This is a genomic window from Streptomyces hiroshimensis, from assembly GCF_014650335.1.
Classification (GTDB): Bacteria; Actinomycetota; Actinomycetes; order Streptomycetales; family Streptomycetaceae; genus Streptomyces; species Streptomyces hiroshimensis.
In genome coordinates this window covers 1-40,761 of sequence record NZ_BMUT01000003.1, presented here as the reverse complement: position 1 = coordinate 40,761, position 40,761 = coordinate 1, and the positions used below count along the sequence as shown (strand labels likewise).

Annotated in this window: 30 protein-coding genes and 3 pseudogenes; 13 read left to right on the top strand and 20 right to left on the bottom strand. The window is 71.0% G+C overall.

The features are described 5' to 3' along the window. Positions 1-48: 48 nt before the first annotated feature. Together IE241_RS08970 and IE241_RS08965 are read right to left on the bottom strand one after the other, a co-directional pair. Entirely contained in the window at positions 49-798 is a 750-nt protein-coding gene (locus IE241_RS08970; RefSeq protein ID WP_229898993.1) for a 2OG-Fe(II)-dependent halogenase WelO5 family protein, read from the bottom strand. 362 nt (positions 799-1,160) lie between these two features. Further along, on the bottom strand, positions 1,161-1,709 hold the full coding sequence (locus IE241_RS08965; protein WP_190021137.1) for a hypothetical protein: 549 nt from the start codon (positions 1,707-1,709) through the stop codon (positions 1,161-1,163). Between the two features lie 335 nt (positions 1,710-2,044). Between IE241_RS08965 and IE241_RS08960 the strand changes: the two genes are divergently transcribed. Next, positions 2,045-2,242 (top strand): hypothetical protein, encoded by a 198-nt coding sequence (locus IE241_RS08960; RefSeq protein WP_190021136.1) that lies wholly within the window; start codon positions 2,045-2,047, stop codon positions 2,240-2,242. A gap of 46 nt (positions 2,243-2,288) precedes the next feature. Then, positions 2,289-3,212 (top strand): lysozyme, encoded by a 924-nt coding sequence (locus IE241_RS08955; protein WP_190021135.1) that lies wholly within the window; start codon positions 2,289-2,291, stop codon positions 3,210-3,212. Positions 3,213-3,652: 440 nt separating this feature from the next. On the opposite strand, the gene IE241_RS08950 is transcribed toward IE241_RS08955, so the two are convergent. Then, entirely contained in the window at positions 3,653-4,177 is a 525-nt protein-coding gene (locus IE241_RS08950; RefSeq protein WP_190021134.1) for a DUF6817 domain-containing protein, read from the bottom strand. Between the two features lie 341 nt (positions 4,178-4,518). Here IE241_RS08950 and IE241_RS08945 point away from each other — a divergent pair, with 341 nt between their 5' ends. From IE241_RS08945 to IE241_RS34090, 3 genes and pseudogenes are all read left to right on the top strand, one after another. Then, positions 4,519-4,953 (top strand): VOC family protein, encoded by a 435-nt coding sequence (locus tag IE241_RS08945; protein WP_190021133.1) that lies wholly within the window; start codon positions 4,519-4,521, stop codon positions 4,951-4,953. An 81-nt stretch (positions 4,954-5,034) separates the two neighbouring features. Further along, positions 5,035-5,175: pseudogene (locus IE241_RS34095) on the top strand (hypothetical protein); the annotation flags it as partial. 82 nt (positions 5,176-5,257) lie between these two features. Next, positions 5,258-5,404 (top strand): annotated as a pseudogene (locus IE241_RS34090) (sterol carrier protein domain-containing protein); the annotation flags it as partial. Between the two features lie 300 nt (positions 5,405-5,704). Here the strand turns inward: IE241_RS34090 and IE241_RS08935 are convergent. From IE241_RS08935 to IE241_RS08920, 4 genes and pseudogenes are all read right to left on the bottom strand, one after another. Then, on the bottom strand, positions 5,705-7,189 hold the full coding sequence (locus IE241_RS08935) for a glycosyltransferase family protein (RefSeq protein WP_190021132.1): 1,485 nt from the start codon (positions 7,187-7,189) through the stop codon (positions 5,705-5,707). Positions 7,190-7,632: 443 nt separating this feature from the next. Beyond that, positions 7,633-8,496, bottom strand: a pseudogene (locus tag IE241_RS08930) (DNA glycosylase AlkZ-like family protein); the annotation flags it as partial. A 664-nt stretch (positions 8,497-9,160) separates the two neighbouring features. Next, positions 9,161-9,574 carry a VOC family protein gene (locus IE241_RS08925; RefSeq protein ID WP_190021131.1) on the bottom strand — a complete coding sequence of 138 codons (414 nt, stop codon included), beginning with the start codon at positions 9,572-9,574 and terminating at the stop codon, positions 9,161-9,163. A gap of 5 nt (positions 9,575-9,579) precedes the next feature. After that, positions 9,580-9,963, bottom strand: a complete 384-nt coding sequence (locus IE241_RS08920; protein ID WP_190021130.1) for a VOC family protein — start codon at positions 9,961-9,963, stop codon at positions 9,580-9,582. 394 nt (positions 9,964-10,357) lie between these two features. On the opposite strand from IE241_RS08920, the gene IE241_RS08915 reads away from it, so the two are divergent. After that, on the top strand, positions 10,358-10,975 hold the full coding sequence (locus IE241_RS08915) for a hypothetical protein (protein WP_229898991.1): 618 nt from the start codon (positions 10,358-10,360) through the stop codon (positions 10,973-10,975). A gap of 66 nt (positions 10,976-11,041) precedes the next feature. On the opposite strand, the gene IE241_RS08910 is transcribed toward IE241_RS08915, so the two are convergent. Further along, positions 11,042-11,902 carry a chitosanase gene (locus IE241_RS08910; RefSeq protein WP_190021129.1) on the bottom strand — a complete coding sequence of 287 codons (861 nt, stop codon included), beginning with the start codon at positions 11,900-11,902 and terminating at the stop codon, positions 11,042-11,044. 354 nt (positions 11,903-12,256) lie between these two features. On the opposite strand from IE241_RS08910, the gene IE241_RS08905 reads away from it, so the two are divergent. From IE241_RS08905 to IE241_RS08895, 3 genes are all read left to right on the top strand, one after another. Further along, positions 12,257-14,176 carry an SMI1/KNR4 family protein gene (locus IE241_RS08905; RefSeq protein ID WP_190021128.1) on the top strand — a complete coding sequence of 640 codons (1,920 nt, stop codon included), beginning with the start codon at positions 12,257-12,259 and terminating at the stop codon, positions 14,174-14,176. A 184-nt stretch (positions 14,177-14,360) separates the two neighbouring features. Then, the gene (locus IE241_RS08900) at positions 14,361-14,801 is read left to right on the top strand and encodes a hypothetical protein (protein ID WP_190021127.1); all 441 of its coding nucleotides are present in this window, start codon (positions 14,361-14,363) and stop codon (positions 14,799-14,801) included. After that, complete coding sequence (locus IE241_RS08895; protein ID WP_190021126.1) at positions 14,695-16,749, top strand: alkaline phosphatase family protein; 2,055 nt, start codon at positions 14,695-14,697, stop codon at positions 16,747-16,749. The genes IE241_RS08900 and IE241_RS08895 overlap by 107 nt, the downstream gene beginning before the upstream one ends. Before the next feature lie 86 nt (positions 16,750-16,835). Here IE241_RS08895 and IE241_RS08890 read toward each other — a convergent pair whose 3' ends face one another. Further along, positions 16,836-21,320 (bottom strand): tetratricopeptide repeat protein, encoded by a 4,485-nt coding sequence (locus IE241_RS08890; RefSeq protein WP_190021125.1) that lies wholly within the window; start codon positions 21,318-21,320, stop codon positions 16,836-16,838. Between the two features lie 4 nt (positions 21,321-21,324). Next, a complete protein-coding gene (locus tag IE241_RS08885; protein WP_229898988.1) occupies positions 21,325-21,603 on the bottom strand; it encodes a CU044_2847 family protein in 279 nt (92 codons plus the stop codon). A 152-nt stretch (positions 21,604-21,755) separates the two neighbouring features. On the opposite strand from IE241_RS08885, the gene IE241_RS08880 reads away from it, so the two are divergent. Beyond that, positions 21,756-22,754 (top strand): coiled-coil domain-containing protein, encoded by a 999-nt coding sequence (locus IE241_RS08880; protein WP_190021123.1) that lies wholly within the window; start codon positions 21,756-21,758, stop codon positions 22,752-22,754. Here the strand turns inward: IE241_RS08880 and IE241_RS08875 are convergent. From IE241_RS08875 to IE241_RS08840, 8 genes are all read right to left on the bottom strand, one after another. Continuing rightward, entirely contained in the window at positions 22,729-25,374 is a 2,646-nt protein-coding gene (locus tag IE241_RS08875; RefSeq protein ID WP_190021122.1) for an AAA family ATPase, read from the bottom strand. The genes IE241_RS08880 and IE241_RS08875 overlap by 26 nt on opposite strands. Next, positions 25,371-26,801 (bottom strand): coiled-coil domain-containing protein, encoded by a 1,431-nt coding sequence (locus tag IE241_RS08870; RefSeq protein WP_190021121.1) that lies wholly within the window; start codon positions 26,799-26,801, stop codon positions 25,371-25,373. The genes IE241_RS08875 and IE241_RS08870 overlap by 4 nt, the downstream gene beginning before the upstream one ends. Further along, positions 26,791-27,450, bottom strand: coding sequence for a 4Fe-4S single cluster domain-containing protein (locus IE241_RS08865; RefSeq protein ID WP_190021120.1), 660 nt, complete (start codon positions 27,448-27,450; stop codon positions 26,791-26,793). The genes IE241_RS08870 and IE241_RS08865 overlap by 11 nt, the downstream gene beginning before the upstream one ends. After that, a complete protein-coding gene (locus IE241_RS08860) occupies positions 27,447-29,072 on the bottom strand; it encodes a vWA domain-containing protein (RefSeq protein ID WP_229898986.1) in 1,626 nt (541 codons plus the stop codon). Before IE241_RS08860 ends, IE241_RS08865 begins: the two co-directional genes overlap by 4 nt. After that, entirely contained in the window at positions 29,069-30,409 is a 1,341-nt protein-coding gene (locus tag IE241_RS08855; protein WP_190021119.1) for a hypothetical protein, read from the bottom strand. Before IE241_RS08855 ends, IE241_RS08860 begins: the two co-directional genes overlap by 4 nt. Then, positions 30,406-32,982, bottom strand: coding sequence for a hypothetical protein (locus IE241_RS08850; RefSeq protein WP_190021118.1), 2,577 nt, complete (start codon positions 32,980-32,982; stop codon positions 30,406-30,408). Before IE241_RS08850 ends, IE241_RS08855 begins: the two co-directional genes overlap by 4 nt. Beyond that, a complete protein-coding gene (locus IE241_RS08845) occupies positions 32,979-34,217 on the bottom strand; it encodes a hypothetical protein (protein WP_190021117.1) in 1,239 nt (412 codons plus the stop codon). Before IE241_RS08845 ends, IE241_RS08850 begins: the two co-directional genes overlap by 4 nt. Positions 34,218-34,366: 149 nt before the next feature. Continuing rightward, the gene (locus IE241_RS08840; RefSeq protein WP_229898984.1) at positions 34,367-35,854 is read right to left on the bottom strand and encodes a hypothetical protein; all 1,488 of its coding nucleotides are present in this window, start codon (positions 35,852-35,854) and stop codon (positions 34,367-34,369) included. Between the two features lie 848 nt (positions 35,855-36,702). Here IE241_RS08840 and IE241_RS08835 point away from each other — a divergent pair. Beyond that, on the top strand, positions 36,703-37,689 hold the full coding sequence (locus IE241_RS08835) for an LLM class flavin-dependent oxidoreductase (protein WP_190021116.1): 987 nt from the start codon (positions 36,703-36,705) through the stop codon (positions 37,687-37,689). Between the two features lie 157 nt (positions 37,690-37,846). Here the strand turns inward: IE241_RS08835 and IE241_RS08830 are convergent, their stop codons facing one another. Together IE241_RS08830 and IE241_RS08825 are read right to left on the bottom strand one after the other, a co-directional pair. Beyond that, complete coding sequence (locus tag IE241_RS08830; RefSeq protein ID WP_190021115.1) at positions 37,847-39,274, bottom strand: TolB family protein; 1,428 nt, start codon at positions 39,272-39,274, stop codon at positions 37,847-37,849. A 124-nt stretch (positions 39,275-39,398) separates the two neighbouring features. Then, entirely contained in the window at positions 39,399-39,677 is a 279-nt protein-coding gene (locus IE241_RS08825; RefSeq protein ID WP_190021114.1) for a hypothetical protein, read from the bottom strand. 413 nt (positions 39,678-40,090) lie between these two features. On the opposite strand from IE241_RS08825, the gene IE241_RS08820 reads away from it, so the two are divergent. Together IE241_RS08820 and IE241_RS08815 are read left to right on the top strand one after the other, a co-directional pair. Further along, complete coding sequence (locus tag IE241_RS08820) at positions 40,091-40,468, top strand: hypothetical protein (RefSeq protein ID WP_190021523.1); 378 nt, start codon at positions 40,091-40,093, stop codon at positions 40,466-40,468. After that, positions 40,396-40,761 (top strand): RICIN domain-containing protein (locus IE241_RS08815; RefSeq protein ID WP_190021113.1); only part of this gene is annotated, 366 nt, incomplete at its 3' end. The genes IE241_RS08820 and IE241_RS08815, both read left to right, overlap by 73 nt.

Here is a 40,761-nt window from a genome sequence, read left to right as displayed (position 1 = left end):
CGTTTTCGTTGATGCCGTGCTCGATGCTTTTGACGTCGTTGTTCACCGTCAGCTCCACAGTTCGAGCGGGCGGTCGGTGCCGTAGTAGCCGAGGAAGTGCCCCAGGGTGATGCGGGGCTCGTCCCCCGACGGGCGCACGGCGTGGATCTGGCGCGGGTTGAGCAGGAGCAGATCGCCCGGGGCCGGCTTGACGACCTCCACGGGCGGGCCGATCGTCTCGCGGTCGATTCCCCAGGTCCGCCCGCCCATGAGGCGGTGGTAGGCGTCCTCGCCGGGCTCCGTTCCCCACAGCTCCAGCTCTCCACCGGTGCGCGGGATGTTGATGTAGATGTTGACCGAGAGCTGCGCCTTGAGGCGGCGCGCGTGCTCGGCGGGCAGGTTCCGCTCAAGCGCGTCGGTGTGCGGGTTGAGGTCGACGTTCTTGTCCTGGTAGCGGCAGATGCCGATGAACGCCTTGCGGCCTTCGACGTGCATCAAGCCGGCCCCGGCGGCCCAGGTCTCCTCCAGCAGCAGCCGCAGGACGTCACTGGGCGAGGCGTAGGGCGCGAACAGATCGCGCATCCGCTGGATGTTGGTGCGCGCCTCCGCGTGGTAGCGATCGCGCGAAGTACCGTCGCTGATCTCGGAGTAGGCGAATCCGATGCGCTTGAACTCCGCGGCCTGACTCAGGCTGCCCCGGTCGGGGTGGTCGAAGAGCTGCCGCTGCGCCGAGGCGAGCGCCTCCGGGTGCACGAACCCCGGGACGTGGACGGCCAGAGTGGTGCCCTCGACGACCGAGAGGATGTCCTCTTGGGACAACTGGCATGAGGTGGTGCGCTTGATGTTGATGATGGTCCCCCGTGTGTGCGGCCCGCGTGACCGACAGTGAGGCGCGGGGCGTTTTGCAGGTAATGCCATCATCTCGACCGTTAATTACTGGATCCTCATGCTGTGTAACGATTCATGGGCGCCCTCTTGGATGAGGCAGGTCCACCGGCGGTTCCTCCCGACGGCGGAGACGACCGCGCGGCGCCTCCGTCGCGGGGGAGGGAGCGCACCCCTGATGCCCACCATGGGCGCGCGCCTGCGCGTTCACGCCCCTGAGCCGGGTCTTGTCCGGTCGGCGGCGCCCGCCTCATGGCGCCGCCACCCAGACCGTGCCAGCGCGTTCGGGCAGACCGTCACAGCCAACTGACACGGGCGTCCGCGATGTCCTCCTCGGCCAGGCCGGCGGGCGGACGGGCCAGCTCCCCCTTGGCCACGCCGTCAAGCAGCCTGCGCACCGCCGCCATGATGTCGGGGACGGCGTTGCGGAGGTCGGCGGCGTCGTCCGGACCCGCCTCGGAGGCCGGGACGTCGGCCTCCGCCAGAAGGGTGTCGAGGTCCGCCAGCCTGCCGGCCACCCAGTCCAGCGGTGCGGCGGAGAGTTCGTCGACGAAGACGCGTCCGCCGGGCTCCCAGCCGTCGAACCTCGGGTGGTGGTGCGCCCGGTCCAGGCTGCCGGACGGGCCCGCCGCGGACTCCAGGAGGTCGGCCCGCCACACCGGGCGGTCGACCACGATGGGCCGCGACGCGTAGATGCCTCCCGGCAGGTCCCCCGGCCGCAGGACGCGGACCTCCAGACGTACACCCCGTTCGGCGCCCTCCTGACCCGGGATCGGGTCGGGATCCACGAAGTACATGTCGCTCGCCACTACGCCGATCCGCTCGAAACCGAAGACGTACAGCATGTGCCCTCCCGGATGTCCCGACCGACGGAACCGTTGTCCTCAGGGTGGGGCCGACGCGCGCAGGTGCGCCAGAGGGTCTGATCGCGCCACGGGTGACTGCCCGGGCGGCCCCCGAAGGTCACCAGATTCTTCGACTCGGCGACCGAGAGCACGTCCCGCCCACGATCTGCCTCGCCCGGTCCACCACGACCGGCCACCCCCCGGAGCCGCTCACGTGCCATAGCGGCCCATGTACCCCAAGGGTCATCCGGCTGCCTGTCCCCCCGTGCGCTGCCGCGGCCTGGATGTGAACGTGGCAGTGCAGCTTGGAGCCGAGTGCCGGAGGAGGCGATCGTGTGGCCGGATCGATCTGGTCGGAGGTCCCCACGTCCGGCCTGGTCAGCGTGCCCATGAGCCTGTACGGCGCCGTGGACGGGCACACGGCCCGCTCTCACCAGGCCCAGCGTGACACCGCCGAGCCCATCCGGATGTGGATCCGCATCCGTATCCGAATCCGCATCCGGATAGACGGCACGGTCATACCCATGCGGTGACCGTTGCCCCCCGAACCGTCCCCCACCATGGCCTCGGAGGCACCTCATGTCCGAGCACCACTCCGGCCCGGGCCGCCCGCATCCCCCCACAGCGGCGGCCGTCCTCCTCTCCCTGCTGACCGCACTCACCTTGCTCGTCACCCTCCCCGGAACCGCTGCCCCGGCGGCCGGGAGCAGCACCGGGAACAGCGCCGGGAGCAGTAGCAGTCCGATCCACCCCGAGCAGGACTGGATGGGTTCGACCGTCCGCGCCCACGAGGGCGAACGCAGCCCGGCCACCAAGGGCTCCTCGCTGCCCGACCCCTCGCTGCCCGACGTCTCCCCGGAGGGCCCCTCGGGGAGCGCCGGGGTCAAAGGCGTGGACGTCAGCAGCCACAACGGCAACGTCTCCTGGTCCAAGCTCTGGAACAGCGGCGTCAGATTCGCCTACTCCAAGGCGACCGAGGGCACCAGCTACACCAACCCCCACTTCGCCCAGCAGTACAACGGCCCGTACGACGCGGGCATGATCCGGGGCGCGTACCACTTCGCGCTGCCGGGCAACTCCGGCGGCGCCGCACAGGCCGACTACTTCGTCCACCACGGCGGCGGCTGGACCGACGACGGCTGGACGCTGCCGGGCGTGCTCGACATGGAGTACAACCCCTACGGCAGCCCCTGCTACGGGCTGAGCACGGGCCGGATGATCGACTGGATCGACGACTTCCTCGACGCCTACTGGGACCACACCGGGCGCGACGCGGTGATCTACACCTCGACCGCGTGGTGGAAGAAGTGCACCGGTAACTACGGCGGATTCGGCAAGTACAACCCGCTGTGGGTACCGCGCTACGGCTCCTCCTCCGGTGAGCTCCCGAACGGCTGGGGTTTCTACACCTTCTGGCAGCACACCGACACCGGCCCCACAGTCGGCGACCATGACCGCTTCAACGGCGTGTACAACAGGCTCAAGGCGCTCGCCTACGGCTGACCGCGCCACGGATGAGCGACGGCGGGGCTCCCGGCGCATCGGCGCCGGGGGCCCGCCTTGCCACGGCGTGGAGCACCTCGCGAGCCTTCGCGGTTCAACGGTTCACGGGCCCGAAGACGACCTTGGCCTGCTGTAGGCGCGGAGATGTCAGCCGATGTCACCCGAATGGCCGAGCGTTGCTGTTCAGGCCGTCGGGATGGCCATCGCCACGCGGGCGCTCCGGAGATTGCGATGCTGCGTGCAACCGTCGTCGTCAGCGGCAGTGCGCCCGGCGGCGAGGGTCCGGACCCCCCTCGGGGGTGATGTGTAACAGCCCGCAGACCTACCGCCGGCGAAGGAGATCAGATCCCGTGAAACGACACCACCTGGGCCCTCGTGCTCTCGCGTTTCCCCTGCTCGCCGCGCTGCTGGTGACCGTGACACCGCTCGGTCCCGGCCGATCAGTGGTCGGCCTGGCCCAGCACGCTGCGGCAGTGTGTCCAGGCCGGCTCGGACAGCAGCGGCCGCCATCGGGTGAACAGCGCGAGCAGGTCCGCTCCGTGGCGGGCGCGCATCTGTGGGCTGATCGCGGCGATGTCCAGCTCGTTTGCGGCGGTGAGCTCGGCGAAGTCCCGACGCGCTTCGAGGCCTGGATGCGTCCGGGTGCCGGTGAACCGGTCGGTGAACAGGCCGGTGTCATCGGTCAGTCCGCGGTACGAGGACTTCCGGTCGCAGGAGGCGTAGAAGTAGACGAGTGCCTCGGCCTCGGTGCCGATCGCCTCGGCCAGCTCGGCCCGGCGGCCCAGGTCCAGCAGAGCGACGGGAAAGCCGTCGGTCCCGTAGAACGCGTGACACAGCCCGGCCGACACCAGCGCCGGGCGAGCGCCCCACGCGGAGAGGAGGGCGCTGACCCGCTGAAGATGTGCCAGCAGCGTGCCTCCGGGGTGCTCGATCTCTGCGGCTCCGGCCGCCTGTAACATCGCCATCGCCATCGCCATCGCTTGTGCGGTCACTTCAACTTCACCTGTCCCTAAGGCCGTTGAGTAGTCGGTACCGCGCTGATGGCAGGAGCGTATCGACCGCCCGGTCGCAGTCGCGTCTGGACGGGGCCGGCGGGCCGGAGCAAGCAATATGCTGACGGCGTGCCTGACCGGGTACGAGCACAGGGCTCACGAGTGTCAGATTGACCGTAACGCGGGGCCGCACCCTGTCTCGGTCAAGATGACCCACTGGTGGTCATAGCCTCGGCGTGGTTCACCTTCACTGACCCGCGCGGCGATGACACTCCGGGGTTTCGGTGAACAGCACGCGCCACTATGGTGGAACGATGGCGTCGATCAAGAAGTTCCAAGTCACCTTCGACTGCGCAGAACCTGAGCGCGTCGCTCGTTTCTGGTGCGAGGTGTTGGGGTACGTCGTACCGCCGCCGCCGGAGGGATTTGCTACTTGGGACGATTTCAATCGCTCGCTGCCGCCTGAGAGCCAGGGGTCAGCGTTCGCCTGCATGGATCCCTCAGGTGTGGGCCCGCGAATGTACTTCCAGCGCGTTCCCGAAGGCAAGGTCGTCAAGAATCGGGTTCATCTTGACGTGCGGGTCGGCACCGGGCTTGTGGGTGAAGAACGCCTCGCCACACTTGAGGCCGAGTCCGCACGACTGATCGCGCTCGGCGCGGTACGCGTGCGACTGCTGCCTGCCGATGACGAGAACGAGTCGTGCATCGTGATGCAGGACATCGAGGGCAACGAGTTCTGTCTCGACTGAGGGGCCGCGAACGCGCCTGGTCATCGAGCAGATCTACGACCGGGCGCGGGCCGAGACGGTCGGCTGGTCGGACCGGTAAGGATGCCACCGGGGGGTCCGTCCGGCGGCACCGGTGTGGTGCGGGTGGTGGAACTGGCGGCGCTCTCGCGTCAGGCGTACGCCGCGCTGTGGTTCTTCCTCGCCAGGCTCGACTTGGTGACCTGGATCGACTACGAGGGCGCGACCGACGAGCCGCTGCCACATCTGCTGGCCGAGTCCCGGGCGGTCCGGTCGACCGTCGTGGACCGGCTGTGGATACGACTGGTTGGCGTCGCTCGACCTCGTCCTAGACGTACGGGACGACTTATGCCCGTGGAACACTGCCCCCCACCGGCTCCGCGCCGACGGCGCCGACGTCAGCTGCGAGCGTACGAACGCCCCAGCCGACCTGCGGCTGACGGCCGCGGAACTCGGCGCCGCCTTTCTGGGCGGCACCACGCTGGCCGCCCTCGCCGCCGCGGGCCTCGTCGAGGAGCTGCGCCCCGGCGGTTCTCCTCGGCGATCCTGCCGCCGTGGTGCAGCAAGTTCTCGAAGGTCGCAACCCCGGCCACCTGGATGCAGCGCATCTGCCACGACCAGCCGGACCGCCCCCGGACTGCCGCGGCGCCGCAAGGGCGGTGTTTGTGTGCCGGCATCACCGGCCGGGCCGCCGGGTTGCTCTCGCTGCCCCGGGCTCGGCGGACGGGTCCACCGGCGACCGCCCGGTGGCGGGTCAGCGTTGGTAAAGGGTGATGTCCAGGCCGCGGGTGCTGCGGTGGTAGGCCGGGGTGTGGCCAGTGCGGGTGAGGGCGTATTCCTGGGCAACGGTCGTGCGGTCGCCGGTCCGGTAAGCGCCGGGGGAAAGATGGCGGCAGGTGATGTGCCAGACGCGGGGCGCACGGGCCAGGCGCTGGTTCAGGAGGGTGGAGTCGGCGGGCAGGTTGTTCAGAGTGCCGCGTTCGGCGGCTGTCCGGGCCGTGCCCAGGTCGGGGAGGCGGGCGAAGATTTCGGGGTGGGTGGTGGCGATCAGGTCGCACCGGGCGCCGCTGAAGAGGATGGCGTCCCCGGGGACGGCGCGGCTGCGCAGGGTGGTGATCACGGTGCTGGTGTCCCAGGGACGGCTGTCCTGCTGGCGTATGGCGAGGTGGGACATGGTGATCGGGAGGGCCGGCAGGAGTGCGAGCAGCAGTTGCCGACGCGGCGGGAGGAGGGCGGCGGCCGCTGCGAGCAGCAAGGCCAGGGCCGGGAGGCAGAACAGCAGGTAGCGGTAGGCGAAGAGGGGCTGACCGAGGGAGAGGGCCAGGAGGAGCAGCGGGGGCACGGCCAGCCAGGGCACGCCGATGGCGAAGACGAGGGGCGGGGCCGTGTGCCGGCGGGCCACGAGGAGGGATATCGCGGCGAGGGACGTGAGGGTGAGCAGGAGTTTCAGGGCGGCGGGGAGGGTGTCCTGGCCGGGGGTGAGCAGCCAGGTGAAGTAGCTGTACGGGGTTCCGGCGGTGACCTGTGGAACCTCGCCCACGGCGGAGCGCTGGGAGAAGCCCAGGAGCAGCAGCGGAATGACGGCGGTGATGCCCGCGGCCTGGGCCGGCAGGAGGCGCATGACTACGCGGCGGCCGGGACGCCGCAGGGCGATCGTGACCGCGTGGGCGGCCACCAGCAGCAGCCCCATCACGTTGAACCAGCCCAGCAGGGCGATCAGCACGGCGTAGCCGGCCGCCCACCGGGCACGGCCGGCCAGCGCCTTCACCAGTGCGCCCGTGGCCAGTACCGCGACCGCCATGACGAAGGCGAACGAGCGGGCCTCCTGTGCGTAGCGCGACACGGTGGGCAGGACGGCGAGCAGCAGCCCCGCGTACAGGCCGAGGCGCGGGCCTCCGAGCAGCCGCCCCAGCCATCCGAGGCCGGCTGCCGCGACGGCTACCGCCACCGCTGAGGGCAGACGCATCGTGAACTCGCTGACCCCGGCAACTTGCCCGACCAGGTACATCAGTACGTAGTGCAGGCCGTGCACCGCGTCCACGCGTCCGAGCAGCTCCACCAGCTGCGGCCAGGACCGCCGTGCCACGTCCAGGGTGACGATCTCGTCGGTCCATGCGGAAGGGCGCGTGATCCCCCGCAGTCCGATGCCGAGCCCGATGAGCCCGACGATCACCGGTGCCCACGTGGCGGCCCGGTCCGGGCTGGGCGACGACAGCCGTACGGTCCGGCGGGTGGACATCCCTCTGGGGCCGGCAGCACTGCCCGCGGGCGGCCGAATCAGGAGGATGACGTGCCGACCCGGGCCGGGGAGGCCTCGTTGGAGCAGAGCCCGTCCCAGTGCCGTCCAACGGGCGCGGCCGCGGCCGCGGAGCGTGCCGGGTACGGCAGGCGTGACGGAGTGCCGGGAGGGGGACATGGAGGTGTTCTTCTTTCCGGTAGTGCCGTACGAGGGCGGTGCCGCGGCCGGGCACAGGCCAGGAGGCCGGGATTGACTCCGTAGCACTCCCCGCTGCTCAGCCGTTGCAGGGGAGGGCGGTGGCTGTGTGTGGGTCTGTGGGGAAGCGACACTGCCCCTCAGGAGGGGCCGCACCGCTGGGTGGGACGGGCCGGGCGCGGGCCCGGCGGCGGTTCCAGGGAGGTAGGCCGTTGGGACGTGTCTTGCTCCGGAGGACTGCCGGCGTCTCAGCCGTGGCGGGTTGCGGGAGCGGCTGTGGTCGCGAGTTGGCGTTCGAGGGGTGTGCGGTAGCAGGGGGTGACGCGGGTGCCGTCGAGGAAGATGGCGAGGCGCTGGATGGCGTTGTTGATCAGGGCGCGGGTGTGGCGGCCGGGGTCGGTGAGGAGGTGGTGGTTGATGTGGCCGTCGGGGTGCTGGGCCCAGGCGCCGATGATGCGGCCGTCGGCCCAGACGGTGGGGCCTATGTTGCCGTTGCGGTCGAACAGGGCCGCCGTGTGGTGCGGGTCGAGGTAGAAGTCGCGGTGGCGCCAGCCCATGGAGGTGGGGTCCAAGCCGGGCAGCAGTGCCACCCAGGGTTCGTGGTCGATCTCTGCGAGGTGCTGGTTGTCCTCGGCGAGGAGGTAACCGGTGCCTTCGTCGAGTTCGACGGCTTCGGCGCCGGTGGCTGCGATCGCCTTGCGGGTGTCGGTCAGCGTCCAGCCCGTCCACCACTTCAGGTCCGCTGCGGTGACCGGGCCGAAGGCGGCCAGGTAGTGGCGGGCCAGCATGGTTTGGGCCTCGGCCGCGGGGATGGCGGGGAGGGGTTCGGCGGGTTCCCAGCGGAACTGGGCCGAGGTCCACGAACCGGCCGGGCGGCTGCGGCGGATGCGGCCTTCGGCGGCGAGGGTTCCCAGGATCGGGGCGGTCACGCGCTGACGGGTCTCGTACGACTTGCCGGCATTGAGGGTGTAACCCTCGCGCAGGTCAGGGATGTCGGCGGCGAGCTCGGCGGCGGAAGCCCTGCCACGGGCGACCAGAGCATCGAGGGTGGCCTTCTCCACGGCGGCGTAGCGGGCGGGGGTCCAGCCGAGCGTGGTGCGGAGATGGTCGAGGGCGCTGCCGCGGTTGCGGTGGGCATCCTTGGCGGTGGCCGCGTGGAGGGTGGGCGCGAGGTGGTGGGGGGGTGACGAACATGGTGCGTCGCATGCACCGGATGCGGGCGAGCGGGGGCGTCGCGTCGTAGAGGGCGTGGTCGATGGTCGCGGTGGCGGGGGCGGTCATGCGGGCGGCGGCCGAGAGGAAGACCGTGGCGGGGTCGGTGGCGTGGAGGCCTATGAGCGCCTCGGCGACCTCCTGCGGTGCGGTGGCCCGGTGGGCCGGGGCGAGCAGGTGCCGTTCGGCGAGCCGGGCACGGCGTTCGGCAGGGGTGATACGGCGCAGGGCAGTCATCGTGCGAGGGCTTCCGGGGGGGGGATTCGGTCCGGTTCGCTGCGGAGGGGGTCAGCGGACCAGGTGGAGGTTGAAGTGCTCGTGGCCCAGGACCCGTACGAGGGTGAGGTAGAGGGGCTTGAGTATTTCGGTGGCACGAGCGGCGGTCAGGCGTAGTTGTGGTTGGTGTCGTTGACCGTCAGGGCTTGGTGACCGCGGTGTCCTTGACGCTGAAACACGAGGCGAACGGCATGGGAGCCCCACCTTCGGATGCCTCCCGGCCGGCGCTCGGGAGGGCGAGGGCGGGGTGCGGGGCCACAGGCCAGGGCGGCCCGGCGCCCTGGGGTGTCAGTACTGCCAGTTGGCGGCGGCGCTGATGCAGAACGGCTGACCCGACGGGTCGAGCAACACGGTCCACTGACCGCCGCCGGGCTGGTGGTCCGGCTTGGTCGCGCCCAACTCCAGCAGTCGCTTCTCACCGGCCTCGACGTCGTCGAAGGACAGGTCGAGGTGGAAAGGCAACTCGTCCTGGGGCCAGGCGGGAGCACGGTAATCACGGGCGGTGTAGAAGGTGTAGAGCACACTGCCGTCGGCATTGCTGACCAGGAACGCGGTGGGCACGCCCTGCTCGTCGGGGTACTCCTGGACGAGCTGGAAGCCCAGGGCGGCGGCGTAGAACCTGGCGAGCTCCTTGCCGTCACGGGCCCAGAAGGCGTACGAGGCGACCTTCGCGACCGGGGTCGAGGCCTTGGTGGTGGTCATGGGGTTCACCACTCCTGCTTCTGGACGACGCCGATGACGTAGCCGTCGGGGTCGGTGAAGTAGAAGAGGTTCTGCCCGTTGTGGGTGGCTTCCTTGGTGGCGTTCACCAGGGGCCGGATCTTGGCGACGTAGCCGGCGAAGTCGTCGACGGCCAGGTAGAACATGCCGAACGCGCCGGGCGTGCGGTCCTTCAGGACCGGCAGCCAGTCCCGCAGGTGGGCGTCGCGGTAGACCATCAGCGCGAAGTCCTCGCCGAAGAGCAGCGAGCGGATGTCGTCGTTCGGGTCGTCGCCCGCGGGCAGCGCGGTGAAGCCGATCTTCTCGTAGAAGTCCACGGACGCCTGGGTGTCCTTCACACCGAGGCAGGGGGCGATGGCGGGGGCTTTCATGGCGGATCGCTCCTTTGAGGAAAAGCGGGGAGGGGGCGTAGGGCGTGGGGCGGGGAGCCCGCCCAGGGCCGGTGGCGACCGGCGGCGCGGACGTAGTGAGCCGGGCTACCACCCATCAGTCGTTCAGTACATTAGTACCGTACAGCGCATCGCATGGACTGGGCAATGCGGACATTAGGTTTAATTGCGAAGGATTCCCGCGCGAGGCGTCTCGTGATGCGTGGCCCCCATCTCGGATGAGAGGGGGTGGGTTAACTCGATGTGGGCACCACTAACTCATGGTGGTACTTTTGTACCGTAACTGTCCGTGGTCGGTTGTAAGAGGCGGGGGGATGTGAGCCATGGGGCGCTCTGTGAGCCTGGAGGCATCGCCCACGCCCCTCAGGAGATGGTGATGGACCCAGCGAAGACGCTGCCTGCCGACGCGAACGTCAACATGCACGTGAACGTCAATACGAACGCCAACATCCACGCTGGAGGCGACACCAGCACTCCCGCAGATGCCGCTTACCTTTCCAGCCCTCGCTGGGTGGTCTTGACGGCCCGGGCCGTGCCACTTGCGGTGTTGCCGTCAGGGCTGTGGAGGATGGCCATGGCCGTGGGGATACCCGTCGGCTGGAGCGGTCAACTGGCGGAGGACTGGCAGCCCGGCCTGGAGACCTCCTCTTACATCACCTTGCTGACCATCGTCACCGAGACGCTCGCCTTCCTGACGATCGGCCTGGTCAGTCAGTGGGGCGAGAGGGTGCCGCACTGGATCCCCTTCCTGGGCGGCAAGCACATCCCGGTGGGGGCGGCGGTCGTTCCGGCGGCTCTGGGGGCACTCGCGGTGACGGCGTTCACGCTGCCGATGTTCTGGGGCGGCATGCCCGCCGATGCGGGCGGTTCCGATGCTCCCCAGGGCGTGGCAGCGTGGATCATGAATGCTTGCTATGTGCCGTTGCTGCTGTGGGGGCCCATGGTCGCCGTCCTCACGGTGGCCTACACCCGGCGGCGCCTGCGTACTGCCTGACCGGCAACCGTGTCCCGCTATACGGGCGAGGTGTGACGGCGGTCGGGTGACGCCCCGAGGCAGGGCCTATTGAAGGGTGTATGTGGTACCGAAGGCGGTGACCGTGAGCGGACCCTTGAGGTTGTCATTGCCGGTTGCGGCGATCCGGCGCAGGCACTCGACCCGATCGACCGAGGTCGCCCATTCCTGCTGGGTGTCCTTGTTCGACGGGTGGCGGAGGTCATCGAGGCGGGTGGTGAAGAAGGCGTTGAGCCAGGCGCGCTCGCCGGCTTGGGCGGGGCTGCCGACGCGGTCAGACGTGCGGTGGACCAGGGCGGGAAGACCGTCGGGGTCCGAGTTGTTGCCGTGCTGAACGGAGGCGTCGTAGAGCTCGGCGCGCGCCAACGCGCTCCTCAGCCCGAGCTGGTCGGCCAGACGCTGGGCGGGTGAGAAGTAGCGGGCGTCGACCTGGGCGTCTTGAACGCTGCGGAAGTCCGGGTCGCGCGCGGCCTGCTTCCAGGCCGCGATGTATTCGGCCTCGGGCAGGGCGTCGGCGTCGTTGCCCTCGTCGGCCGCCGACCGCTCAAGGGCCGGGATGAAGCGGGCCAGTGGATTGCCGGGGTGCTTGGCGGTGTAGGCCCGGATGACCTCGAGTGCGTCTCCGTCGCCGGTGGTGAAGCCCGCCCGGCCGGCGGTGACACCACGGCCGTCGCCGAGGTTCTCGACGTAGCCGTACTGGATCTCGGGGGTGCCGTTCTCGAAGATGCTGACCAGCTGGTCGGCGCGGCGCCGCTGAGCCGGGGCGAGGCCCCCGGTCTCCGCAGGGGATGTGGCGGTCGGCGGAGGGGCGGTACTGGTCCCGTCCGAGGTCGGCGAACAGCCGGCGAGAAGGGCCAGGGCTGCGGTACCCAGAGGCAGGAGGCGGACGGAGGCGAGGGTGTTGCGCATGCAGACAGAGTGCCTGATGTGTGCCCCCGCACCGGCCACCATTGCGTCCGCACCGGCGGTGTCCGGCAGCCTCCCGCCCACGTCGGTGGCCCCGACGCGCACGCCTCCCACGGGAGAGCGGTGACTGCCGACCACCAGGCTGGTTCTCGGGCCGGTCGTTCTCGGGCCGCGGCTGGCGGTTGGCGGCCGGCGGCTGCACCTCACGCGCCGCGAGGGACGGCGGTCCTGGAGCTGCCGCGCAGCGTCGCCGGGGTGGCCCACCCGGCGCCGAGCACGGTGGCGGTGGGCGGGCGGCAGTGTTCCGGGGGTGTTCGGGGGCAGGCCTTGTCAGTGGTGGGTGGAACCATCACTGACATGGCTGAAGCGAATGACGCGACGTTCGAATGGCGGCCCTTTCTCGCGCGGTGGAGCGAGGAGTGGGCGGACTCCTGTGACCCCGACGACCCGCTCCGGGACGAGGAGGAAGCAGCGCGGCAGGCCCGCTGGCTGGGCTTCGCGCCCGCTTCCGGCTCGCAGATCGCGGCGCTTGAGCAGCGCCTTGGGCGCCGGCTCCCCCCGTCCTACCGGGCGTTCCTGGAAGTCAGTGACGGTTGGCGGAATGCCGGCGGTTTTGTCGACCTTCTCGCCGGTACGGGGAAGGCCCGCTGGTACGAGGACGAATCCGGCTTCGGTGAGACGTACCGGAGTGTGCTGGGCGAACACTCCTCGCACGAGGAGATCACGGCGGCCGGCATGTGGAGCCGCGCACTGCAATTGGACGTGGAGTCCGACGCCACATACGTCCTGATGGACCCGCAGGACATCACAGGCGACGGCGAATGGGCCGTCTACTGTCACAAGGCCTGGAGCCATTCCCCGCCCCAACGGTACGTGTCCTTCCGTGCATTCATGAAGGACATGTACCGCGAGTTCCACAGCCTGCGAGCGAAGGAATCGGGGGAGGCGGAGTTCGTCAACGACACGACCCGGGCGCTGGACGCGGTGGTCGAGGAAGCCTGGCACGAGGCGCTGAGCGGGGAGTACGAGAGGGCCGGAAGGATGCTCGAGGAACCGGCGGCGTACGGCAGGCCCCGGGCGCAGGCCCTGCTGGGACAGCTCCGGCTGCTGCTCGGGGAAATCTACTTCCACAACATGGGACCGGGCCTGTCGGCAGAGGTACGCACCCAGGAGTACCCGCCCGCGCAGGCGGACGACCGGTACCACGGAGCGTATCCGCTGCATGTCGGCCGGCTCCGGCACCAGGACGCGCCCTTTCACTACACGGCGCCGGGGCCATTCGGGGCGGCCGTCGAACAGGCCCGTGATCTGGTCCGCTGGGGTGATGCGGAGGCGGCGTGGCACACGCTGCTCGCAGCCCTGCCCCGGTGGCAGCCGCTGGACCCCACCCACCTTGCACCGTTCGGCCTGCTCCGGGATTCCCTCCTCGGTGCCCTGCTGACCCCCGAGCAGTCACGGGAACTGCTGGCCGTGCCGAGAGGTCCCAAGGCCCTGGCAGGCACAGGTTCCGGCCCCGGCCCCGTGGCGAAGGGCCTGGACCCCGGCGGACTGGCATGGCTGGCCGACCAGGAACAAGGCACCATCCTGAGCGCCGGGTACCGCTTCGTCCTGGTGGAGGGGACCGATCCGGCAGGACTGCCCGCGCGCCTCGGCGCGGACGGGGACACTGGCCTGCACGAGCTGATGACGGGCTGGGATGCGCGCAGGTTGCTGCACTCCAACGACGAGAGCTCGATCTATGGCGACAAGCCGGTGGTCTCCGTGGGCCGCGCCGGCCCGGGGTGGAGCTTTGCCTTCGACGATCAGCCGCCTGCCTTCGACAGGGAACGCTTCGTCTCCCCGGCCGTGGCAGCGTCGCACGGCACCCGCGCGGTGGTGGTGTGGAGCACTCCCGCCGGACAAGACCGCCCTTCTTCCGTCGTCTTCCATCTGTCCGTGGCGGAGAACGGCGAAGAGAAGTACGCGTTCACCGTCCACGGTGCGGAGATCCGGCGCAGCGGAGACATACCTCCGGCGCTGGACCCGGACCTCTTCTACGGCCCTGTGAACGGCGCGACGCCGCAGGCGGCGGACGAAGCGGGGCGGGCAAGCGAGCGCCGGGCGCTGGAGGCGATCGCCGCCGAGTTCGACGTCTCGCTGCCACGCTTCGTCTTGACGCGAGCGGACTGCCTCCTGCACCGGTTCAAGACCCGGTCGTGGAGGCGACCGCCGCGGCCCGGTGAGTCGTTCACGGTCTGGCGCTCGGGAGCCCCGGCCGGGCCCTGCGCCCAGCACTGAGCCCCACGTCGCCCGGCTCGCTCGGCTTCGCGGACCCGGACAGCGGCGCGGCCTATGCGTACACGCGCCGCTGCTTCGCCCCCCCCGCATGAACTCTGCCCGAGCTCCTGGGTTGCGGCCCCAGCCGTCACCTGCTTTCGTGGAATTGATGGGCTCGAGCGTCTCGTACGAGAGGGTTCCCGTCATGCGCACAACGCTCGCCGCTCGCGTTGATGCACTGGCCAAACTGCTGCCTGACAGTGATCTGCAGAAGGCGGGTTTGCGCTCTCGCGTTGCGGCGCTCGGCCAAGAGTGCGGCTGCCGGCTGGGAGGGATCTTCCTGGCCGTCGGGACGTTCCTGGCCGTCATCTTTTTCGTCACCGTGGAGAGTCCTCGCATGGTGACTTTGCTGCTTTCCGTCGTGTGCTTGCTCGCCTTTTCGATGCTGGGCAAGTTCGCCGGGCTGACGGCGGCGCGAATGAAACTGCTCGTCGTCCGCCGTGAGGTGGAGCACCGACTGGCCGAGAACGAGGTGCCGCATGTCGACGTGCACCAAGTGGGTCACCAAAGCGGTGATCGAGTGCAAGAACTGGTCGACCAGGACCGACTACGAGTGCACGCAGTGGGCCGACGAAGGGTCCAATGAGTGTTCTCAATGGGCTGACGAAGGATCCAGTCAGTGCTCCGAATGGGGCAAGGAGTGCCACTGGTACACCTTCTGGAACTGTGTCGTCGAATGGTTTTGTGAAGCGTGGTACTGGGTGGCCAAATGGGTCTGCAAGGCCTGGTACTGGGTGGCCAAGTGGGTCTGTAAAGGGTTCGCCTGGGTGGTCAAGTACATCTGCGTCGCGTTCTCATGGGTGTTCTCCCTGGTCTGCGTGGCATGGGACTGGCTGCGCTGCGCGGTGATAGGCCTTGTCGATGCCATCGCTGCCTTGCTGGGCCGGCGCCATCCCGAGCGCAAGAAGATCGACCGGGTCTTCGTCCTCATGCTGGAGAACCGCTCGTTCGACCACATGTACGCATTCAGTGGCATTACCGGCGTCGGTAGCGACGGCCGACCCGCTTCCCTCGATGTGGCGGGGCCCGCCGACACCAACGCCGACCCCGCTACCGGGCTCCCCATCTCTGTCAGCTCCCCGGCAGACTTTGCGCTCAAGAACGTCGACAAGGATCCGCCCCATGAGTTCGACGACGCGCTGGCCGTCCTGTGCGGCGTGAGCGCCGGTCCCTACGACCCTGTTGCCGGATATCCTCCCATCGACAATTCCGGATTCATTCAGAATTATGTCGACAGTGGAGGCGCCTCCGCCGGGCGCGTCATGAGCTGCTTCTCTCCGGAGCAGCTGCCGGTGCTGAACACGCTGGCCCGCGAGTTCGCCCTGTGCGACGCATGGTTCTCCTCCCTGCCCGGCCCCACGTGGCCCAACCGGTTCTTCGCGATGGCCGCCTCCTCGGGGGGTCTGGACGACAGCCCGAGCGACGTGGACGTGGTCACCTCCACGACTGTCGACGGCTATCGCTTCCAGAACGGCACGGTCTTCGACCGGCTCGACGAACACTGCATCACGTGGAACATCGTGGAGGGCGACGAATTCCCGGTGTCGTTCGCCTTGAGCGGTATGAACCTCAACGCCCTGCAGGGAAGGTTCCAGGACTTCGACGACTTCATCGACGCCGTCGGATCGGCCGACTACCGCCCACGCTTCGTCTTCATCGAACCTCAATACGGTGAGAGCACCTTCGACATCGGCGGTCCCGGCGACTTCACCTGCGGGAACTCCATGCACCCTCTGGACGATGTCACCCGCGGCGAGCGGCTTATCAAGAAGACGTACGAGGCGATCCGCAACTCCCCGCACTGGGACAGGAGCATGCTGATCATCACCTTCGACGAGCACGGCGGTTTCTACGACCATGTCCCGCCGCCCGCGGCCACTCCGCCGGGCGACGTGGCGGTCGACGACTACAACCACCACGGGTTCGCCTTCGACCAGCTCGGCGTCCGCGTCCCCGCGCTCGTCATCTCGCCGCACGTGCACCGCGGAGTCATCGACCACACCACCTACGACCACACCTCGGTACTCGCGACCGCCGAGCGACTTTTCGGCATGCGCGCCCTCACCCAGCGGGACAACGCCGCCGCGGATCTCCTCCACCTCCTCTCGCTGGACGCTCCCCGTGGCGACACCCCCACCACTCTGCCCGAGCCTGCCCGTAACCCTTCACCACTAGGCTGTTCCGGCGAGCCCGAGTCGGAGGATGAACTTCTGAGGCGCCGCTCGGAACTCCGGCTCAGGCAACGCAGGCCACGCTTCCCGGAAGAGACCGAGCCGGAAGAACCCGTGAGAGAGGAACCGGTCCCCAGCTCCAGTCACCTCGGATTCGCCCAGGTCGCCCTCATGAAAGTGCTGCAAACCGCTCAATACCCTGAGCGTGTTCGCTGGATCGAGCAGTTCGAAGCCATCCGGTCCCGGACGGATGCAGAGCTCTTCATGGTCGAGGCAAAGCTTCAGATCCGGCACGACATCGACTTCAAGAGGCCCCGCCGCACGGACCCTCCGCGGCATGGTTCCAAGCGCAGCCACCTCTGAGTCAAGCCGGCGGCGATGGACGGTGCAGGAGGGATATCACTCCGCGGAGCTATATCCCTCCGAGACCTCGCCTCGCCCCCCGCCCGTCAGCCGCGCATCCCCTCGGCCTCTGCCGCGGCGCGGATTCGCGCCAGGCCGTACCAGTACCGGGCCTCTTGTTCGTCACCCTCGGCGGATGCCACGTCCCCGAGTGAAGAGAGCACGACCGCCGGGAGGGGGTGCGGGACGGGGCCCGGGGGTTCGGTGGCTGCGGGTGGGGTGGCGGGGGAGCCCGGGAGCACGACGGTCTCCGGGGGGTCTTCCGGCGGCTCCCCTTCGGCTACCTCCGGGGCCCAGACTTCGCGGGCGCGTTCCTGCTGCCCCATGCTGAGCAGCAGCTCGGCGAAGTCGTAGCGCGCCGCGAACTCGGTCTCCGGATCGCCGCACTCGATGGCCTGCTCGAACCAGGGGTAGGCCTCCTCCGGCCGGCCGTCCGCGACCAGGACCTGTCCCAGCAGCCGCAGTGCCTGGGGCCGGTGCTCGACATCCCCCGAGCGGGCGAGGGGTAGCAGCGTCTCCTCGGCTTCCTTCAGCAGCTGCATGCGGAAGAGCGTGCTGCCGAGGTAGCGCCGCGCCATCGGCTCGACCTCCGGGTCCCCGGTGGCCAGAGCGTCGCTCAGCAACCGCCTCGCTTCTCCGAAGTCATTGGTGGAACGTCGTACGACACCCAGCAGCGCGGCTGCCCAGGGGGCGGTGTCCGGGGAGTCCTGGCACAGTGCCCTCTCCAGGAGCTCCCCGGCTGCCTCCAGTTCACCGGCGTCGAGCAGATACTCGCCTGTGCCGAGATAGGCGACCGCGACCGCCTCGGCGTCGCCCGGCCTCTCCACGTCGCCGAGCAGGAGTTCCTCCGCCGCATCGTGGTCGCCGTTGCGGAGCAGCAGCACGCACAGATAGGCGCGGGCCACCTCGGTGACGTCCGAGGGCGCGCACTCGACCACCGACTGCAGGAGTTCCCGGGCTTCGTCCTCAGCCACCTCAGCCGCCGCGCCGTTCGTGTCGTGCTCAGCGCCCGCCTCGCCCTCGAGCAGGAACTTCGCCAGCTGGAAACGGGCCAGCTGCGCCGGGGGCGCGTCGCTCCTCGCCCCTGCCTCGCGCAGGTACCGGATTCCCTCGGCTCGTCGGCCGCCGTGCACGAGCACCATGCCGAGCAGTGCCGTCGCCCAGACCGTGACCGCGACCGCGACCGTGGTGTCGTCCGATGCGGCCACCACGCGCAGCAGGTCCTCGGCGCGTGCGAAGTCCCCGCTGTCGGCGAGCATGGTGGCCAGGTCCGTCCGGGCGATCTGGGCCCAGTCGCTGTGGCCGGAGTCGATTGCGGTCTGGTAGGCGTGTTCGGCTTCGTTCAGGCGGCCGTTGCTTGCGAGGAGGTCGCCCAGGATGTCGGCTGCGCGTGGCGCCTGATGGGGATGCCCGGACCCCATCGCTTCCGTCAGCAGCTCTCGTGCCCGCGCCGTACCGCCCCGGGCGGCCGCCAGCACGGAGGCCAGGTTGATCCGGGCGATCTGGGCCCAGTCGCTGTGGCCGGAGTCGATTGCGCTCTGGTAGGCGTGTTCGGCTTCGTTCAGGCGGCCGTTGCTTGCGAGGAGGTCGCCCAGGGTGACGGCTGCGCGTGGCGCCTGATGGGGATGCCCGGACCCCATCACCCCGGTCAGCAACCCCTCCGCCCGGGCCGTCCGGTCCTCCGCCCGGACCGTCGGCTCTTCCGCGGCCGCCGCCACGAACGCGAGGTCGACGCGGGCCGTGACCGACCAGTCCGGGTGACCGGAGGCGACAGCCCGGTCCAGCCAGCTCCGGGCGGCCTCGGCGTCGCCCTGAGCGGTGTACCACTCGCCGAGCGCGCAGGTCGCGCGCGGCCCCTGGTCGGGATGCTCCAGATCCGCGACCTCGCGCAGCAGGGGCAGGCTCTGTCCGGCGTCGCCCTGGTGCAGCAGCACGATGCCCAGGCTGACCTTGGCGTACGGGGCGAGCAGCGGATGGCCGGAGAGCAGCACGGCCTCCAGCATCCGGTGGGCCTCGGCGTGCCTTCCCTGCAGCATGTACAGCTCGCCCAGACCCCACTGGGCCTGGGGAACGGTGTGGTACCCGCCGCTGCTCACCGCCGACTTCAGCAGCTCCTCGGCCCGGTCCAGCCTGCCCTGGTTGGCGTAGAGCCCGCTGAGATTCACCTCGGCCAGCGCGGTGATCTGATCCGTGACCGACTCTCCCACCGTCCGGGACAGCGCCCAGGGCCGCTCCGCGAGCTCGGCGGAGCCGGTGCGGACGCCGCCTCCCGTCTTCGTGCCCGGTTTGGCGCTTTCGAGGCCCTGCGTGTGCCCGGAGCGGGCTCCTCGTGCATCGTTGCCGGTGAGCACCCGGACCCACTGGGTCTGGGCCAGCGTGGCCACCTCGGTATCCGCTGCGGCGAGGACGGCCTCCAGCAGCTGTTCGGCTCGCTGTGTCTCGCCCTGCAAGGCCAGCACCCGGGCGAGACCGATCTGGGCCAGCTGTGACACCTGTGGGTCCCGGGAGCCGAGGGCCGTTTCCAGCAGCCCGCGCGCCCGTGTCCGCTCGCCGGTCATCGTGAGCACTCCGGCCAGTTCGACCTGGGCCAGCGGAGCCACGTCCTCCACGGCCGAGGAGGCCGCAGTGCCGAACAGGGCCATCGCCTCCTGGAAGTCGCCCTCGTACAGCCGGATCTCTCCCAGCATCAGTGACGCCCGGGCCGAGCTGTCCGGGTCGTCCGCGGTCCGCGCCACCTGCTGGAGGATCCGCACGGCGATGCCGGACTCCTCACGGATCAGCGCCATGTACGAGGTCCGGAGCAGTTCCCCGGCCGGCTGCCGCCCGGCGAGGTACTCCCAGGCGAAGAGCGGTACCGGGGCGGCCGGGTCCTCGGTCCGGCTGTCCAGGTACTCGGACAGATACGGGGATCCTGCGTACGCGGAACGGCCGTCCGGCCCGGAGACGCGTTCCAGCAGGGCGATGCTTCCGGCGACCGGCTCGCGTGCCCATGCCAGGCTCGCCCGGTACAGCGAGGCGTCGGCGTCGAAGGGCGAGCGTGCTTCGGATAGATAGGCGTCGAAGAGCTCCGACAGAACGGCTTCGGGTACCGGTGCCGTCATGCCCATCCGGTGCCAGTCCGTGGCCGCTTTGACCAGCGCCCAGCCGGCGGGGCAGCTCTCGGCCGCGTCGTCGAAGCGCTGTTCGAGGGCGGTGGCGGCGACCATCAGCTCCCCGATTCCGCGGGTGGAGAAGTCCTCCCTCGGGTAGAGCTGCCGGGCGAGCGCGGCGTCCTCCGCGGCGAGGTGCGACGGCAGTTCGACGGTGTGTGCCTTGCCGAGCACGGTACGGGCGACGCGGCCGAGATCGTTCTCCATCGCGGTGAGTGCGGCCCGTTGCTTGGCCGGGAGGGTGGCGACGACGGTGACGGCCGGGTTCCGGCGGCCGAGCCGGTCGAGGATCTGCAGATCGAGGCCACCGGGCTGAAGGTAGTGGTGCAGGTCGTCCAGCCAGAGCACGGACCGGTCCTGCCCGGTGGGCAGGTTGAGCCGGCTGATGTCGTCGAGGACCCGGTGGTCCGGGCTGTGCCGACGCGGCACGATCAGCCGCGCGCCGGGCAACCCGCGCCTGAGGGCTTCGTACAGCGTGCGGGACTTGCCGGCCTTGGAGCGCCCGACCAGCACGACGAACCGTGCGTCGGCGAGGGCGGCGTCGAGCTGGTCGTCCTGCCGGTGCCGGGGTACGTAGGGAGCGGCGTCGTCCGCGGGGTCGCTCGCCTGGTCGCTGTACTTGGAGCGGGCGATCCCGATGTCGTACGGGTCCACCTGGCCGACCCGGGGAATCTCCCCGTCCGCGGTGAGCGGGATCCACAGCAGGTTCTCGAGCCGGCCCCGCAGTTCCTCGGTCGTCGCGTCGCGTACGTACGGGGCGAGCCGGGGCCAGTAGCGGGCCAGGGCCTCGACCCTGATCGCATAGGCCGTGCGCCGGTCGGCCTTCCTCACGGAGTCGCGGGCGACCAGCATGCCGACCACGCCCTGACTCGTCATGTCCCACACCGGGGAGCCGGAGAATCCCTGTTCCAGCGCCCAGCCGCCGTGCGGATTCGCCTCCACCTGCAGCCACTCGCCGCCGGCGTGGCCGATGATCTCGCCCCGTACGGGGACTCCCTGACGGGAACGCTCCTTGGGGTAGCCGTACGCGCGGAACCGGTGGTCCCAGGTGCCGGGATCCGTGGCGCGCAGCGGGGCGGGCCCGGCCTCGGGGGGCGCCGGGGCGCCGAGTTCCAGGACCGCGATGTCACCGGTCTCGGAACCGGTGGCCGGGTGCCAGCCGTCGGGTACGACGGTGGCGGGAACGGGATCGTGCGCCCGGGCGTACTGGAACGTGACGAACACCGGCTCCTCGGGCACCCCGGGTGCCGCTCCCGGGCGCACGACGTGCGCGCAGGTCAGCACGTGCTGCGGGGTGACCAGCAGCCCGGCGCCGACCGGGTCCTCCGCCGGGGACCGGCGGATGCTCACCAGCCAGGGCGGGCGCTCCCGGGCTGCGGACACCGGTTCACGCCTCGGTGCGCCGGGCGGCGGGCCGGTTCCAGTGGATCCTGACGGTGAAGTGCCCCTCGACGGCCGTCTTCGCGATCACCACGCCCGACTCGGCGTTGAGTTTCATCCCGAACTCGACCTCGTACTCGTCCGGTGCGAGGGACCGGACCGAGTCGACGACCGAGCGGATGGCCGGGCGGACCGCCGCCAGCGCGTCCTCCAGCCGCCGGCCGGCCTGCACGACGCCGTCGGGGTCCCGGGAGATGAGCTCCAGCCCGGGTCCGTCGTCCTCCACTTCGACCAGCAGAGAAGCCCCTTCAGGGCCACTGAAACGCACCAGCTCGGCCATGAGTCCCCCGAACACCGGAAGTTGTCCGTGAAGGATAGTGGCGGGAGCACCGGCTGCGCGCGGGTTCGCGACGATACGCTGACGGACGGAGGGACATCGTGGACGACGCCGGACGTGAGATCGCGGATGTGCTGGCTGCAGCCGACATCCCCGAGCAGGAAGCCGCCCTGCGCGTACTGGGCTGTGCTTTCCGGTGGGCCGCGGCCGCGATAGGCCGTCTGGACGGCGGCGCGAGCGGCAGTCCCGCGCTTGCGGCCCTGTACGGGCTGGACGACGCGCTGGAGGAGGGCCGTGCCCTGGCCGGGGCCTTGCCCGGGCTGCTGGCAGCGGCCCGGCCCGGGCACGAGGTAGGCAGTGGTACGGAGGAGCTGATGCGGCGTCTCGCGGATGCGACCGACCAGGTCGCCGGCGAACGCGCGACCCTGGAGAAACTCGTGGCGACGGAGGCGGCCTTGCGCCGACGGCTGGCGGAGCACGAGATGCTGCGCCGGCAGGTCGACGAGCTGCGCCGCCTGGAGCGCCTGGTCGCCGCGCTGGACGCGCTGCGCGAACAGCAGGAGGTCATCGGCGAACGGCTGGCGGCGCTGCGCGGGCGGGACGCCGGGGTCGAGGAGGCGCTCCGCACGAGCAGTGACGCACTGGTCAGGCTCACGGAGGAGGAGCTCGCGGTGCTGGCCCCGCAGACGAGGCGGACCCTGGAGCGGGCCGCCGAGGCACAGGGTGCGCTGGCCGCAGCGGAGCGCGAGCAGCACGCGACCGCGGAGGAGCTCGCCTCCTGCCGCGACCGGCTGCAGCGCATCCGGGACGAGCGGGGTGCGCAGCTCGCGTCCCTGAGCCGCCACGCGCAGGCCGACCGCGAGCTGGCACGAGCGCTCCGCGAGGCCGCTGCAGCGACTGGAGCGACTGGAGCGGCCGGAGCGGCCGGAGCCGCCTCCGTCCCGCAGGAGCAGCACGTCACACCGGCGGAGGTGGAGGCCGTCACGGAGACCATCGAACGCCGGCTCCGAGAGGCGGACGAGGCGCTGGGGCGCGTACTGGAGGAACAGCGGAGGCAGGACGCGGAAGGACGGGTCATGCTCCTTCGTACGTCCGGATGACCGGTGGGCCGGGCAGGTCCCCGGGCACGTCCTCGGGCAGGAACTCCGTACCGGCGGCCCCTCTTGCGTAGCGGGCGGCCATCCGGCCCTCCATGGCCCCCAGCAGTCCGCGCACCGTCCGGGCGTTGCCGAAGCCTGCCGGGTCGGCCTGCCGGGTGTGCCGCAGCCAGCGCGCGGCCCGCCCGGGCACGCCTTCGCCCAGCGTGTAGCCGTCCGCGGCGGCCATCCGGCGCAGGATCTCCACCAGGTCCTCCAGCGCGTACTCCGGAAAGGGCACCCGGGCGGTGAACCGGGACCGCATCCCCGGGTTGAAGTCCAGCAGCCTGTCCATGTCCCGCGGATATCCCGCAGCGATCACGACCAGGCGGCCGCGCCACTCCTCCATTTCGCGGACCAGTGCGTCGACGGCCTCGGCGCCGAAGCCCCCGTGTCCTCCTGCGTCACGGACCAGGCTGTAGGCCTCGTCGATGAACAGGACACCGTCCAGTGCGTCGTGGACCGCCCGGCGTACGAGCGGCGCGGTCTGCCCCACGTAGCCGGCCACGAGGTCGGTGCGGGTCACTTCCACCACATGTCCCTTGCGCAGCAGGCCGAGTTCGCGGAACAGCCGGCCGGTCAGCCGGGCCACGGTGGTCTTGCCGGTGCCGGGCGGCCCGGTGAACAGCAGATGGGGCGGGGCGAGCGCGCCCTTGTTCAGCGCCTGACGCATCCTCAGCCGGTTGGCGAGGTCACCCAGCACCTCCCTGACGGGCCCCATCCCGACGTAGTCGTCGAGGCAGGCCAGCAGGGCCGCCGGGTCGGGCGCGGGCTTGGGCAGATAGGCCCGGTACCGCTCGGGAATGTCCTCGGGGGTGACGGGCTCCCCGACGTCACGCCGGACGCGGTGCACCCACTGCTTGCGCACGGCGTCGGCGAGGGTGCGCATGTCCCGGGCGTTGGCGAAGTTCTCGTCCCTCGTCCGGTGCATCTCCGTGACGATCTCCCGCAGCCGCTCGCCCGTACCTTCGGCGAGCCGCAGGCCGCGCTCGTCGAGGCGCCGCAGCAGGATCGTGTGCAGGGTGCCGGGCGGATAATCGGGGAACTCGATGACGTTGTGCCGGGGAAACCGGCTCTCGAGACCGGGGTTGGCCGCCAGGAACTCCTTCATCTTCCCCGGGTATCCGGCCACGATGACCACCAGGCGGCCGCGGTCGTCCTCCATGCGCTTCAGCAGCGTCTGGATCGCCTCGTCGCCGAACCCGTCCCGCTGGTCGCTGAGGCCGTAGGCCTCGTCGACGAACAGGACGCCGTCCAGGGCGCGGTCGACGGTCTCCTCGGTCCGCGGGGACGTCTGCCCGGTGAATCCCGCCACGAGGTCGCTCATCTTCGCCTCGATGACGTGACCGCGGCTCAGCAGTCCCAGGTCCCGGTAGATTTCGCCGACCAGGCGGGCCGCAGTGGTCTTCCCGGTTCCCGGGTTCCCGGTGAACACGAGGTGCAGGGCCGGTGGTTCGGAGCCGGTGAGCCCGAGCCGTCCTGAGGCCCGTAGTTCCTCGTCCGCCTCCACTTCGGCCCGCAGCTGGTCGACGTGGTGCTTGAGCATGTCCAGTCCGGGCATGGAGGCCAGCCGTTCCCGGGGAGTGCTGTCGTCGCCGGTCACCGTGCCGACCCATTGCTGCACCGTCCGGCGGCTGAGCGATTCCCCTGTCCGGGCCACCTGTGCGAGCCTGGCCCGCCAGGAGCGGGCCGTACCGGGGTCGGCCGCCATCGCCTTGACGATCGCATCCAGCTCCCGCCAGTCGGCGATCCTCATCCCCTCCCGCAGCCGGACCGCATGGACCAGCCGTTCCAGCTCCGCGGCCTGGGGGTGGCCGATCCGGAAGGTGCCGCTGCGTCCCGGCGCGGAACGGCGCTCGGTCACGAAGGAGTCCAGGAGCGGGAAGTCCCCGCGCAGCCGTACGAAGTCCCTGACTTCGTCCAGGGTCGGCTTGCGGAAGACCAGGATCCACTGGTTCCCGTCGTCGGCGTGATCGGCCCAGGCCGCCATGGCGTCGGCCAGCTGCCGTGCGGCCCTGGTGTGCCGGAGGATCTCCTCGGTGTGCGGGAACACCACGGCGGTGCGGTGTCCGGGCCGGCGCAGATAGCCGGTGAGGGTCATCACCCCGAAGGGATCCGAGATGCCGGCCGGTGGTGCAGGGGGCGGGGATCCGGTGCCGCCGTCGGTGCCGCCCTGCCGGTCTCCGTGGGGCTCTGCGGGGCCGCGCGAGCCGAAGTCCCGCACCAGCAGCCCGTCGAGCGGGCCGCGGAGCTGCGGGTGCCGCATGGTGCGCCGGCGCGGGGGCTCCGCCGCGGCCGTGGCGCGGGCGGCACTGCTGCGGCACAGTTCCCGGGAAGCGTGGTCACGGAAGTAGACCGGATGCTGCAGGGAGCTGAAGACGATGCGCTCGAAGCCGTCGGCCCGCAGCAGCCGCCACAGCACCTGTTCGAGCAGGCATATCCGGTAGGCGCTGTCCACGAAGACGTCCCCCACCCCCGGGCCGTAGAGGATGGTGAACGGTTCGCCGCTGTGCAAGGCGGCGGGATCGAGCCGTTCCGCCGTCGGAAAGGGCGCGGAGGACGTTCTCGCTGCCGCTTCCGTCATTCCGCGACCGTCCCCGGCTGCGGCTGTTCCCGGGGCCGTGGCCGGGGCGTGGCCGGGGCGGCGGGGAACGGCTTGTGGTGGCGCGCGACGTCCAGCAAGCCGGGATCCGGGGTGCCGGGTTCGCTCACCGGTGCCGACGGGCGCAGGCCGTCGCGGAGACCGTCCGCCGCCAGCGCCTGCTGAACGGCTTCGGCCCGGTCGTGGAGCTCGGCCTCGGCCGTGGTGTCGTGGTCGTAGGACATCACCCGCACCACGCACCGCTCCGAGTCCCGGTCGGCCTGCGCGATGTCCACCACGATCTCGTTGCCGTTGGCCTCGTTGCGGAGCTTGGCGTAGTACCTGCCCCGGGGGTCGGCGTTCTCGTACTCGCCGTCGACGAGGTCGTAGTAGGCGTATTCGCCGAGCGAATGGGCCACCGCGTCGGCCAGGTTCACCCGTATCTGCGAGGCGAGGTGGCGCATGCCGGCCCGCTCCACCGTGCTGCCCAGGTCCGCCTCGAGCCGGGGCGCCTCCTGGTCGCGCAGGTCGCGCAGTTCGGCGGTGCCCGCTTCGTCGTCGCGAGCCCGGGCGAGCGCCGCCGCGGCCTCCCGGCGCAGCGCCTCGAGCTCACCCTCCGACCAGTACACGACGTCGAGCGCGTATCCGGCCAGGGCCTCGCCGTCCGGCCCGATGACCGGCCGCTGCTCGTTGCCCTCGACCAGGGCCTCGACGCGCACCAGGGCCTCGACCGCCTCCTGCTGGGCCGAGCAGCGCTCCAGTTCCCGCTGCTCGGTGTCCACCCGCAGCTCGCTCAGCGAGTGGTACGTCTCCTGCGCCACCGCGAGGGCGGCGTCGAACCTGCCCTCCGCGGCGTTCTGCTCCGCGGTGGAGAGCCGCCCGGTGAGCCGGGCCAGTTCCCCGGGGGCGTACCGCTCGTGCGGCAGCGTCGCGGCGATCAGCCCCGCCATGGTGCGGGCGTCCGCCAGCCAGGTCCGTACGCTCTCCCCGGCCCGCGCCCGGTCCTCCTTCATCGCGTCGATCTCCCGGGACAGCCGGGCCATTCCCGCGCGGCGTTCGGCCCGCTCCGCGGCGATGGCCTTCCGTGTCTCCGCCTGCTGCTCGGCCAGCCGGCGCCGGGTCTCCTCCTGGATCCGGCCCGCGGTCTCGTGCAGCGTGCGGTGCAGCTGAGCGGCCTGCTCGCGGAGCCTGCGCGTGGTGTCGGCCTCCAGCTGCCGGGTCCGGTCGCTCAGCCCGCGGACCGCCTCCTCGTGGCGCTGCTGCCGCTCCCGTACGGTGGTGAAGGCGCGGTCGACGTCCGCGCGCGTCTGCGCCCGCACCTCGTCGATCAGCCGGGGGAGGTTGCGCTGCACGTCCTTGAGCTGCTGCGCCTTCCGCTGGACGCGGTACCACTCCGACTCGTCGACCTGGATGCGCTTCCTACCGCTCATGGTGCTGCTTCCTTCCCGGGAACATGCGGGCGCGGACGGCGTCGACCGCGGTGTCGAAGGCGGCCGGCAGACCCCTCGGCGGTACGCCGACGAGCAGGGTCTCCGGGCCGCGCACGGCGAGTTCCGCGATGCGGGCTCCGTGGCCGAAGTCGTATCCGCAGTCCGCCAGCCGCGGAGTGAGATGGTGGATCACCTGGTTGGAGCTGCCGCGCAGCCCGCGCCCGTCGTTGAGCGCCGCCACGTAGCGGCCGTCGATCAGGACGTCGACGGCGGCGAGCAGGTCCGGCACGCCGGGGGAGGGCGGCTCGGCGCGCAGTCTCTCCAGGCGGTATCCGGTGAAGCAGATGACGGAGACGTCCCGGATCTCCCGCGCCAGCCGGACCGTCTCGGCCAGTCCGGCCGCCTGCTGCATCGGCTCCCCGCCCGAGAGGGTCAGACCGCTCACCCGGGGGTCGGCGAGCAGTTCCGCCGCCAGTTCCCCGGGCCCGGCCCGCCGTGCCGCGCGATCGGGTATCCAGCCGGGGGCGATACAGCCGGCGCAGCGGAAGGGACACCCCTGGACCCACAGCGCCGACCGCACCCCCGGCCCCAGGGCCTCGGTGCCGACGTACGTGGCGGCGACGTTGAGCACGGCGGGGCGGGCGTTCATCGCGGCCGCCCGGTGAAGGAGGGCAGGCCGTCGGCCCATTGCCCGAGGAGATAAGTGAACGACACCCCGTTGACGACGACCTGGCGGCCGGGCCTGCACGTCGCCCGGCTCTCCCGGTCCGCGGAGCCGTCCGGCGTGTAGCGGATCAGCAGTTCCACCCGCGGCCCGTCGTCCGTCCTCCGGCGCCGGCCGTGGACCGTGCCGCGCCCGCCCGCCAGCGGACGCAGCACGACCCTCCTGCGCCCGGAGAGGGCGATGCGGTCCGGCAGTTCCCCGCCGAACGCAGGGACGAGCAGCAGATCGCCGAGGAGCCTGGGGCGGTGGGTGCGCCGCCACCACAGCCAGGCTGCGAGCAGGGCGGCTGCGAGGCCCGCGAGCACCGCGGGCAGGAAGACCGCGGAGCCGACCGTGGCCTGCAGTGGCAGCGCCGCCCCGGTGACGCGCACCCGGCCGGGCACCTCCAGCCGTACGTCCGGGGCGAGCGGCTGCTCCCAGTCCGACGTCACCCGGCCGGACAGCCGCAGCTCGCCGTCGGTGTCCTCGATGCGGCGGTACGGCAGCGGGCCCGCCGGCAGCGTGCCGTGCAACCGCACCTCGTACGACCTGGACTCGCCCGGGCCCAGGGTGAGCTGCGACGGCAGTCCGCCGACCCGGAGGGAGGCGCCGCCGACGGAGGCGCTCAGATCGCTGACGCTCAGCGGCACGTGCCGGGTCGTCGACCGGAAGGTGACGAAAGCGGTCCCGGAGCCGTCCGTGACGTCGCGCCGGCCGCTGTCCGTCCAGGAGGCGGTGATCCCTTTGCCGATGTCGCCGGCGAGGAGAAGGCGTGCCTTACGGGCCCGGGTGGCGTCGCCCGCCCGCCGCAAGTAGGAGCCCAGGTCCTCGATGCTGCCCGGCCGCAGCACGGTGGTGTCGGCGACGACGCCCTTGAGCAGCCTGGCGCCCGTGGCCCCGCTGCCCAGCGGCAGTGCGTATCCGGCCAGCCCGGCCCGCTTGCCGACGGCCTCGGCCCGCTTCTTGAGGCCGTCCCAGGCGGCGCCGGCCGGCCCGGGGTAGCGGGAGCCGGCGGGCGGACGGTGCTCGCCGTCGGTCAGCAGCACCACGGAGGCGATCTCGGCGGCGCCGGGCCGCTCGAGCTCCCTCAGCGCACTGTCCAGAGCCGCCCCGATGTCGGTGTCCCCTTCGGGGTTGGGGGACGAGGGCAGCCGGGACACGATCGCATCGGTGTTGCCGGCCGACCCGATGTAGCGCGGCTCGGGATGGGAGTCGAAGGTCATGAGCGCGACGTGGTCCCGGGACGACAGGCTGTCCAGGAACGGGCGCAGCGTGGAGCGGACGGTGTCGTAGCGGCCGCCGTTGGCCATCGACCCCGAGGTGTCCACGAGGACGACGTAGTCGGCAGGCTGCTCGCCGAGGCCGAGAGCCCGGTAGACGTCGTCGCGCGATGGGCCCGAGTCGGCGGACGCCGCGGAGCCGGTGAGCGACCAGGCGGCCAGCAGTGCCACGGCCGCGACGACGGTTGCGACGACGGCCCGGCTTCGTGCGGCGAAGCGCCGGATGCGCCCTGCGGCAGGCCTGGGGCGTGGGGGAGCAGTGCACTGCCCCCCGGCGGACTGGATCACGAGTGGGCCCCCTCAAGGTCGGCGGGCAGGACACCGAGCGGGTATTCGCCGGGCGTTCCGGACCCCAGCGGCTGCAGTACGAGACGAGCCGTCCCGTCGACGGCGATGCGCACGCCCACGTGGTAGCGCTCCCCTTCGCTGCCCGGGGGGATCGATACGACGCCCACCGGGGTTCCGGAGCCTCCGTCGGCGTCGTGCACCCGTATCCGGACCGGTCGTGCGGTGGACCGGCCGCCGGAACCGGTCCGGATGCGGACGCGTTGTCCACCGGCTTCGGCGAAGACGGTCCCACCGCCCGGCTCCAGCACCCCCGCGGGGCTGATCAGCAGGTCTTCCGCACGGAGTTCGCCCGCCACGGTCCGGTGGGTGCCCACGCTCACGGCGTACGGATAGCGGTCGGCGGGGTCCACTCGCCCGGCGGCGACCAGCGCGGCGCCGAACACGACCGCCAGCGCGGGGTCCGTACCGCCGGGCAGCGCGACCGGTGCGCCCTGAAGACCCGTGAGGTACTGCACCAGCGGGCCGAACCGCGCCGCACCGCCCACCGCGATCACCGGCGGGGCCGGCCGGCCGAGCCGCACCTCGTCCAGCGTCCGGCCGAGCCCGTCCGTGAGCCGGCCGAGCGCCCGGCGCACCACGCCGACGGTGATCTCCCGCCCGGCCACCTGGTGGACCACGGTGCTCTCGTACCGTCCGGGGCGGCGCGCGGTCCGCTCCAGGGCCGTGTCGATGCGCTGGGCGACACCCTCCCGCGCCCTGGCCCAGGCGAGCTCCCGCCGTCCCGCCGCATCGTCCGGCAGTCCGGCGCCGGCCAGCAGCGCGGCGTCGAATCCGGCGCCGTATCCGCCGGAGGGCGCGTGCCGGGCGGAGCCGGTCACGGCCACCGAACCGGGGGTCAGGGCGCACACCGACACCTCCGCCGCGGTGGCGCCGAGATCGCACACGGCGTAGCGGGGCGCGGTCGCCGTGCCCGCGTGCCGCAGCAGAGCCATGACCGCGTGCGGTGTGCCCAGAGTCCGCAGCCGTGGTGCCGGACCGGAGCCGTGGAGAGCGGTCAGCACGTCCGTCGCCCGGCGGGTGTGGCCGGCCCGGTCCTGCTGCGGGACGACCAGGACCACCTGCTCCGGCGTGCCGTAGTGCTCGAGGTATGCGGCGTATGCGGCCCGCAGGGCGGGACCGTTGTGGCCATCGGGACCGGGACTCTCCGGGGTGGGCAGGCCCTCCTCGGAGAGCAGGCCGGGCAGTTCGGCCAGCACCGGCGTGCCGTCCGCGGCGCCATGGGCGATGCGGGTGAAGCGGGCGCCGACGTCGACGGCGATCGCGGTGGACGTCGTCATCGTGGGTCTCGGAACCTGAGGGGGTGCGCGATGTGCCAACGCCGGCCTCTCTTCTGTGCGTGCTGCGGCTGATCGACCGGTGGCAGGGCTGCCCGGGGCGGCGAGGTGTCCCACGGCGGTGGCGGGGCAGCGGCCGGCACCTGCCCAGCGGATCGGAGTGTGGCTTCCAGAGCTGCCGCCGTGTGCTCGTAGGCGGCCATCTCGTCGCGGAGGAACGCGGCCAGCCGCTCGCAGAACGCCCTGCCCCGCTCCTCCCGGGCCATCGCCGCGTACAGGTTCTGGCCCATGCCGGGTGCCGTGGCATCCAGCGCGACTCTCAGGAGGTAGCCGTCCCTCGGCCCCCTGTCGGTCAGGTGTGCGGTGATCTCGTCCAGCAACTGCGGGGAGAAACGGTGATAGGGAGAGGCCCCGGCGATGATCCGGGCCAGGTCCTCGGACGACTCGCCGCCGCGTGCGGCCTTCCGGAAGTCCCGGACCGGGCGCAGCCAGGTCAGCCGCTGCCGGCGGTCCAGGGCTGCTACCAGGTCCTCGGGGAACGCCAGGTCGAGCCAGCGGTGGTGGTCCTCGGTGAGCCGCTGCTCCAGGCCGTCGCACACGAGGGACTCGGTGAGGGGCCAGTGCTCCATCAGCAGGCGGAGCACCTGCCAGGAACTTGCGTCCGGCGTGTCACCGAGCAAGGTGTCCACCGCGAGCTGCTTGAGGTTGGAGTCGAACCCGATCCGGCGGATCAGGGCAGATGCGTAGGCGTCCTGTGCTCCCCTGTCGGTGATCTGCCGCAGCCGTGGCATGGCCCAGGGAACCGTTGCCCCGTCCGGTGTGCACGCTATGAGCGCGTGCAGCAGATCGGCGTCCGCGGCGGCGTCCGCAGCGGTGTCCGGACGGCCGGGCGGGACGAGACGGTCCAGCGCGGGCAGCAGGTGCCGCCTCCCGTCAGGCCCCTGTGCGACTTCCCGGAGGCGGGGCCACATGAGGCCGGTCACCGTCGGCCGGCCCGCGGCCTCGGCGAGGTCCAGAGCGATTCTCCAGGTGTCGTCGGCGGCCCGGAGGAACTCGTCGGCGTCGTACGCAGAGGTGTGGTCGGGAGCGTTGATCCCGATGAGGATCCCGGCGAAGCGGAGCCACCCGGATCCGCCGCTTCCGGCGGTGCGCCGCGCCCGCTCCGCCAGGCGGCGGAGCGGCGCCAGGTCGCGGGTCTCGTTCTTCAGCAGGGTGCGCAGCCAGGCGAGTCCCGCCTCGCGGGAGCGGATGAGGAACGCGTCGGCGGCGTCCGTCCTGCGGCCGAACTCGTTCTCCACCATGTAGACGAAGGGCCCGGTCCAGGAGGGATCCTGGTTCGTGGCCCCCACCAGAGCGGTGAACAGGTCGTCGAAGGCGCCGGGATGGTCCGTCTCCAGGGCGTTCATCAGCCTCAGGTAGCCCCGCGCGCGCTCGAAGGAATGCTGCGTCGAGCCGCTCAGGACGATGTCCCGGGCGAGCAGGTGGGGCGCCGACGGGCTCCAGTGCTGCTGCAGCACAGCCTGGGCCAGATCGCCTCCGGTGCCGAGTGCGCGCTGGGCCAGGAAGGGCACGAGGACGCCCAGCCGGCTCTCGCCGAGGGTGTGCACCGGGTGCAGCTCCAGCACACGTCGTACGTCGCGGAGATGTCCATGGCCCTGGCCGACCTGCTCGACGACCGATTCCAGCAGGTCGGCCTCGCGCAGGGCACGGACGGCCGCCTCGGGGCTGCGGAGCGGAACGACGTCGTCGGCGCCCAGGAGGTGCCCGACCAGGTCAGCGGTGGACCGGCCGCTCGCCCGCAGCCTCAGGAGCTCGCTGAGGTAGCTGCGGGCTGCTGCGCCCTGAGGCTCGGGCGGGCTGCCGGCTCCCGGCCGGACCTCCAGCTGGCCGGATCGCGCGGCGGCCGCGAAGACCAGCCGCAGGGTGTGCTCGGACTGCCCCGTCCAGGTCGCGGCACTGAGCCAGGCCCGGCATCCGTAGGGCAGCAGCGAGCAGATCGCGTCGAGGACGCGGACGCGTCCGGAGGTGTCCGGGAGCACTGCACCGGGCGGATTGGTGATCGCCACCTGCCGGTTGTCGAGCAGCAGGGCGGCGACGCGGGCAGTCCAATCGAAGGACAACCCGTCGACTGTGGCTGCGAGTTCGGCGGCCGGCGTCCGGGAGGCGGAGAAGGACACGCGGGCCCCGGTGGCGGGGAGCCGGTCGTCCGGCAGCACGTGGTCGAGCGCGGACCAGGTCAGTCCGGCGGTGCGGGCCTGCGACCACTCCAGGAGGAGCAGCCGCCAGGCGTAGCTGGGGGCGCCGGTGCCGTCGGTGCAGCCGTCCCAGGTGGTCTCCACGACCGCGCAGACCGGGGCCGGATCCTTGCTCACGCTGCCGAGGAACACCCGCCACGGGAGGCTCTCGGTGGGGGTCCGGCTGTCGGGGACACCGGTGGTGGCGCCCCAGAGGTACGCTTTCGCCCGGTCCGCCGGCAGACTGCCGTCCAGGACGTCGTATCCCATGGCCTGCCCCGGATGCTTGCCCAGCACCGCCCAATCGGCGGTCAACCGCACCGTTCCGAGGCCGTCGTTCACCGCCGCCACCTCATGCGCCCGCCGCGTCCGCTGCGGATCCGGCGCTCCAGGCCGGTCAGCGGCTCCAGGACGTTGATCGGCTCGGGGGCTGTGCAGATGCGGCGGATCCCGTCGGTGGTCTCCTCGTTGGCGTAGTTGCGGTAGTCGAATACGTGCTGCGGGTTCAGTCGGAAACCGATGGCGGACGTCGCGTAGCAGGACATGCGCTCGGGGTGGAAGAAGGTGGCCAGCCCGTCGCGCACCAGACGGGCGGTGGAGCCCCGGAACTCGTCGCACATCCACTGGAAGAAGCGCGGGGCGAGCCGTTCGGGGACGCGCGGCAGCTGTGAGCCCACCGAGTCCTGGGTGACCCAGCCCGCTTCCACAGCAGGCCGGAAGACGTCCGGGTGGTCGAACTTGGCGACGCAGACGGCGATGTGGTGCGGCAGCCGGCCGCGGTGGAGGCCGCCGCTGTCCCGGACACGTGCGCTGAGCTCGTTCAGCGTCGAATAGAAGAAGGTCAGGCTGTCGGTCAGTTCCTGGGCGTCCCCCAGGGGATCGAAGAGGTAGATCAGCCCCTGGGCCCGCGCGAGCTGGTCGACGACCCCCTGGTGCTGGGGATGGTCCGCCCTGAACACCTCGCCCGACGCGTCCTGGACCTCCAGCACGAAACCCGACTCCCGCGGCCGGTACCGCATCATCCCCGACACCGCTTCCCGGCCCTGGAACGCCCAGCTCATGCCCTGGATACCCACGGTGGCCTGGGGGAAGACCCGCCGGACCGCGAGCTGCGACACGCTGTCGCTGAGGAAGTTGCTGGACTCCGGGGTCATGCCGCTGATCAGCCAGTTGCCCTGTCCGTGACGCTGGTACTGCAGCGCGGCGATCGGCATCGCGGCCAGAAAGGTGGTCTTGCCCGAGCGAGGCGCGCCCCACAGCCCGATCCGGATGCGGTCCGGGCCGGTCCCGTGCTCTTGCGGTGCCGTCGGGATCCGCAGCGGTTCGAGGTTGCCGTCCGCAACGGGGGGCAGGGGCGGCAGAGCCGGGTAGGCGGGCACGCCCGGAGACGGCGGTATGGACGCCACGGGCCCGGGCTGCTCGGGCGCCAGGGGCGGTACCGAGGCGGACCCCCACTGCCCGGCACCGTTGTTCTCCGGATCGGCGGGCTGCGCGGACTCGCCGGACCGGGGGGCGGCCGGGCCCCACGGGGGGCCGCCGGTCGATTTCTTGTTGGGGTCGTAGAAATCAGCGGACATGGGGTCTCCTCGCACGGGAGCGGTGGGTCACAGGAAGCAGTGGGTCGCAGGAGGACAGGGCACAGGAGGGTGGGTCGCAGGAGAGTGGGTCACAGGAGGGCGGTTCACAAGAGGGCGGGTCACAGGAGGGCGGGTCACAGGAGGGCGGGTCACAGGAGGGGAGAGGCGAAGGCCAGGCGGCAGTCCGGGCCCTCCACCTGCCAGATCGGGGTGAGCGCCTTCGCCACGGCGGCCGCCGGGTCGGCTCCGGGACGGAAGGCGCCCCCGCCGGAGAGAGCGGCCCACGCCGCGTCGGCGTAGCGGCGGGCCGCCACACCCGGGTGATCGGACGGTGGCGGCCCTGTGACGGGATCCGCCCTGGTCATCACCTGCACCCCGGCGGAGCGTAAGCGGCCCAGTTCCACTTGCCAGTCGACGCCGAGCGGACAGGCCGGGACGATGCCGTGCTGACGGGGGAGTCCGGGTGGTCGCCGTGCGACGATCAGGACCACGCGCCGCACGTGCTCCGCACCGCCGCTCGCCACGGTGGCGAGCGGCACCACTGCCTTGAGCGCGTCCTCCAGCGAGGACGCCATGTCCTGCTTGCGCCGCGCGGGTCGCCAGCCGGCGAGTGCCGCCAGGGTGGCGGACGCGGGACCGGCCGGGACCGGTGCCTGCAGCAGCGTACGACGGGAGGTGTAGACGCTCTCGCGGATCGCGTGGTCGTAGTGGCCGACCGCGCCGGTGCGCAGCAGGGCTCCGGAGTCGTCGTGCCGGGCCAGTGCCGAGACGAGATCCCGGGCGAACGCCAGCCGCTCCTCGGCCTCCGCCTCGTCGCCGCCGCTGAGTTCGACGGTGAGCAGGAGCTCCAGCCGAGGCGGGCGGACGATCCGGCGGGGCAGGCGGAGGGCGGGCACGTCGACGGCGGCGACCCGCTCCCCGGGCGAACCGTCGGCGGTCGCGCCCGGGGAGCCGTCGGCGGTCGCACCGGGGGAGCCGTCTCCGGGGGCGACCAGCTCGACCTCGCCGGGCCCGTGCAGAGCGAACGTCAGCCGGGCCTGTTCGCCTGCTCCCACGGTGACTTGGTGCACGGTCAGGGGTGCGGCACCGGTGCCGTCGGCGGCGGGCGTGCCGGCCAGTACGGGAAGGAGCAATGGCTCCGTGCCGCCGACTCCGCCGAACACGGTGACATTCGTGGTCGCGGTCTCTCCGCGCCTGAGCCGGGCACCCGCCGGAAAGAGCACGTGACTGTGAAGGCGCACGGCGCCGGTCAGCCGGTCGGCGCGGGCCAGCAGCAGTGTGTGGTCGGCGAGGAGCGGCGCAGTGCGCAGTACCTCCCGCACGGCGTCGGCGGTCGTGCCGTCCGCGGCGATGGACCTGCCCCGGCGCAGCTCGGCCAGGAGGGGGAGGGAGTGGGTGTGGGGGTGGGCGTGGGAGTAGTGGGAGTACGCGGTGCGGACTGTGGTCGCGGCGCGCTCCAGCAGTATCCATCCGCTGCGGGGCGTCAGCAGCACGCCGGAGCACTCGTCAGTGGGCGGGAAGGAAGCCTTGAGCCAGTGCAGAACGGCGGCGTCGAAATCCCTGCGTGAAACGGGCGGTAAGGTGCCTATGCCGCCTGCGAGTTGGAAGCGGCGGATATCGGCGCAGCTGTCGAGCATCGGCGCTATGGAATGCCATTCGGTGCTTTCCGCATCGACTTGGCGTGGTATTCCGTCGCTGCCCACCGCCACCTTGACTATATGTACGCCATCAGGGGTGAATTCGATGAACCGCAGTCCCTTGGTGCGATGGTCGAGCAAGGTGTCGAGGATTTCTCTGCATTCCGCTGGATCCGATATGAAGGGATCCGGTACGAACGGCTGCTCGCGGGAATCCGGCGGGGCGGGCTGCTCCCTCTCGGCCGGTCTCGGCTGCTTCTTCTCTCCCGGTCTCAGTGGTCCGCCTCGGAGGATGGCCTCAACCGGTCCGCCGTCGCCGTCGGCACGGCCGCCCCGGTCCGGCGTCGAGAGCTCCGCAGCCCTCGCGTCCCAGGCGTGACCGGCTGTCCGCAAAGCCGATTTCGCCTGTTGTACGTCCTCCGCGGTCAGCTCTCCCAGAACCGGATCGTCGTAGAGCCGCCACTGGCAGACCGAGCAGAACTCGCGACCCTGCTCGGGAGCTCCGCACACCGGGCATATCTGGTCAATGCGAGATCCCCCCATCCGATGACTCCCCCGACCCTCCGTGGTGATCCGCCGATCACCGACGCCGGCACGCCACCTCGCACTCCGGGGATCCGCACGTGACCCCCAACTGGCCTGTACAGCCGCCCAGTTAAAGGTGCTCGGCCTTCAAGTCCATCATGATGACACAGCGGGACGTGGCACGACGCCCCTTGCGGAGGAATCCGGAAAAGGATCATTCCGCCGCTCCGAGACGTCTTCCAGGATGGCCGCTTGGGGCGCCGCAGGTTCCCGGGGAAGATCACTGTGTCCCTCGCCGATCGCTTGAACTCTATGCTGACGACATGATCAACATCCCTCTCTCGGCGCTGGAAGTCGCGATGGTCCAAACGGGCGCCCGAGCCGTGGACACCCTGCGTGACACCGCAGCCTTCGCGCAGGCGATGGAACGGCTGGGCTACCACCGGCTCTGGTACGCCGAGCATCACCACTCGCCCGCGATCGGCGCCTTTCCGCCAGTCGTTTTGACCGCACACTCTGCCGCTTCGACCTCATCCATCCGTCTTGGTTCGGGCGGGGTGCTGGCCCCCAACCACGCCCCCATCACGGTGGCGGAGCAGTTCGGAACGCTGGCTGCTCTGCATGAGGATCGCATCGACCTGGGGATCGGCCGTGGCCCCGGTACCTTCGACGAGGCCACCGCACGGGCACTGCGCCGGGGAGCCGGACCGGCGACGGACGAGGAGTACCACGGCGACATTGCCGCGACCTTGTCCTGCCTGGTCGACGAGGTCGCACTGGGCCCGCTGCCCGAGCCGTGGCTGCTGGCATCCAGCACGGCGGGCGCCGCTTTGGCCGCAGAACTCGGCTTGCCGATAGCCGTCGCGCACCACATCCGGCCGCAGAACACCCTCGCGCTCCTGGACCGTTACCGGGCGGCGTTCGCCCCGTCCCGCTGGTGCGAGCGACCTCGGGTGCTGGTGTGCGTCGAGGCGGTGTGTGCTGAGACGGAAGAAGAGGCCGTGCGGCGAGTCGGACCGATGGAAGTCGTCAAAGCCGGGCTTCTCAAAGGCCGGAGTGAGATCCCCTTCCCCACGCCGGCGGACGCGGCCGCCTACCCCTTCACGACGGAAGAACGACAAGCACTGGACGCCTTCCGCGGGCAGCAAGCTCTCGGGACTCCTGAGGCTGTCGTGCACCGTCTCACCCAACTGGCCCGTGAGACCGGAGCAGACGAACTCATGCTGACGACACCCGTCTACGACCTCCGCGACCGCATTCGCTCGTACGAGCTCATCAAGCAGTACATCAAGGCCACGGAAACAGCATAGGGAGATTGCCGGGAATGATGCCTGTGTCCGCACGTCGCAACGCACTCCTCGCCGGGCGCGTGCGGCACACCGGCAGCCTGGAGGAGTCGACGCGCCGGCCGGCTGTGAGCGGCCGGCCGGCGCGCGCAGGTGCCCATCACGGGTGGCGGTGGACCGGTCACACGCGCGGCAGCTTGCGGGCGAAGACGTTGCCGTTCGCGCCGAAGAGCACGGTCGTGCCGAGGCCGTCCACGAACGGGGCGGAGGAGGGCCAGGAGGTCTGCGAGCCGTCCCCGGCCACGCCGACCCGCTCGATCCGGCCGGTCCGCAGATCGCGCCGGAAGATGTCCGAGACGCGGTTGGTGTCACCGGGAACCAGATTGTCGGCGTCCGAGGCGAAGAACACCGAGCGGTCGTCGGCCGTCATGGTGGCGAGGAAGGAGTCGAGGACGGTCGTGGTGCCGGGCAGCGGAGTGCCCACCTTCGTGTCCGTCCCCTGCCGCAGATCGCGGACGTAGAGCTCCTTATGCGCGGCTTCCGGATCCGTCCCGTAGCCGGGCTCGAAGATCCTGAACATGGCATACCGCCCGTCAGGACTCAGGCTTGCGCCCTGGGCCGCGTCGCGCAGTACGCCGGCAGGGTCGATGCTGGCGCCCTGGATCCGGCCGGTACGCGCGTCGTACACGTAGAAGGGGACCATGTTGCGTGCCGGAGGGGGCTTCGAACCGGCGAGGGCCGCGGGTGAGGGCCGCGCGCCGGCCGCCTCGGATGTCCGTACGGCGGATGTCAGTACGGCGGATGTCCGTATGGCGGGGGTCCGGCCTCGGGGCAGCAGATTGGTCGCCTTCGAACGGAAGCCGACGGTGGTGCCGTCCGCGCTGATCACCGGCTCGTAGGACTCGTGGTCGGCCGGGGAGCCGTCGGCGCCGACGGTGACCAGCCGGGTAGTCCCCTTCCAACGGTCGGTGACGTAGATGTTCCGTCCCGGTGCGGGCTGCTCACCGGCCACCAGGTCACTCCGGTCGGAGGAGTACGCCACGTACCGGCCGTCCCCGCTGACGGCGGGGCTGTGGGAGCTTCCTGTCCTGTCGCTCCCGGCCGGGTCGCCGGCGGTGACGAGCTCGGTGCGTCCCGTCCTGCGGTCCCGGACGAAGATGTTCGAGCCGCCGTTCGCCGGCTGTCCCGCCACGACGTCGGCGGCATCGGAGCTGAACGCCACATACCTGCCGTCGCCGCTGATGGCCGCCTGACTCGTGGACCCGTTCAACTGCGAGCCGTCGTCGGTGACACTGACCCGCTCGGTACGCCCGGCCCGTAAGTCCCGGACGAACACGTCGTACAGGCGGTTGGTGTCGCCGGGCACCAGATTGGAGGCCAGGGACGAGAAGAGGCCGTATCTGCCGTCCGCACTCAGCCCGAGCGGTTCCGACCAGCCGTCGGGATGCGCGCCGCCGAGGCCGAGACTGACCTGGACGGTGTCGTCCCCCTCCGCGTCCGCCCGCGCCGGCACGGCCGCCCCCGCCAGTACGAGAGCCGCGAGGAGGAAGCTCCCGCGCCTCAGCCACCGTCCCCTGGCCTCGCCGATCATCCGTCTCTTTCGTCTCATCCGTTTCATCCGTCTCACGATGATCTGGCCTCCCCTGTGGCCAGGCCAGGCCACAGGGGAGGCCAGGCCAGGACTTGGGCGGTCTGAGCCGGTCAAAGATCAGCCGCGGCGTCTTTCTACTGCTTCACCACTTGTCGATGCCCATGGTCTTCGCCGCACTGTGAATCGCGTTGTAGTGCGGTATTGACATGTCGGACTTCTTGTCCTTGGGCGGCAGGTTGCGGTCGGTCTGCCGGAATTCGTCTCGGGCGGCGGCCAGCAGGCTGGTGCCGTAGCTGACGGGCACGTCGACCTTCCCGTGGATGGGGTGCGACTTGGCCGCCGTCTGGCTGCCGGCGTTGGCCAGGGTGCTGCGGGCCTGGTTGTATGCGGCCGCCTTGATCGTCTTAGGGTTCGGTACCACTGAGTGTGCGCCTGCCACGACATGAGCGTCGCTGACACTGACGGCGGCGGAAGCGGAAGCGGAAGCAGGGGCAACAGCGGTGGCGATGGCTCCGGCCGCAACTGCCACGGCGAGCCCGGTCCGAACGAGGAGCTTCATGGGAGAGCCTTCCCTATTCGATAGAAGATTCGGATGTCGCGAGAGGAGCCTGCCCTGCGCGGATCATGTAATAAACGATCAAATCCGGCCCAACTTGCCCGGCTTGCCGGTCGGGTGCTTCGGCATGGGTGAGGGACAGGAGTTGCCTAAGCGCACGGTGACCCGAGGCCGGAGTGTCTGGCGTGGCGGAGTCACTCGAATGGATGTCCGGAGGACTCGGCGGCACGGGCGGCGCGCTTAGCTTGTCGAGTAAGGCACCGGGAGGAAGGGCGGCGATGTCGGTCAACCGCTCCGCATGGGTCAGGCGCACCGCGCGTACGGCGGCTCTCGGTGCCGGCTCCGCCATACTGGCCTGCGGCTTCGCGGTGGCGCCCTGCGGCGGACGGTCGGCCCTGGCCGCTCCGGCCGTCCAGCACCGGAGCGACGAGATCACAGATGGCATGGCGTACCAGCTGGTGCCCAAGCACAGCGGCAGCAACCCCGTCGTCGACATCGCCGGCGGCCACAACGCGATCCAGCATCCGCTCAACGGCGGGCAGAACCAGATGTTCGTGGTCAAACGGATCCACAAGTACACGTCATGCTGCGATCGGCCATGCACCCGGACCGGTGCCTCGGCGCCGGGCACTCCGGCTCCCAGGTCCACCTCATGAGCTGTGACGGGAACGACGACGACAGGAACAGGAACTGGTCCGCCGTCTGGACGCTCGAACCGCACAGCGACGGATCGTTCGGCCTGCGTCACTACCACACCGACCAGGTGATGGACGTCGAGCACGCCAGCACCCACCAGGGCGCCAGGATCATGGTGCACGCCGAGCACCACAGGGACAACCAGCGGTTCTGCATCAAACGGGCGCTGAGCAGACCCCACCTGTGGGTGGGGTGCTCGATCGGCAAGTTCGGAACCGCGGGCAAGACGCGGCGCGCGCACGCTGAGCGTGCG

What these genes read in the sequence shown, in the direction of transcription:
- IE241_RS08965 (WP_190021137.1), bottom strand. Translation starts at nt 1,709, where the DNA reads ATGCTGTACGTCTTCGGTTTCGAGCGGATCGGCGTAGTGGCGAGCGAC.
- IE241_RS08955 (WP_190021135.1), top strand. Translation starts at nt 2,289, where the DNA reads ATGTCCGAGCACCACTCCGGCCCGGGCCGCCCGCATCCCCCCACAGCG.
- IE241_RS08950 (WP_190021134.1), bottom strand. Translation starts at nt 4,177, where the DNA reads ATGGCGATGTTACAGGCGGCCGGAGCCGCAGAGATCGAGCACCCCGGA.
- IE241_RS08945 (WP_190021133.1), top strand. Translation starts at nt 4,519, where the DNA reads ATGGCGTCGATCAAGAAGTTCCAAGTCACCTTCGACTGCGCAGAACCT.
- IE241_RS08935 (WP_190021132.1), bottom strand. Translation starts at nt 7,189, where the DNA reads ATGTCCACCCGCCGGACCGTACGGCTGTCGTCGCCCAGCCCGGACCGG.
- IE241_RS08925 (WP_190021131.1), bottom strand. Translation starts at nt 9,574, where the DNA reads ATGACCACCACCAAGGCCTCGACCCCGGTCGCGAAGGTCGCCTCGTAC.
- IE241_RS08920 (WP_190021130.1), bottom strand. Translation starts at nt 9,963, where the DNA reads ATGAAAGCCCCCGCCATCGCCCCCTGCCTCGGTGTGAAGGACACCCAG.
- IE241_RS08915 (WP_229898991.1), top strand. Translation starts at nt 10,358, where the DNA reads ATGGACCCAGCGAAGACGCTGCCTGCCGACGCGAACGTCAACATGCAC.
- IE241_RS08910 (WP_190021129.1), bottom strand. Translation starts at nt 11,902, where the DNA reads ATGCGCAACACCCTCGCCTCCGTCCGCCTCCTGCCTCTGGGTACCGCA.
- IE241_RS08905 (WP_190021128.1), top strand. Translation starts at nt 12,257, where the DNA reads ATGGCTGAAGCGAATGACGCGACGTTCGAATGGCGGCCCTTTCTCGCG.
- IE241_RS08900 (WP_190021127.1), top strand. Translation starts at nt 14,361, where the DNA reads ATGCGCACAACGCTCGCCGCTCGCGTTGATGCACTGGCCAAACTGCTG.
- IE241_RS08895 (WP_190021126.1), top strand. Translation starts at nt 14,695, where the DNA reads ATGTCGACGTGCACCAAGTGGGTCACCAAAGCGGTGATCGAGTGCAAG.
- IE241_RS08875 (WP_190021122.1), bottom strand. Translation starts at nt 25,374, where the DNA reads ATGACGGAAGCGGCAGCGAGAACGTCCTCCGCGCCCTTTCCGACGGCG.
- IE241_RS08870 (WP_190021121.1), bottom strand. Translation starts at nt 26,801, where the DNA reads ATGAGCGGTAGGAAGCGCATCCAGGTCGACGAGTCGGAGTGGTACCGC.
- IE241_RS08865 (WP_190021120.1), bottom strand. Translation starts at nt 27,450, where the DNA reads ATGAACGCCCGCCCCGCCGTGCTCAACGTCGCCGCCACGTACGTCGGC.
- IE241_RS08855 (WP_190021119.1), bottom strand. Translation starts at nt 30,409, where the DNA reads ATGACGACGTCCACCGCGATCGCCGTCGACGTCGGCGCCCGCTTCACC.
- IE241_RS08845 (WP_190021117.1), bottom strand. Translation starts at nt 34,217, where the DNA reads ATGTCCGCTGATTTCTACGACCCCAACAAGAAATCGACCGGCGGCCCC.
- IE241_RS08840 (WP_229898984.1), bottom strand. Translation starts at nt 35,854, where the DNA reads ATGCTCGACAGCTGCGCCGATATCCGCCGCTTCCAACTCGCAGGCGGC.
- IE241_RS08835 (WP_190021116.1), top strand. Translation starts at nt 36,703, where the DNA reads ATGATCAACATCCCTCTCTCGGCGCTGGAAGTCGCGATGGTCCAAACG.
- IE241_RS08830 (WP_190021115.1), bottom strand. Translation starts at nt 39,274, where the DNA reads ATGAGACGAAAGAGACGGATGATCGGCGAGGCCAGGGGACGGTGGCTG.
- IE241_RS08820 (WP_190021523.1), top strand. Translation starts at nt 40,091, where the DNA reads ATGTCGGTCAACCGCTCCGCATGGGTCAGGCGCACCGCGCGTACGGCG.